This is a genomic window from Aureicoccus marinus, from assembly GCF_002954325.1.
Classification (GTDB): Bacteria; Bacteroidota; Bacteroidia; order Flavobacteriales; family Flavobacteriaceae; genus Aureicoccus; species Aureicoccus marinus.
Window position 1 is genome coordinate 1,726,219 of sequence record NZ_MQVX01000001.1, and the last position, 57,671, is coordinate 1,783,889.

General features: G+C 47.0%; 53 protein-coding genes, 2 pseudogenes and 1 riboswitch (2 of these 56 only partly in view). Of the genes and pseudogenes, 11 read left to right on the forward strand and 44 right to left on the reverse strand.

What is annotated here, in order from left to right; all coding sequences use genetic code 11:
* The 11 genes and pseudogenes from BST99_RS08065 to BST99_RS14955 form a co-directional block, all read right to left on the reverse strand.
* On the reverse strand, nucleotides 1–1,055 hold the 5' portion of the coding sequence (locus tag BST99_RS08065) for a UDP-N-acetylmuramate--L-alanine ligase (protein ID WP_105001343.1). The gene continues 301 nt to the left of window position 1, outside the view; 1,055 of the gene's 1,356 nt are visible here — the first part of the coding sequence; the start codon lies at nucleotides 1,053–1,055; its stop codon lies off the left edge, out of view.
* Nucleotides 1,052–2,145: pseudogene (gene murG, locus BST99_RS08070) on the reverse strand (undecaprenyldiphospho-muramoylpentapeptide beta-N-acetylglucosaminyltransferase). Before murG ends, BST99_RS08065 begins: the two are co-directional and overlap by 4 nt.
* A complete protein-coding gene (locus BST99_RS08075; protein ID WP_105001344.1) occupies nucleotides 2,132–3,334 on the reverse strand; it encodes an FtsW/RodA/SpoVE family cell cycle protein in 1,203 nt (400 codons plus the stop codon). The pseudogene murG and the gene BST99_RS08075 overlap by 14 nt, the downstream one beginning before the upstream one ends.
* A 22-nt stretch (nucleotides 3,335–3,356) precedes the next feature.
* Complete coding sequence (murD, locus tag BST99_RS08080; RefSeq protein ID WP_105001345.1) at nucleotides 3,357–4,688, reverse strand: UDP-N-acetylmuramoyl-L-alanine--D-glutamate ligase; 1,332 nt, start codon at nucleotides 4,686–4,688, stop codon at nucleotides 3,357–3,359.
* A gap of 2 nt (nucleotides 4,689–4,690) precedes the next feature.
* The gene (gene mraY, locus BST99_RS08085) at nucleotides 4,691–5,899 is read right to left on the reverse strand and encodes a phospho-N-acetylmuramoyl-pentapeptide-transferase (RefSeq protein WP_105001346.1); all 1,209 of its coding nucleotides are present in this window, start codon (nucleotides 5,897–5,899) and stop codon (nucleotides 4,691–4,693) included.
* A 2-nt stretch (nucleotides 5,900–5,901) separates the two neighbouring features.
* Entirely contained in the window at nucleotides 5,902–7,356 is a 1,455-nt protein-coding gene (locus BST99_RS08090; RefSeq protein ID WP_105001347.1) for a UDP-N-acetylmuramoyl-L-alanyl-D-glutamate--2,6-diaminopimelate ligase, read from the reverse strand.
* The gene (locus BST99_RS08095) at nucleotides 7,353–9,371 is read right to left on the reverse strand and encodes a penicillin-binding protein (RefSeq protein WP_105001348.1); all 2,019 of its coding nucleotides are present in this window, start codon (nucleotides 9,369–9,371) and stop codon (nucleotides 7,353–7,355) included. The genes BST99_RS08090 and BST99_RS08095 overlap by 4 nt, the downstream gene beginning before the upstream one ends.
* 21 nt (nucleotides 9,372–9,392) lie before the next feature.
* Nucleotides 9,393–9,713, reverse strand: coding sequence for an FtsL-like putative cell division protein (locus BST99_RS08100; protein WP_105001349.1), 321 nt, complete (start codon nucleotides 9,711–9,713; stop codon nucleotides 9,393–9,395).
* Nucleotides 9,707–10,612 carry a 16S rRNA (cytosine(1402)-N(4))-methyltransferase RsmH gene (rsmH, locus tag BST99_RS08105; protein ID WP_105001350.1) on the reverse strand — a complete coding sequence of 302 codons (906 nt, stop codon included), beginning with the start codon at nucleotides 10,610–10,612 and terminating at the stop codon, nucleotides 9,707–9,709. The genes BST99_RS08100 and rsmH overlap by 7 nt, the downstream gene beginning before the upstream one ends.
* A complete protein-coding gene (locus BST99_RS08110; protein WP_317046136.1) occupies nucleotides 10,605–10,949 on the reverse strand; it encodes a division/cell wall cluster transcriptional repressor MraZ in 345 nt (114 codons plus the stop codon). Before BST99_RS08110 ends, rsmH begins: the two co-directional genes overlap by 8 nt.
* Nucleotides 10,946–11,056, reverse strand: coding sequence for an MraZ N-terminal domain-containing protein (locus BST99_RS14955; RefSeq protein WP_317046137.1), 111 nt, complete (start codon nucleotides 11,054–11,056; stop codon nucleotides 10,946–10,948). Before BST99_RS14955 ends, BST99_RS08110 begins: the two co-directional genes overlap by 4 nt.
* A gap of 232 nt (nucleotides 11,057–11,288) precedes the next feature.
* Between BST99_RS14955 and BST99_RS08115 the strand changes: the two genes are divergently transcribed.
* The 7 genes from BST99_RS08115 (at nucleotide 11,289) to BST99_RS08145 (ending at nucleotide 17,105) form a co-directional block, all read left to right on the forward strand.
* Nucleotides 11,289–12,053 (forward strand): alpha/beta fold hydrolase, encoded by a 765-nt coding sequence (locus BST99_RS08115; protein WP_105001351.1) that lies wholly within the window; start codon nucleotides 11,289–11,291, stop codon nucleotides 12,051–12,053.
* Between the two features lie 43 nt (nucleotides 12,054–12,096).
* Nucleotides 12,097–12,705: a ribosome biogenesis GTP-binding protein YihA/YsxC gene (gene yihA, locus BST99_RS08120; RefSeq protein WP_105001352.1), complete on the forward strand. Its 609-nt coding sequence runs from the start codon at nucleotides 12,097–12,099 to the stop codon at nucleotides 12,703–12,705.
* Between the two features lie 48 nt (nucleotides 12,706–12,753).
* A complete protein-coding gene (locus BST99_RS08125) occupies nucleotides 12,754–13,872 on the forward strand; it encodes a helix-turn-helix transcriptional regulator (protein WP_105001353.1) in 1,119 nt (372 codons plus the stop codon).
* 130 nt (nucleotides 13,873–14,002) lie between these two features.
* Nucleotides 14,003–14,392: a hypothetical protein gene (locus BST99_RS08130; RefSeq protein ID WP_105001354.1), complete on the forward strand. Its 390-nt coding sequence runs from the start codon at nucleotides 14,003–14,005 to the stop codon at nucleotides 14,390–14,392.
* A 48-nt stretch (nucleotides 14,393–14,440) separates the two neighbouring features.
* Nucleotides 14,441–15,568, forward strand: coding sequence for a hypothetical protein (locus tag BST99_RS08135; RefSeq protein ID WP_146106246.1), 1,128 nt, complete (start codon nucleotides 14,441–14,443; stop codon nucleotides 15,566–15,568).
* 320 nt (nucleotides 15,569–15,888) lie between these two features.
* On the forward strand, nucleotides 15,889–16,800 hold the full coding sequence (locus BST99_RS08140) for a GAF domain-containing sensor histidine kinase (RefSeq protein ID WP_105001356.1): 912 nt from the start codon (nucleotides 15,889–15,891) through the stop codon (nucleotides 16,798–16,800).
* Nucleotides 16,782–17,105: an ATP-binding protein gene (locus BST99_RS08145; RefSeq protein WP_181044186.1), complete on the forward strand. Its 324-nt coding sequence runs from the start codon at nucleotides 16,782–16,784 to the stop codon at nucleotides 17,103–17,105. Before BST99_RS08140 ends, BST99_RS08145 begins: the two co-directional genes overlap by 19 nt.
* Before the next feature lies 1 nt (nucleotide 17,106).
* Here BST99_RS08145 and gldC read toward each other — a convergent pair whose 3' ends face one another.
* Both gldC and gldB read right to left on the reverse strand, forming a co-directional pair.
* On the reverse strand, nucleotides 17,107–17,457 hold the full coding sequence (gene gldC / locus BST99_RS08150; RefSeq protein WP_105001358.1) for a gliding motility protein GldC: 351 nt from the start codon (nucleotides 17,455–17,457) through the stop codon (nucleotides 17,107–17,109).
* 14 nt (nucleotides 17,458–17,471) lie between these two features.
* The gene (gldB, locus tag BST99_RS08155) at nucleotides 17,472–18,449 is read right to left on the reverse strand and encodes a gliding motility lipoprotein GldB (protein WP_105002471.1); all 978 of its coding nucleotides are present in this window, start codon (nucleotides 18,447–18,449) and stop codon (nucleotides 17,472–17,474) included.
* A gap of 73 nt (nucleotides 18,450–18,522) precedes the next feature.
* Between gldB and nadE the strand changes: the two are divergent.
* Nucleotides 18,523–19,319 (forward strand): annotated as a pseudogene (nadE, locus tag BST99_RS08160) (NAD(+) synthase).
* Nucleotides 19,320–19,485: 166 nt separating this feature from the next.
* Nucleotides 19,486–20,115, forward strand: coding sequence for a response regulator (locus BST99_RS08165; RefSeq protein WP_105001359.1), 630 nt, complete (start codon nucleotides 19,486–19,488; stop codon nucleotides 20,113–20,115).
* Between the two features lie 51 nt (nucleotides 20,116–20,166).
* Here BST99_RS08165 and dnaG read toward each other — a convergent pair whose 3' ends face one another.
* From dnaG to rsgA, 15 genes are all read right to left on the reverse strand, one after another.
* Entirely contained in the window at nucleotides 20,167–22,146 is a 1,980-nt protein-coding gene (gene dnaG, locus BST99_RS08170) for a DNA primase (RefSeq protein WP_105001360.1), read from the reverse strand.
* A 38-nt stretch (nucleotides 22,147–22,184) separates the two neighbouring features.
* Nucleotides 22,185–23,276, reverse strand: coding sequence for a hypothetical protein (locus BST99_RS08175; RefSeq protein ID WP_105001361.1), 1,092 nt, complete (start codon nucleotides 23,274–23,276; stop codon nucleotides 22,185–22,187).
* A 44-nt stretch (nucleotides 23,277–23,320) separates the two neighbouring features.
* Nucleotides 23,321–24,085, reverse strand: a complete 765-nt coding sequence (locus BST99_RS08180) for a hypothetical protein (RefSeq protein WP_105001362.1) — start codon at nucleotides 24,083–24,085, stop codon at nucleotides 23,321–23,323.
* Between the two features lie 5 nt (nucleotides 24,086–24,090).
* Nucleotides 24,091–24,657: an RNA polymerase sigma factor gene (locus BST99_RS08185; protein ID WP_105001363.1), complete on the reverse strand. Its 567-nt coding sequence runs from the start codon at nucleotides 24,655–24,657 to the stop codon at nucleotides 24,091–24,093.
* Between the two features lie 74 nt (nucleotides 24,658–24,731).
* Nucleotides 24,732–25,712, reverse strand: coding sequence for a polyprenyl synthetase family protein (locus BST99_RS08190; protein ID WP_105001364.1), 981 nt, complete (start codon nucleotides 25,710–25,712; stop codon nucleotides 24,732–24,734).
* Nucleotides 25,713–25,764: 52 nt separating this feature from the next.
* Nucleotides 25,765–26,817, reverse strand: coding sequence for a 23S rRNA (adenine(2503)-C(2))-methyltransferase RlmN (rlmN, locus tag BST99_RS08195; RefSeq protein ID WP_105001365.1), 1,053 nt, complete (start codon nucleotides 26,815–26,817; stop codon nucleotides 25,765–25,767).
* A 6-nt stretch (nucleotides 26,818–26,823) separates the two neighbouring features.
* Nucleotides 26,824–27,873 carry a tRNA preQ1(34) S-adenosylmethionine ribosyltransferase-isomerase QueA gene (gene queA, locus BST99_RS08200; protein ID WP_105001366.1) on the reverse strand — a complete coding sequence of 350 codons (1,050 nt, stop codon included), beginning with the start codon at nucleotides 27,871–27,873 and terminating at the stop codon, nucleotides 26,824–26,826.
* 81 nt (nucleotides 27,874–27,954) lie between these two features.
* On the reverse strand, nucleotides 27,955–29,193 hold the full coding sequence (locus BST99_RS08205) for a 3-phosphoshikimate 1-carboxyvinyltransferase (protein WP_105001367.1): 1,239 nt from the start codon (nucleotides 29,191–29,193) through the stop codon (nucleotides 27,955–27,957).
* A 50-nt stretch (nucleotides 29,194–29,243) separates the two neighbouring features.
* Nucleotides 29,244–31,187: a transglutaminase-like domain-containing protein gene (locus BST99_RS08210; protein ID WP_146106247.1), complete on the reverse strand. Its 1,944-nt coding sequence runs from the start codon at nucleotides 31,185–31,187 to the stop codon at nucleotides 29,244–29,246.
* Between the two features lie 198 nt (nucleotides 31,188–31,385).
* Nucleotides 31,386–31,724 (reverse strand): nucleotide pyrophosphohydrolase, encoded by a 339-nt coding sequence (locus tag BST99_RS08215; protein WP_105001369.1) that lies wholly within the window; start codon nucleotides 31,722–31,724, stop codon nucleotides 31,386–31,388.
* 23 nt (nucleotides 31,725–31,747) lie between these two features.
* Nucleotides 31,748–33,694, reverse strand: a complete 1,947-nt coding sequence (locus tag BST99_RS08220; RefSeq protein WP_181044187.1) for a DUF3857 domain-containing protein — start codon at nucleotides 33,692–33,694, stop codon at nucleotides 31,748–31,750.
* 28 nt (nucleotides 33,695–33,722) lie between these two features.
* Entirely contained in the window at nucleotides 33,723–34,280 is a 558-nt protein-coding gene (locus BST99_RS08225; RefSeq protein ID WP_105001371.1) for a hypothetical protein, read from the reverse strand.
* Nucleotides 34,184–35,623: a DUF3857 domain-containing transglutaminase family protein gene (locus BST99_RS08230; RefSeq protein WP_105001372.1), complete on the reverse strand. Its 1,440-nt coding sequence runs from the start codon at nucleotides 35,621–35,623 to the stop codon at nucleotides 34,184–34,186. The genes BST99_RS08225 and BST99_RS08230 overlap by 97 nt, the downstream gene beginning before the upstream one ends.
* 53 nt (nucleotides 35,624–35,676) lie before the next feature.
* The gene (gene dtd, locus BST99_RS08235; protein ID WP_105001373.1) at nucleotides 35,677–36,129 is read right to left on the reverse strand and encodes a D-aminoacyl-tRNA deacylase; all 453 of its coding nucleotides are present in this window, start codon (nucleotides 36,127–36,129) and stop codon (nucleotides 35,677–35,679) included.
* Nucleotides 36,130–36,134: 5 nt separating this feature from the next.
* Entirely contained in the window at nucleotides 36,135–37,091 is a 957-nt protein-coding gene (gene rsgA, locus BST99_RS08240) for a ribosome small subunit-dependent GTPase A (RefSeq protein ID WP_105001374.1), read from the reverse strand.
* A gap of 100 nt (nucleotides 37,092–37,191) precedes the next feature.
* Here rsgA and BST99_RS08245 point away from each other — a divergent pair, with 100 nt between their 5' ends.
* A complete protein-coding gene (locus BST99_RS08245; protein ID WP_394335611.1) occupies nucleotides 37,192–37,632 on the forward strand; it encodes a hypothetical protein in 441 nt (146 codons plus the stop codon).
* Between the two features lie 51 nt (nucleotides 37,633–37,683).
* Here BST99_RS08245 and BST99_RS08250 read toward each other — a convergent pair whose 3' ends face one another.
* From BST99_RS08250 to BST99_RS08265, 4 genes are read right to left on the reverse strand one after another with little or no spacing between them, the layout of a single operon-like run.
* Nucleotides 37,684–38,769: a bifunctional 3-deoxy-7-phosphoheptulonate synthase/chorismate mutase type II gene (locus BST99_RS08250; protein WP_105001375.1), complete on the reverse strand. Its 1,086-nt coding sequence runs from the start codon at nucleotides 38,767–38,769 to the stop codon at nucleotides 37,684–37,686.
* Nucleotide 38,770: 1 nt separating this feature from the next.
* Nucleotides 38,771–39,664: a prephenate dehydrogenase gene (locus BST99_RS08255; RefSeq protein ID WP_105001376.1), complete on the reverse strand. Its 894-nt coding sequence runs from the start codon at nucleotides 39,662–39,664 to the stop codon at nucleotides 38,771–38,773.
* A complete protein-coding gene (locus tag BST99_RS08260; protein ID WP_105001377.1) occupies nucleotides 39,661–40,821 on the reverse strand; it encodes a pyridoxal phosphate-dependent aminotransferase in 1,161 nt (386 codons plus the stop codon). Before BST99_RS08260 ends, BST99_RS08255 begins: the two co-directional genes overlap by 4 nt.
* Complete coding sequence (locus BST99_RS08265; RefSeq protein WP_105002473.1) at nucleotides 40,818–41,660, reverse strand: prephenate dehydratase; 843 nt, start codon at nucleotides 41,658–41,660, stop codon at nucleotides 40,818–40,820. Before BST99_RS08265 ends, BST99_RS08260 begins: the two co-directional genes overlap by 4 nt.
* Nucleotides 41,661–42,004: 344 nt before the next feature.
* Between BST99_RS08265 and gldA the strand changes: the two genes are divergently transcribed.
* Complete coding sequence (gene gldA, locus BST99_RS08270; protein ID WP_105002474.1) at nucleotides 42,005–42,898, forward strand: gliding motility-associated ABC transporter ATP-binding subunit GldA; 894 nt, start codon at nucleotides 42,005–42,007, stop codon at nucleotides 42,896–42,898.
* On the opposite strand, the gene BST99_RS08275 is transcribed toward gldA, so the two are convergent.
* The 12 genes from BST99_RS08275 to BST99_RS08330 all read right to left on the reverse strand — a co-directional run.
* Entirely contained in the window at nucleotides 42,888–43,976 is a 1,089-nt protein-coding gene (locus BST99_RS08275) for a serine hydrolase domain-containing protein (RefSeq protein ID WP_105001378.1), read from the reverse strand. The genes gldA and BST99_RS08275 overlap by 11 nt on opposite strands.
* Before the next feature lie 73 nt (nucleotides 43,977–44,049).
* Complete coding sequence (locus BST99_RS08280; RefSeq protein WP_105001379.1) at nucleotides 44,050–44,814, reverse strand: head GIN domain-containing protein; 765 nt, start codon at nucleotides 44,812–44,814, stop codon at nucleotides 44,050–44,052.
* A gap of 10 nt (nucleotides 44,815–44,824) precedes the next feature.
* A complete protein-coding gene (locus BST99_RS08285) occupies nucleotides 44,825–45,976 on the reverse strand; it encodes an acyloxyacyl hydrolase (protein WP_105001380.1) in 1,152 nt (383 codons plus the stop codon).
* A gap of 33 nt (nucleotides 45,977–46,009) precedes the next feature.
* Nucleotides 46,010–46,645: a phosphoadenosine phosphosulfate reductase domain-containing protein gene (locus tag BST99_RS08290; RefSeq protein WP_105001381.1), complete on the reverse strand. Its 636-nt coding sequence runs from the start codon at nucleotides 46,643–46,645 to the stop codon at nucleotides 46,010–46,012.
* Nucleotides 46,646–46,806: 161 nt separating this feature from the next.
* Nucleotides 46,807–47,760 (reverse strand): methylenetetrahydrofolate reductase [NAD(P)H], encoded by a 954-nt coding sequence (gene metF / locus BST99_RS08295; protein WP_105001382.1) that lies wholly within the window; start codon nucleotides 47,758–47,760, stop codon nucleotides 46,807–46,809.
* A 1-nt stretch (nucleotide 47,761) separates the two neighbouring features.
* Nucleotides 47,762–50,413, reverse strand: a complete 2,652-nt coding sequence (gene metH, locus BST99_RS08300) for a methionine synthase (RefSeq protein WP_105001383.1) — start codon at nucleotides 50,411–50,413, stop codon at nucleotides 47,762–47,764.
* Nucleotides 50,410–51,432 carry a homocysteine S-methyltransferase family protein gene (locus BST99_RS08305; RefSeq protein ID WP_105001384.1) on the reverse strand — a complete coding sequence of 341 codons (1,023 nt, stop codon included), beginning with the start codon at nucleotides 51,430–51,432 and terminating at the stop codon, nucleotides 50,410–50,412. Before BST99_RS08305 ends, metH begins: the two co-directional genes overlap by 4 nt.
* Nucleotides 51,433–51,501: 69 nt before the next feature.
* Nucleotides 51,502–51,603, reverse strand: a riboswitch (SAM riboswitch).
* Between the two features lie 55 nt (nucleotides 51,604–51,658).
* Nucleotides 51,659–52,099 carry an RrF2 family transcriptional regulator gene (locus tag BST99_RS08310; protein WP_105001385.1) on the reverse strand — a complete coding sequence of 147 codons (441 nt, stop codon included), beginning with the start codon at nucleotides 52,097–52,099 and terminating at the stop codon, nucleotides 51,659–51,661.
* Between the two features lie 3 nt (nucleotides 52,100–52,102).
* Nucleotides 52,103–53,302 carry a trans-sulfuration enzyme family protein gene (locus BST99_RS08315; protein ID WP_105001386.1) on the reverse strand — a complete coding sequence of 400 codons (1,200 nt, stop codon included), beginning with the start codon at nucleotides 53,300–53,302 and terminating at the stop codon, nucleotides 52,103–52,105.
* Nucleotides 53,303–53,312: 10 nt separating this feature from the next.
* On the reverse strand, nucleotides 53,313–53,522 hold the full coding sequence (locus BST99_RS14960; protein WP_394335612.1) for a hypothetical protein: 210 nt from the start codon (nucleotides 53,520–53,522) through the stop codon (nucleotides 53,313–53,315).
* Nucleotides 53,523–53,526: 4 nt separating this feature from the next.
* Complete coding sequence (locus BST99_RS08320; RefSeq protein ID WP_317046140.1) at nucleotides 53,527–56,694, reverse strand: aspartate kinase; 3,168 nt, start codon at nucleotides 56,692–56,694, stop codon at nucleotides 53,527–53,529.
* Between the two features lie 27 nt (nucleotides 56,695–56,721).
* Nucleotides 56,722–57,671: the 3' portion of an O-acetylhomoserine aminocarboxypropyltransferase/cysteine synthase family protein gene (locus tag BST99_RS08330; protein WP_105001387.1), read on the reverse strand. Its footprint extends 343 nt past the window's final position; the window shows 950 of its 1,293 coding nt (coding positions 344–1,293); the start codon falls outside the window, past its right edge; it ends in the stop codon at nucleotides 56,722–56,724.

Genomic DNA, 57,671 nt, shown 5'->3' on the forward strand with positions numbered 1-57,671 from the left:
ACCACCAGGGTTTTCTTGGCAGGATACCACTTGCTCACCGCTTCGTACACCGCATCGATCTCGGTGGGGTGATGGGCGTAATCGTCAATAAAAACGAAATCCGATTCCCGCACTACATAACTGAAGCGACGCTCTACTCCTTTGAAGCCTGCCAGGGCTTCAGAAAAATCCATGGCCGGACAGATCTGATCTGCCAACGCCCAGGCCGCTGCGGCATTCAGCACATTGTGACGGCCAGGCTTGTAGTAGCGTACTCCTTTAAATTCCTTTTTGGGGGTATGAAAATCAAAGCGATAACCACCGTCGACAATCTCCAGGTTGAGGAGCTGGTAATCGGCTCCCTGCTCAAACCCATAACTCAATCCTTCGAGCGGTAAGCCCTGGCGTACGATTAACTGACCTCCCGGTCTTAGTTTTTCGGCAAAGGCCTTGTAGCTTTCTTCCATGGCCTTGGGATCGCCATAAATATCGAGGTGATCGGCATCCATATGGGTTACACAGGCGTGAGAAGGTGAAAGATGCAGAAAGGAACGATCAAACTCATCGGCTTCGACCACTGAATAGGTGTGGCCCTTCATCAAAAAGTTGCTCTGAAAGTCTTCGGATACCCCACCCAGAAAGGCGACAAAGTCCTGCTTGTGGACATTGAGAAGGTGCGCTAAAATGGCGGACGTTGTCGTCTTTCCATGGGTTCCAGCCACTGCCAAACACTGTGTGTGTTCGGTGAGTTTGCCCAATAGTTCAGCTCGCTTCATCAAGCGAACTCCTTGCTTCTCAAAATGCGCGAAATAAGCATTGGAGACGGGCACCGCCGGGGTATAAATGGCCCAGCATTTGTCGGCCTGGTTAAAGCCTTCCTCCAGCTGTTCCGGTCTAATGTCATAATCAATCGCTATCCCCTCTGCTTCCAGGGCCTGGGTCAATGCGGTTTGGACCCGGTCGTAACCGGCAACCCGCAAACCCAACTGCTTGGCATAGCGCGCCAAGGCAGACATCCCAATACCCCCAATACCGATGAAGTACAAGCTGTCGATATGTCGCAGGACTTGTTTCATGAGGCGGGCAAGAGTTTAGCGATTTCATCCACGATGTCTTCTGTCGCTTGTGGACGGGCAAAACGGCGAATGCCTTCTTGCAAATTCTGTTGTACAGTGGCGTCGGTCAAAAGCTCCTCCATACATTCTTGGAAGCGGCTATTGAGTTCGCTTTCTTTCAGCATTTTGGCCCCACCCACCTCGACGACTGCCTGGGCATTCTTCGTCTGGTGATCCTCAGCAACATTCGGAGAAGGGATCAAAAGCAAGGGCTTTCCGACTAGAGCTAATTCAGATACAGAACCGGCACCGGCTCTGGAAATAATGATGTCAGCCGCAGCATAGGCAGATCCATGCGATCCACAAAGGGCATGACCTGAACGGATTCTCGGCTGTATTTTTTATAATCTTCGGCATAGAACTTTCCACACTGCCACAGCAGTTGAACCCCTTGGGCTTCAAAGAAGGGGAGCTCTTTTTCGATCAATTGATTCACGCGCCGAGCTCCCAGGCTTCCACCCAAAATCAAGACGGTCTTTTTAGCGGTATCCAAACCAAAAGCTTCCAGAGCTTCGGCCTGCGCCGGTAGAGGTTTCAACAAATCCTTACGGATTGGATTTCCGGTAAGTACCAGACGATCAGCCGGAAAAAACCGCTCCATATGAGGGTAAGCCACACAGATGACGGAAGCGCTTTTCGCCAGTAGCTTATTGGTTACTCCGGCATACGAATTCTGCTCCTGCAAGATAAAGGGCACCTTGGTTTTGGCGGCCATTTTCAGCACAGGTCCACTCGCAAATCCTCCTGTTCCAATGGCGACATCCGGCTTGAACTGGCGGATGATCTTTTTGGCTTTGGACAGACTCGACAGCAGCTTAAACGGAAACACCAAATTGGCCCAGCTCAGCTTGCGTTGAAATCCACTGATCCAAAGACCTTGGATGTTAAACCCAGCTTGTGGCACCTTTTCCATTTCCATCTTATCCTTGGCCCCCACAAACAAGAAATCTGCATCGGGGTAGCGTCGCTGTAACTCCTGACCAATGGCTATGGCCGGGAAAACGTGCCCCCCGGTTCCACCACCTGATATGAGAAACTTATAACTGCCCACTGAGTACTTCTAATGGATTGTGTTCGGATTTTTCGGTTGGGGTTGGAACCACTTCAGATTTGTCACTGGCACTGAGAATAATACCGATGGCCAAACAGGTCATCCAAATCGAGGTTCCCCCCATACTGATCAGCGGCAAGGGCTGGCCCGTTACTGGGAACAACTGCACCACCACCGCCATATTGATCAAGGCTTGAAAAACGATGGGCAAGCCCACTCCAAGCACTAATAATTTTGAAAAAATGGTCTTGGCGCTATTGGCCACAACCACGATGCGAAACAGCAGGAGCATATAGATAAAGAGCAGCAGACCTCCTCCTAAAAAGCCATACTCTTCAATGATGATCGCATAGATAAAGTCGGAACTACTCTGGGGCAAGTGGTTCTTGGTTTCACTCTTTCCGGCTCCCTTCCCGACCAAGCCTCCATTAGCAATCGCGATTTTGGCAAAGTTGGCCTGTCGCTGTGCGTCCTGAGTGGCTTCTTCAGGATTCCAAAAGGTATTGATTCGGGTTTGCCAGGTCTTGGCACGACCCGGAAGATCGTCTTTTGGGGTTATACGGAGCGTATAGACAAACAGAGAGAGCACCAGCAAGCCCGTCCCACAAATGGCTCCCAAATACTTCAGCGGATACCCGCCCAAAAAGCAGAGCAACAACACCAAGGTCATCAGAATAGCCGCGGTCGAAAAGTTCTCCGGCAGAATAAGCCCAACGGTAACCAATACCGGAAACCACAAAGGTAAAAGACTGTCTTTAAAGCTGATGGTTTCATCCTTAGTCTTGGCCAAAAAACGCGCCACCCAGACCATCAAAACCAAAGAGGCTAGAGTAGAAGGCTGAAAACGCAGAGAAACCACCGGCATGACAATCCATCGGCTGGCACTTTCCCCTTCCGAGGTGGCACCAATAGCCAAGGGCAAGACCAAAAGGGCAATCGAAAATGGCAAAGCCATAATCGACAAGCCTTTAAAATAGCGTGTAGGGACACGGTGAACCGCATAAATGATTCCAAAGCCCAAAACCAACAGCAAGCCGTGTTTCATTAGAAACTCAAAGCTGGTTTTGTTCCCCATCAACGCCAATTTGGTCGTAGAGCTGTAAACGGGCAAAAACGAAAAGAGGGCCAATAGGGCAACCAGTCCCCAAATGGCTCTATCTCCTTTCAAGCTTTTTATCAATCCAATCATTTTCGGGTTCTCGTGTTGTGTTCTATAGTTTTCGTATGGCCGCTTTGAACTGTTCTCCGCGGTCCTCATAATTTTTAAAAAGGTCAAAACTGGCGCAAGCCGGCGACAACAAAACGGTATCGCCTTTTTGAGCCACCTTATTGGCGACCTTGACCGCCTCTTCCATGGAATAGGTCTCGACCATGAGATCAGCCACCGGGCTGAAGGTGTCCACCAGGCTCGTATTGTCCATCCCCAAACAGATGATGGCTTTTACTTTTTCCCGTACCAAAGGCATGAGCTCCATGTAATCGTTTCCTTTATCTACCCCACCAGCAATCCAAACAATGGGTTTTTTGATGCCTTCCAGAGCATAGTAACAAGCATTAACATTGGTCGCTTTGGAATCGTTGATGTACTCTACCCCGCCGATGCGCAACACCTTTTCAAGACGGTGTGGCACCCCCTGAAAGTGCTGAATGCTCTTTCTCAGCTCTTCTTTTCGTACATTGACCAGCAGCGAAGCAATGCTTGCCGCCATGGCGTTTTTCTTGTTGTGTAATCCTTCGATAGGCAGAAGTCCTGCGTCCATATCCATTGTTTTATCATTCACAGAAAACCGAATCATTCCGTTTTCTAAGTAAGCCCCTTGCTCCAGTTTTTCTTTCACGGAGAAAGGGATTGGGGTAGCCCGAGTCGGGTATTTTTTTAATCCTTCCCGAATCACCGGATCGTCATAATCGTAGATCAGGTAATCGGTTTCTTTTTGGTTCCGGGCAATTCTGAATTTAGAAGCGATGTAGTTCTCGAACTCGTAGTTGTAGCGATCCAAATGATCTGGTGTGATATTGGTAATCACGGCGATATGGGGTCTAAAATCCCGTATCCCGTCCAGCTGAAAACTGCTGATCTCCAAAACGCCATAGTCAAAGCCTCCTGCAGCCACTTGTCCTGCCATACTGATGCCCACATTACCCATTTTCGCAGCAGATAGGCCCGCTGCATCCAGCAGGTAATAAGTCAGCTCAGTAGTGGTCGTTTTGCCGTTGGTCCCGGTAATGGCGATCCACTGGGCATCGCTAAACTGGGCGGCAAATTCAGGTTCAGAAACCACCGCGACTCCTCGCTTTAAAAGCGCTTGGATCAAAGGCACCCGATCAGGGATACCCGGTGATTTCATCACCACATCGGCCGATAGAATCAGCGACTCCGTGTGTTGCTTCTCTTCAAAATCAATCCCGTGATGTAAAAGAACGTTCTTGTATTTTTCTTGGATCTCAGAGGCATCCGATACAAACACCTCGTATCCTTTTTGTTTTCCTAACAGAGCGGTCCCTACACCACTCTCTCCAGCGCCGAGCACCACCAACCGCATGGCTAGCGAATCTTAAGGGTTACTACACTGACAATGGCCAGCAGTATGCCCACAATCCAAAACCGGGTTACGATTTTGCTTTCGTGAAAGCCTTTCTTCTGAAAATGATGGTGAAGGGGAGCCATCAAAAAGACCCTCTTCCCTTCCCCAAATCTTCTTTTGGTCTGCTTGAAATAACCTACCTGTATCATTACCGATAGGGACTCCGCGAAAAAGATTCCACACAAAATGGGAATCAGTAATTCCTTGCGAACAATGATGGCGATCACGGCAATAACGCCACCAATGGTCAAACTCCCCGTATCACCCATAAAAACCTGGGCCGGATAAGCGTTGTACCATAAAAATCCAACCAGCGCTCCAACAAAAGCGGCGGTAAAAATTACCAACTCCCCTACATTTGGGATATAGAGGATATCGAGGTAATCCGAAAAGAGGACATTCCCCGAAACCCAAGCGAAGAGGGTCAAGGTGATGACAATTATGGCCGAAGATCCAGCCGCCAAACCGTCAATTCCATCGGTTAGGTTAGCCCCGTTCGAAACAGCCGTCACGATGATAATAACCGCGGGTATAAAAATGAGCCAAGCGTACTGCTCCATCTCTGGAGAAATCCAGCTGATCAAGTCTGTATAATCGAGCTCGTTGTTTTTGAAAAAAGGAAGGTTGGTCTTCAATGATTTAGACCCTTCAGCAACCACCTCCGTTTGAGCGGAATCTCCTGTTACATTTTCTTTGATGGTCACAGAAGGATGGAAGTACATCACCAGACCCACAACCAGCCCAAGTACAACTTGACCAAGAATTTTAAAACGACCCTTGAGCCCCTCTTTATCCTTTTTGAAGGTCTTGATGTAGTCATCGATGAAGCCGATGACACCCATCCACAACATACTGACAATCAACAACCAAACATAGATATTCGTTAAATCCCCAAGCAATAAGACGGGAACCAAAGTCGATAGAATAATAATGATCCCACCCATGGTCGGTGTACCTGCCTTTTCGGCTTGTCCAGCCAATCCCAAATCGCGGATTTGCTCCCCAATTTGTTGTTTACGCAAATAGGTAATGATGTTCTTGCCGTAGACACTACCAACCAATAAAGAAATCAATACGGCCAAACCCGCTCGAAAAGACAAGAACTTGAAAAGTCCTGCTCCGGGCAGCTCGTATACGCGTTCCAAATAATCAAAGAGGTGATACAGCATAACTAGTTGGATAAGATTTGGATGATTTCTTTGTAGTCATCGAACTCCGTCCGTACGCCTTGAACCTCTTGGTAGGTTTCATGCCCTTTTCCGGCAACCAAAACAATGTCGCCATCCTGAGCCAAACTGCATGCGGTCTTGATGGCCTCGCGCCGGTCTTCAATCATCAAAACCTTCTTCTTGTTTTGAATTTCGACACCCGCTTCCATCTGATCCATGATGCTTCTGGGGGGTTCGCTTCGGGGGTTATCCGAAGTAAAAATCACTTTATCACTGAATTCAGAAGCGATATGACCCATAACCGGACGCTTAGATTGGTCACGATCACCACCACACCCCACTACGGTGATGACGTTTTCATTTCCAGTCCTCAATGCACTGATGGTTACCAGCACATTTTTAAGCGCATCCGGTGTATGGGCATAATCAACTATCGCTTGAATTTTCTGGGGTGAAATAAAGTATTGAAAGCGACCATCAACGGTTTCTAGTTCGCTGATCAATCGCAAGGTTTCTATTTTGTCTAGGCCCAACTGATCGGCGACGGCATAGATCGCCAGCAAGTTGTAGGCATTGAATTGTCCGATGAGCTTGCTCCAAAGCTCGTTGTCATCGAGCTTGATCAGCTGCCCGTTAAACTGGCTTTCGAGTACCTGTGCCCGGTAATCCGCATAGCCTTTTAAGGCATAGGTAAGCTTGCGAGCTCGGGTGTTTTGCATCATCACCAAGCCGTTTTTGTCATCGGTATTGACCAAAGCGAAAGCGGTTTTCGGCAACTGATCAAAGAGTCTTTTCTTGGTATCCCGGTAGGCGGCAAAGCTGCCGTGGTAATCCAGGTGATCGTGCGTGAGGTTGGTAAAGACCGCTCCTGCAAAATGCAGACCCTCAATGCGTTTTTGATCAATTCCATGAGAACTGACTTCCATAAAGCAGAATTCAACTCCTGCTCCACACATCATGCTCAGGTATTTATTGATCGACAGGGGATCCGGTGTGGTATGGGTCGCAGGGTATTCCTTTGTACCGACCAACACCTTGATGGTCGATATCAAACCTACCGAATAACCTGCGCTGTGAAAGAGCTCGTGAAGCAAGGTGGTCGTGGTGGTTTTACCATTGGTACCCGTTACCCCAACCAACTTCAAATTCTTCGATGGATTGTCGTAAAAGTTGGCTGCCATAACAGAAAGAGCCGTAGCGGAATGCTTGACCTGTACATAAGTCACTCCCTCCACAGTTTGCTCAGGAACTTCTTCACAAACAATCGCACGAGCCCCCAGCTCTAACGCTTTACCGATAAAGTCGTGTCCGTCCGAAACCAAGCCACGTACCGCCACAAAGACATCTTGATCTCCGACTCGACGGGAATCAAATTGTACCTCTGCAATCTCTACTGCCGTATCACCGGAAACAGCGTCCAGGCTTACACCATACAATATGTCGCGCAGTACTTTCAAGAGAGCTTCAATTCAATTTTTCGGGTTCGATCTACCGGTGTACCCGGCTTTACAGACTGTTCTTTTACTTTTCCATGGCCTTTAATCACCACATTTACGCCCAGGTTTTCGAGAAGAGCAAGAGCGTCCATCCCACTCATGCCCGTCAAATCCGGGATGCGTTTGAGTTCTTTTTCTGCCATTGCGAAATAGGAGGCGTAGTCATCTTCCATGGCCGGTTCCGAGATTTCGCCTTCTTCCCACAACAATTCGTCTTGGTAATGGGTACTGATCTTCTCGGCTATCTTTTTGAAAACAGGACCTGCTACATCGGCCCCGTAGTATTTCTTGCCCTCTTTATTGGGTTTGTGGATCACCACAATACAGGAGTAGCGAGGCGCTTCCGCTGGAAAATAGCCCGCAAATGACGCGATATACTCCAAGTCGTTTTTATCACCAGTAGTGTAGTTGATTTCACTGGTTCCGGTCTTTCCGGCAATGCTAACCACTTCAGTGCGCATATTCTTCGCTGTTCCGTAGGGCTTCTCGATGACATCGCGAAGGAGCTGCTGAGCTACCTTCAAACTGCTGGGGCCGCAAATCTTCTTTTTTAATACGTGCTTTTTGTAGCGCTTGACCAGGCGTCCCTTCTCTCGCGTTTCGCTAATAAAGCGAGGACGAATAAGCTCGCCGTCATTGGCCACAGCGTTGTAAAAAGCCAAGACTTGTAGAGGCGTCAATTGAATTTCGTAGCCGTAAGCCATCTGGGCCAAAGTAATACCCGACCACCCCCATTCACCCGGGTAACGCAGGAGAGGTTCCGACTCCCCTTCAATCGGCACCCCTAGAGAACTCGTCATTCCCAAACGACCCAGGCGTTTGAGGTACTCTTTGGGTTGGTCCTTAAAGTTCTCGTGAATCAATTGAGCAAAGACGGTGTTTGAAGACACGGCAAAGCCTCGACCCAGGCTGATTGTTCCGTAACCTCCTCGGTGCGAATCCTCGACGGTCTTCCCGGGAATACGGTATTTTCCTCCGTTAGTATCAAATACAGTGCTGCTGTCCGCCACCTGGGATTCCAAGGCAATAAGCAAGGAGGCCAGCTTGGCCGTTGATCCAATATCGTAGCGCTCCCAAACCGCGTAATTTCTTTTCTTCTCTGTATAATCCTTGCGGTACTCGTCCCAACCGAGGTTGGCTATGGCTTTAACCTCTCCGGTTTGGACTTCCATCAGGATTGCGGTACCGTGTTCTGCATTTTTGGCCACCAGCTGCTCCTTCAAGGCATGGTGAACAATGTCTTGCATATGCATGTTGAGGGTTGTGACAACGTCCTTCCCCTCTTGTAATTCTACCACATACTCCGACCCAACAGGCTTCCAGAGTTTATTCGAAATTTTTTGTTTTAGGCGGCGTCCTTCAACCCCTTCCAGGTAATCCCGACCCAAAGTTCCATCCAGTCCGACGCGGATATAGGTCCCATCATCGTTGCGAATCTCTTTTCCGATCGTTCGCTCTGCCAGGGGATTCATAGGATATACCCGCTCTACCCGTGGCTCAAACTTAAATCCACCCTGCATCCCTTTATTCAGTAGCGGAAAAGTTTTGAAACGCTCATACATCTGGTGATCGACATTGAGCATGAGAACTTCGTGCTGATCATTGCGGGCCCGGGCTTTGCGAAACTGCATGACCAATTTGTCAGCGGATTGCCCGGTCACCTTGGCAATGGAATCACAGAGTGGTCCAATATTGTCATTAAAGAAAGAAGCCGGCTTAGGATTCACCGGATCAAAAAACAGATCGTATTTATTGACTGAAGCCGCCAAGACATGACCGTCTTCCGAGAACAGGTCTCCACGGTTTGGCTGCACTTTGACCACAGACCGGATACGGCTTTCTGGAATCTTACCGAGTTCCTCTTTGGGAATCATCTGGATCTCCATCAACCGCACGATGATGGTCATGGAGAAGAGCAAAAACAGAACTGCCACCAGATAGAGACGCGTATTGATATGTTTTTCGGTTATTGCCATTAAGTGTTCTCTTCGGCTGGTTTAAGGTTGACTTACGATTTGAATCTTGGCCGGCGGTTGCTCTGGGACACCCAATCCAATCGGAGCCAACTCCTCTTTTAATCGGGACTCCAACAGCAACTGCTGGATTTCTCTTTTGTGTTTTACTTGTGTGCTTTTTAGGGTTTTGACCTGCTGGGTCAAATCCGCTATGTGATGTACTTTTTTATCGGCTTGGTGACTGCTGGCAATCATCAAAGCAGCCAAAACAGAAGCGAAGAGCAAGAAGCGCCAGTTCTTGGACGCCTCATCGCTGACCAGGAAATTTCCTTTGAGTATGTCTAGAAGTCCTTCCTTTACCATGTTGTTCGTTCGGCTATTCTGAGTTTGGCGCTACGCGCCCGGTTATTTTGATTGATCTCGTCCTGGTTAGGGACGATGAGCCCTCCTACTTTTTTAAAAGGGACCAGTTGATTTCCGTAGAAATCTTTTTCTGCCTCTCCTTCGAACTTTCCATCCCGGACAAATCGCTTTACTAACCGATCTTCTAATGAATGGTAAGAGATCAGCGAAATACGTCCTCCGACTTTCACCAGCTGAGGCAGTTGCTGCAAAAAGGTTTTTAGCACCCCCACCTCATCATTTACTTCTATTCGGAGCGCCTGAAAAAGCTGAGCCAATTCCTTGTTGACTTTGTGCTTAGGAATACTCCCTTCCAACAACTCCCGGAGTTCCAGGGTGGTCGAAATAGGCTTTTGGGTTCGAGCCTTGAGCAGCATTCGGGCCAGTTTTGGCGCCTGACGCAATTCTCCATAGTCCCGAAAAACCCGAATCAGCTCTGCTTCGCTGTATTCATTAACAACATCTGCAGCACTCTGACCTTGGGTCGCATCCATCCGCATATCCAGCTCGCCGTCGAAGCGAGTCGAAAACCCCCGATCCGGGGTGTCAAACTGGTGAGACGAAACGCCAAAGTCACCTAAGACTCCGTCCACCTGCTGGACGCCATGAAATTTTAAGAACCTATTGATATGCTTAAAGTTGGCCTGAACCAGCTGAAACCTATCGTCATCTATCATGTTGCGAGCCGCGTCGGCATCTTGATCAAAACCGTAGAGCCTTCCTTCAGGTCCCAGTCGATCGAGTAAAGCACGGGAGTGTCCTCCCCCACCAAACGTCACATCGACATACACACCCTCCGGCTTGACATCAAGCCCATCCAAGGACTCCGTCAACAGTACCGGATGATGATAATCAGACATCGTCGGCGAATATCTCTTCCGCCAGGTCAGCGTAATTGTTTTGACCCTCAAGAAGAATGGATTCGTACTTGCTTTTGTCCCAAATCTCAATTCGGTCAATGGCCGAACTGAGCACTACTTCTTTGGTGATTCCAGCGAACGCAACAAGGTTCTTTGGAATCTGCAAGCGACCATTCTCTTCGATGGTTACCACCTGTGTGCCCGCAACAAAATTTCTTAAGAACGCATCATACTTGCGGTGCACCCTGCTCTTAGCACGTACTCTTTTGACTAATTCATCGTACTCTTCGCGGGGATACAACTCGAGACATTGCTGAAAAACGGATCGCTTAATCACGAACCTTTTTCGAGCACAGGCAACAACTGGGTCTTTAATCCCACGGGAAGAGATACCCTTCCCTTGGCATCGGCCTTGCAGTCGTATTGCCCGATCAAATTGGTCATTGAAAACGTCTTCTTTATGTATGACAACTCAAATATAGAAGAATTATTTCCACATTTTTCCACAAAAAAACACTTTTATTCACATTTTGGATTTTTTCGGTGTATTTCCTCACTTTTTCCCGTAAAACGGGGTGTTTGTGGAATTTTTCCAAGTCTGGACAGGACTTCAGAAGGGGACTAAGAAGATTTCTGAAATCCCTATATTTGCGGCTCCGAATCGGGAACTATATTCATGGAAGAGCAGCTCATCGAAGAAGGGAAATACCGCTACATTGAAGTAGGACAGGGCACCCCCGTTATCATTCTCCACGGCCTTATGGGCGGCTTGAGTAATTTTCAAGGGGTTACCAGCCATTTTCCAGACTTGGGATACCAGGTACTCGTACCCGAACTCCCGATCTACGACATGCCTATGCTCAAAACCACCGTTAAAAACTTTGCGAAGTTTTTGGCAGAGTTCATCGAGTACAAAGGGCTGGATAAGGTGATCCTTTTGGGCAACTCCCTGGGAGGTCACATCGGATTACTGCATACCAAGATGTTCCCTGAAAAGGCGAAAGCTCTTGTCATAACAGGAAGTTCAGGGCTTTACGAAAGTGCCATGGGTGACGGTTATCCCAAACGTGGTGACTACGAATTCATCAAGAAAAAAGCCCAGGACGTATTTTACGATCCGGAGATCGCGACCAAAGAAATCGTCGACGACGTATACGCCACCATCAACGACCGCAAGAAGCTAATCAAAACCTTGGCTATTGCAAAGAGTGCTATTCGCCACAATATGGCCAAGGACCTACCAGACATGCATACGCCTACCTGTATTATCTGGGGAGAGAACGACACCGTGACTCCACCCAATGTGGCGGAAGAATTTCACCAACTTCTACCGGACTCCAACTTGTTCTGGATAGAAAAATGCGGACACGCCCCTATGATGGAGCACCCTGACCGCTTCAACGAAATCCTGGAATCCTGGCTAAAAGACCGTCAGTTCTAGATCCTTTTTCTAATTTAATTACCTAATTCTAGAGTACCCGCCCATGGACGTTCGTCATGCTGAATTTGTTATGAGCAATACCGAGGTGGCCAAATGCCCCAAGGAACCTCTGCCTGAATACGCCTTTATCGGGCGGTCGAATGTAGGCAAGTCTTCGCTCATCAATATGCTGACCAACAAAAAGCACCTGGCCAAGACCTCATCGCGTCCGGGTAAAACCCAGTTGATCAACCACTTTAAAATTAACCAGAGTTGGTTTTTGGTGGATCTTCCAGGCTACGGATATGCCCGGGTTTCCAAAAAACAGCGCAAGACCTTTCAAACCTATATTACGGATTACTTCAAAAAACGAAAGCAACTCGTCTGCGCTTTTGTTTTGATTGATATCCGACACGAAGCACAACCGATTGACCTGGAGTTTATGGAGTGGTTAGGACAGGAAGGCATCCCTTTTGCCATCATTTTCACCAAAGCGGATAAACTCAAACCTCAGGCACTTGAAAATCAGGTTCAGGATTACCTCAATGGATTGTTGGAAGGTGCATGGGAAGAGGTTCCTCCACATTTTACCACCTCCGCAGCCAACCGCTTAGGCAAGGAAGAAGTACTGAACTACATCCACCAGATCAACACCCAATTGCCAAAAGGGTAAACAAACTGCGGCAAGAAATTGTACCTTAGAAGGCAATCAACCTGGCCATTGTCTTTACAAAATACCCTTATCGCCATCTTACTCAGCATTGGAGCCGTTCAAGGACTGGTCTACGGCATTCGACTGCTGCGTAAAGAAGAACGTCCCAAGACCGCCAACCAACTGTTGGCCTGCATCCTTTTCTTCCTTTCTTACCGCCTTTTGATTCAAGTCTTACGTCTATTTGGTTTGGGGCACTACGACACCTGGTACTACTTTATGATTGACATGGGCTGGATCAATGCTCCCCTGCTCTACTTTTACGTTCGTGCTCAGGTCGAAAACAATTTTAAGTGGAAAAAGAAGCACCTGCTGCACCTGATTCCGTTTGTGTTACAGGTCAGCATCAGCATTTTTGTTCGCTTACAAAACCTCTACTGGGACGGCACCAAAGACAGCCTGAGTACTATGGGCTACTACGGCTATGCCATTTGGATGAACATGCCCACCAATTACGTGATCGCCTCCCTGTTGATCGTCATTTACACGACGATTGCTCTTGGCTTGATTAAAGAAAAAGAAGAGCACACCGACCCCGCTCTTAAAAAATGGCTAACCCAGATGATGCGCAGCTTTCAGATTTACTTTGCGCTCGTTTTAGGGACTTTACTCGTGGACTTCTTGCTCTTTGAAGATGCCCAGTTCATGTCTTATTTCTACTTCACCCAATTTTTCTACTTCCCTTTCTTTATTGGTATGGCCGGACTCATTTATTGGCTTGGGTTTTCTGGCTACCACAAAAATTTCAAAAACACTAGTCGAAAATCCCTGAAAGAAGGAGAAGAAGCCCAACTGAAACGGCTTGCCGAAAAGCTTCATGTGGCCATGCAGAAGGAACAGCTTTATAAAGACCCGGAACTTTCCCTAAACAATCTGGCCGATAAACTAGAGGTCAAACCTTACCTCCTAAGCCGCTGTTTTAGTCACGTCCTCCAACTAAAGTTCAACGACTACATCAACCAACTTCGCGCCGAGCAGATCAAACGGCTGGCAAGCCTACCCGAAAACAGCAAATACACCCTGCTCAGCTTGGCTTATGAGGCTGGATTCAACTCCAAGTCTTCCTTCCAACGGGCCGTCAAAAAACACCTGGGCATTTCTCCCAAAGAACTGCGTAAATCGGAATAGTCAATTCATTAATTGAATTGTTTAAAAGGGGTCATCCGGCGAATTGGAACGACCTGAAGCCCGCTATGTTCTAGGTTTGCCTCAGTGATCTCCAAGACGGGGTATCCTTAAATTTTAAAAATAAACCCATATGAAGTCCTTAATTCTAGGAGTACTGACGCTCCTCTCATTCAGCTTAGCACAAGCCCAAAACACCCATTCAAACTCCCCATATCAATTTATCGGGGAATGGCAACTCGATATGACTCCGAATGATTCCACAGACAACAATTTTGCGATCATGCACATCGAAAAAGTAGACAGCAAAGGCTTCTACGGAGTCTTTTACCGAGAAGGTGTACAAATTGAAGAGGGGCGCATCAATTCCCAAACCGGTCATCTCTACGGAGCCTTGGTTTCGAGAGATAATTCCGGCAGTTACAATACCAGTTTTTACCTCAAAGAGGGCAAGCTGTATGGGTCGACCCATGCGATAGACCGGGATTTTTTAGCCGTCTGGACCGCCACAAAAAAAGAGTAGTAAGTCAATTTACAGTTTCATGCCGGGAAGAATTTCTATCTTCTCGGCATGAAACATTTCCTGAGTATCCTTTGTTTGTTCCTTCTCTTTAGCTCTTGCGACCAACTCAAAAAGAAAGAAGAAACTCCTACTCCCGAACAGGCAGAAAAAGACGAATTTGACAAATTATTCGAACAAGCCACCCCTGTTTTTGATTCTGCCCACTGGGCCAGGCAAGAAAGCCTACGAGCCGAGGAATTGGCCAAAGAGAACGACACCAATAGTTATTACCGAACCGATCTTTACCAAAAGATCCACCAAAAAGTACTGACCGACGATCTCTCTATAGACGACAGACGATTCATTTGCGATAGTGTGCTGGAGCAGTCCCGAACATTGAGTGACCAAGGTTGGTCCATGATGGACAGTATTTTGCAAGCCCTCCCGAAGACTCATAAAAACAGGCTCTTTTTTGAAGCGCTCAGGGCAGACCATTTAGGAGCCAGTCACCGAGCAGGTCCAAAAGGGATTCTCTACGGATTGTATCGTTTTAGTCCAGACAGCATTGCTTCTTCTACCTCTTTGTCGACTTACGAATTGTCCGAGGGCAATGAATGGGAGGCTGTTATGAGCCCGGAAGCAAAATGGTTTGCGGAACTCAAGGATTCCCTTTATCCAGAAGAACAAGAGTATCAAGTTGAAAAAGTGGTGGATTACAGTCTCGTGTTAGGTCAGTTAGCAAAATCAGAAAAGTTGTCTTTTGAATCGATCTCTCCCAAAGGAATGACCACCAATACCTTCGATGGTTTGTATCACTACTGGAATGAATGCGAAGAATCCTCCCGTTATCTGATCAGGAATCAAAAGGAATCATCCGAGGCCATTCTTGGAAGCAAGTATTCGTTTGATTTGGAATTCACTAGCGATTCTACTCTGGACACTCAAATCCAGCAACAGTTTTGGTATATGGATGAATGCGCAGACTGTCTTACCAATTTCCGGGACCAGGTCGTATTTGCCAAATTCAAGGATGTTCCCGTGGTCGCCACCTACTTTGGACAACGTTATATAGCGTCGCAAGGTAAAACAGGAAAGCCCTACACTTTTAACCGAACCCTTTTTCTGATAGGACCTAACGGAAAGCTCTATCCCCTATGGACGGCCTCTTACGATAACTTCTTTTGTTCCTGCCTGTAGGACGTTGATCAACTGAAAAAAAGAAAGGGCCTCATGTCCGATCACCAGGCCCCTGACTTCTCCCACTATCCAAAATCAGAGAAGTACGATTTTTAGTAGGCAAATAACAAACAGGGACTTAATCAAACAATCCCCATAAATGGGTAATTTCACTCATAATCCTCCGGCTTGAGCGATCAACATATCAAATAACATTAGAGAAAGCCCTTCTAAAGATTTAGAACCAAAGAAAACCAATGAATTTCAACTTATTAGTTGCAGTATTTTCTTACCTTTAAGACACTAGTGCCATTGCTCATTAAGTCTAAAAATTGTAGTCGATGCTTGCTCCTGAGGTTCACCCAAGAGAAGAGGAACGTCTTGATGCCCTTCTTAAATACACCATACTAGACAGTCTACCCGAACCCGAATACGATAACCTTACACGTATAGCATCGCTGATATGCGGTACCCCTATTGCCCTCATTTCCCTGATCGACGATCAGCGTCAATGGTTCAAGTCGAAAATGGGCCTATGTGTACCGGAAACGCATCGAGACATTTCTTTCTGTGGACATGCGATTCATCAAGAGGAGATCATGGTTGTCCGTGATGCACGAAAAGACATCCGCTTCCATGACAACCCCTTGACAAAACAAGAACCCAACGTCGTTTTTTACGCGGGAGCACCGATTAGAACCCCGGACGGACTTCCACTGGGCACGCTTTGCGTAATTGACAATAAACCAAGGGACTTATCCGATTCCCAAAAGAAAGCACTGCAGGACTTGGCTAAACAGGTCATGATCCTGATGGAATTCAGAAGGGTTATTCGCGTACTTTTCGAACAAAACATCCACATACTCAAACTCAATGAACAGCTCAATGAGTTCGCCCACAGCTTCGCGCATGAGCTCAAAACCCCTGTCCGAAATATCCAAACCATGTTGGATTGGTTGGTCAGTGACTACAAAAAGTCCTTCAACGGACCGGCTATGAGTCAGTTAAACAGTATGCAAGAGAACCTGGAGTACCTTGACGAAATCACAGACGGGATGCTGCTTTATCACAACTGCGGCACCATGCCTTTGGAGTTCGAGGAATTCGAGCTCTCGATTTTACTGGATCAAGTAGAAGCAGAATTTTTACAAGAGCCTGCCTTTGATTTTAAGAAAACCGCTTGTAAAAAAAGGTGTTTCATGCCGAGGAAGCTTGGGGAATCATTTTTAAGCAATTGCTTCAAAATTCCCTAGAATTCAACCAGACGACACAAGCCGAAATCAAATTACACTTCTCAGAAAACGAAGAAGAAATCTTTTTACGCTGGGAAGACAACGGACCGGGTATACCGGAGAAATATAGAGAAAAGGTACTGGAACTCTTTTTTACGCTGGACAATCACCACGGTAAATCCGAGGGAATAGGACTCGCCATCGTGAGCACCTTAGTACAACGACTTCAAGGGAAGTTGGTTCTTGTCGACAGGAAAGCCAATCGCCAAGGATTTTGCCTGGAAATAACCTTGCCCAAGAAGGAACCCCCTATGTGTTCGATTTAGCCTACTGCTTGTCTGCTGAACCTTCTAACTCAAGCTCTTTAGCGAAGAACTGACAAAACTCGCGGAAATTAGCCGTCATCTTATCATCCATGGTCGCCCGGTGAAACGTATCAGCCATGGTGAGAAGGGTTTGATGAAAGAAGACTTTCATTTCGTCTACCGGCATGTCTTTGGTCCACAAGTCAATTTTTAACGACTCTTTGTTTTTACTGTCCCAAACCGAAAGCAACATGGCTTTGGCTTCTTCATTGTTGACTCCACCGTCTTCTGCAGACCAATGTAGTTCTTCGGGGACTCGGTTCTCATCTAAACCGACTTTCAATTTGATTTCTGAAGTGTGCGCTATCGCCATAGTGTTCTTTGCTTTTACTTTTTGGGTTTGTACCGAGATGCCCTAAACATTTTTACCGGTGGCAAATCAATCATTTCTTGTAGGCTTACCCCATTTCGGTCCATATAGGACTGAACTATTTTCCATCCGATATAACGGCCAATGCGGCCGGGGGATTCGTTGTCGAGTTCCAATCCGAATTTCGAAAAAGGAGCAGGATCCAAAAACCGCTTTTCCAAGTCCCCATCGGTACTGTAGAGCAGTTCATTCTCAATAAAATTGCGCCAGATCTCGGTTTGGTTAGCTTCCGCCCAAGCCCAGTGCTCGGAACTATATCCGATCAGGTCAGCTTCACTCACTTCTGGCAGCAACTTTTCTTTGATGTAGAGTTCTTTTCCGAAGTAAACCATGCGATCCAGAAAGGTTCGCTCTTGTACTTTTCGACGATTCACGCGCTTGGCATAGGTCGCCGCAATGTCCGGAAGTATCTGACTCGGTTGCAGATGCTGTGCGACATATCGAGGCAGGTCACTGTAAAAATGGTGGTCCTGTCCCAGATAATTATCAAGTCCTAATAGCAAGAGGGAATCGGCGAGAAGGATCCGCCTTTCGTAATCCCTTTCGTTAATCAGGGTAATGGTCTTGGGTAATTCGTACTGAGGAAAATAATAGGCCCAGTGTTGATTAAGTGCGTAAAGACCCTCTTCCTCTTCCTTGAAGTCTGTAAAAACACTGTCGACCTGCCCCTTCATTTCTATAAAAAGGCTGTCTTTCATCTTGGCTATCCAAAGAGAATCCGGGTATTGAGTCGGAAACAAAAAAGGATAAGCCCGTTTAAGCTCGGGTAGTCCCTCTGCTCCTGCATGCGCAAAGGCTTGTTCAAAACGACCTAGAGAACTCTTGATTTGCAGCTGCGCAATCTCTTTTTCCACAGGATCCTCCTGCTTACACCCAATGAAAAGCAAAAGAATCAAACTCAAAACAAAAGTCGAGGGATTGTAAGCTTTTTTCATTCTTCCTTTTAAGGACATTCCGCCTTACCTTTATAGTTTACAAAAGTATTTTATTCGCACTAAACTCTCTTCAATGCAGGTAGAAAAGATTATTCAGCATATTGTCGATTGGCTCAGTACTTATAGCAAAAACGCAGGAACTTCCGGATTTGTTGTCGGGGTTTCCGGTGGAATAGATTCCGCAGTAACCTCCACATTATGTGCCCGTACCGGCCTACCCATGCTCGTGCTTGAAATGCCCATTCACCAGGGGGCATCTCAGGTAACTCGGGCCTCTAATCACATCGACTGGTTGACACAAAACTACCCCAATGTACAAAGACAGGAAGTACAGTTAACTTCTGTTTTTGATCAACTGATCGCCGAACTCCCTCCGGTAGAATCGGAAGAAAGCCGCATGATGTCTTTAGCCAACACCCGTGCCCGTCTTCGAATGACCACCTTGTATTACTTCGCTGCATTAAAAGGATTCCTGGTGGCTGGTACTGGAAACAAGGTCGAAGATTTCGGTGTCGGCTTCTACACCAAGTACGGGGATGGCGGGGTTGACCTTAGCCCCATCGCTGACCTGCTCAAAAGCGAAGTCTATGCCCTTGGGGAATTCATGGGAATTTCAGAAGCCATCATGGTGGCCCCTCCTACAGACGGTCTCTGGGGCGACTCTCGTACCGATGAAGACCAGATAGGAGCCAGCTATCCTGAACTAGAATGGGCCATGGCCCAAGCAGATGCAGGGAAGAAGGCCGAGGACTTCGAGGGCCGTGAACGAGAAGTGTTTGAGATCTTTTCTCGATATAATGCAGCAAATCAGCATAAAATGCAACCCATCCGGTGTGCGAAATACCTCACTCCCTGAAAAGTGCAGATTAACCGGAAAAACCGCAAGAAAGACGAATAAAACCTCAATTGTTTGAGGGTTTTTCTCAAAAAGTAGCAGATTTGTCTTGCAATTTGACTAATTTCCCTCTAGAATTTGTAGGGCAAAGATTATTAACTAGTCAAAGGCCGCAGATTCGTTAAACATAAACCATTAACAATGATAACAGTGCTCATCGCTGACAATCACCCTATTGTCCGGCTCGGAATTAAAAATGTGCTGGATTCCTCTGAAGGAATTCAGGTCATTGCAGACGTAGCTTCTACTTCAGAACTCTTCAACACCCTTGAAAACATTACCCCTGACGTAGTGATGCTCGAAATGGATATTCCTGAAATCAATGGAATAGCTACTCTACGTAAGATCAAACAGGAGTTCCCTGAAGTAAAAGTTTTGATGTACTCTGGACAATCGGAAGATGTCTATGCCTTGAGTACCATTCGTGCCGGTGCATTCGGCTACCTTTCAAAGACTTCGGAACTCGATTATATCGTTTCTGCTGTCAAAAAAGTCAGCGAAGGAAACATGTTTATTACCAATGAATTGGCCCAGCGTCTAGCCTTTGATGAAGGCAGCCAAAAGCCACGACGCTTCTTCCGTAAGCTGTCGAGTCGTGAGGTAGAAGTGCTCAAACTACTCGCTAGTGGAAAACGCAATAAAGAGGTGGCCGAAGGTCTAAACCTCAACGAAAAAACAGTCAGCACCTACAAAGCGCGCTTGATGCGTAAGCTGAATGTCGACAACCTGGTCGACCTCTTGCAGCAAGCCAAAGCTCTGGAGCTCTACTAGATTTCCAACGCAAATTAGATGAGAATAAAGCCCTGCCGAGCAGGGTTTTATTTATGACAGTACCCGATTGAGTTGGGTATTCAGCAACTGATTCAACTGCATATACCCCATAATCTCTTCCAGGACTTCGTGGTGATGATCCTGAGAAGATTGAGTCGTCTTTTGCAGGTTTTCGATACGCTGTTGAATTAGGGCGCAGCGAAAATTTAAAATGGTTTCTTTGACCAACTGACCAATACCCCTTCCCTTTTCTTTAGGGTAGATGTCTTTCCGTTCCCAATCATGAAGGTTATAGCGCTGATCATCCATCACAATTGCCGAAATTTTAGAGAGTAATTCCTGGTCCTCCATACTCATCAGATCCTGCCAATTGAATTCCTCCGTGGCTTGGTACCTTTCAATCAAGGTGGTGTAAATCTTTTGAAAGTCTGGATCCGAAAGCTCGATTTCATCTTCCTGCAAATCCAAAAAGATTTTTTGGCTCACCTTAGCCTCATGGGCTTCCGTGGTGAGCACCATCTCCCCTTTGTCATCCTCTCGATACACCAGGTCTTGGAATTCTTCAGTCTGGTTTCCATAGAGCAAGAGGATCTCAATGATCTTCTTTTCGAGCTGATAAAGCTGATCCACCTTTTCGGCCTTAGGATCTTGATGAACCACTTCCATGCCCTGGGTCACCTTTGCTGCACTTCGCTCTTCCGCTGACTTACGGCCTTTACGTTCTTGCAACTGCGCCAAACTGGAATACAAAACCTGCTCGGATATACGCATCAATCCCGCGCACTCTTGCACATAAATTTCTTGTTGAATACGGCTGGGAATCCTGGCTATACTGTTGACCATATCCTGAATGGTCGCCGCTCTTTTCATCGGATCATCCCCCGCCTCTTTCATCAGAAGCTTAGCCTTGAACCGAATAAAGTCCAAGGTGTTTTCGGCCAAGTATTCCTGGACATCCTGCAAACTGTGAGCACGCGCAAAGCTATCGGGGTCCTGCCCTTCCGGAAAAGTACAGACCTTGACCGCCAGTCCCTGTTCCAGGATAAGATCCACCCCTCGCAGAGCGGCGCGCTGCCCAGCTGCATCTCCATCAAAAAGGACGGTAATATTTTTAGTCAAACGACTAACCAATCGAACTTGTTCGGGAGTCAAGGCCGTTCCACTGGAGGCCACCACATTTTCAATTCCCTTTTGGTAGAATTGAATGACATCCGTATAGCCTTCGACCAGAAAGCAGTTGTCTTCCTTAGCAATAGACTTTTTGGCGTAATAGATCCCGTAGAGCACCTTGCTCTTGTGGTAAATATCGCTCTCGGGAGAATTCAGGTATTTGGCTGCCTTTTTATTCTGATCCAGAATACGGCCACCGAAACCCAAAACCCGTCCACTCATAGAATGGATCGGAAAGATCACCCGACCTCTAAAACGGTCGATATAGCGCTGTTCTCCTTCTTTGTCGTCTCGGGCAATACTGAGGCCTGTTCCGGTCAAAAATTCACTTTGGTAACCTTTCTCCAAGGCCGTCTTACTGAATTCATCCCAGGATTCTCCACAGTACCCCAACTGAAAAAAACGAATCGTCTCTTCCGTAAAACCTCTTTCCTTGAAATAGGTCTGCCCAATGGCCCGACCACCCTGGCTTTCCCAAAGGTGCTCCTGAAAGTAATCCCTGGCATATTCCGAAACCAGAAAGAGAGACTCTCTTTTGTCCGCTTTCAGCTTTTCTTCATCCGTCTGCTCGGTTTCCTCTATTTCAATTTGGTACTTTTTGGCCAGGTAGCGAATGGCTTCAGGATAGCTGTAGTGCTCGTGCTCCATCAAAAAAGCCACCACATTCCCCCCTTTACCACTACTAAAGTCTTTCCAAATCTGCTTGACCGGGGACACCATAAAACTAGGAGTCCGCTCATCCGTAAATGGACTGAGGCCTTTGAAGTTTGAGCCCGACTTTTTCAGTTGAACAAAATCTCCAATGACCTCCTCCACACGGGCGGTTTCAAATACTTGGTCGATGGTGGATCTAGAAATCAAGGGTGCAAATTAGCAAACCTAAATTTACTAGATCGTGCCTACATATCGAAGCGTAGTCCCAGAGAAATAAGATTTTGATCGACCGCTGCATTCGTAAAGAAGGGGCTCAACTCATAGCGGGTGTAGACCAATACCCCGCCAACACCAGCATACAGGTGAAGTCCATAGACAAAATCTCCGGTATTGTAGTCTCGCTTTAACTTGTCTTTGATGCGTTCCCCATCCTGATCGTACTTCAATTTTTGACGGGTCCCGATATTAAGCCCAGCATAGCCCCCAAAACCCAATCTAAATTGGCGGTGAATCGAGTAGCGAATGCGGTCATTTCTTTCACGAACACGTGAAGGGCCGATTTCAAAAGTGACCGGGATGATCAGGTTATCCATTCGCAGTTTGGACTTGCGCACATTGAACCCTGGATCGATGAGCTCGGTCTGGTCTCCATTGGTCACAAAGATGCGGTTGCCCTCCGGGCTCAAGCCATTGAATTGGAAAGAAAGTCCGTAGTGGAACCGCAGCCAGTTGCTCTTTTCAAAAACACGGCTTCTCCACTGCCATCCCAATTCAAAAAAGCGACTGGATCCGATTTCGTAAGGGGAACCGCTTCCGGCATCACCTCCGACAATAACATCATTAAGTCCAAAGGTCATCACCAGGTCAGAGTAGGTGCGACGATCGTATTTGACCTTGTTCTTCCTGTCGTTGTTCTTGATACTGAAACCAAAGAACTGCTCAATGTCTTCCTCATCACCATTTCCCCATCCAAATCGGATCTGAGTATAAGCGGCCGTATCACTGCGCTGAAGTATTAATTCTTCCCCCTTATTCCGCTCTAAAAGGGCAATCTGGTTATCGACAATGGCGATGCGATTTTCGATATTCAAAGCGCGTTTGCGGGCGTATTCTTCCTTTTCTTTCTGAGCCTCGTCCTGGGTGACTTCACCTTTTCGCAGGCGCGTTTCCACCCCTTCAATTTCGGCCTTTAGCGCCGCTTTTTCCTGCTCCTTAATTTTCTCTTTTTTCAGGTTCAATGCCCTGATCTTACTCTCGTAATCCGTGGTTTGTGCATAGCTGCTTCCCAAGACCAAAAGGCATAGGAAGAGGAACGAAATTCGTTGAATTGATTTCATGTGTTTGAATTTTGATTGATGATTGATTGATGAATAAACTCGATTTATTGATTGCGTTGAGCGACCGCCGTACTCACTTTATGAAAGCTCTCTTTAAGCGAATCGTAAAGGCGGTCTCTGAAGTTCTTATCGTTATCCAGTTCATACTCCGCCTGGGCCAGTAGAGCCATTGGATCCAGGAAAAGAGAATCCTTGCGGTCAAGGCTTCGCTCGGCCAACAATTCAGCCTGGGCTAACCTGAGAAGGGAATCCACTTCCTGATCAGTTACTCGGTTTCCGTTTGACTCAAGGGCCAGTACTTCCTCCAAGAGTCTTTTTGATTTTTCTTCAATGGCCTGTTCTAGCGTACTCACTTTCTCGGTTGGTGCCTCAGCAAAGGCTGTGGCCAGCTCCTCTTTTTTAGGCAGATCCTCCAGAGCAACCGGCTCGGGCATTTCTTCAACAAACTCCGCTTCAACTTTCGGTTCAACGGGTGTCTCTTCAACGGGCAATTCAGCGACCTCTTCAGGAGACTCTGCCTTCTCAATTGTTGGTGAATTGGTCGGTTGCAGAGCCTTTTCAACCAACTGCTTCTCGATAGCGGCCCCATCATCAGCCGAATTGCTAAACCAGAATAAAGAAGCAATGCCCAAAAGCGCCAGGAACACCGCGGCCCATCGCCATTGATGAAAGGTCAAAGCCCTTCTTTGCGAAGAACTGTTCTCCGAGCCCAATTCCTCTTCTATACGATCCCAAAGCTCCGGTCTCGGAGGGAGCCTTCTCTCCCTCAGCTTCTCGCTAACCGATTTCTCCCATTCGTCCTGTTTCATACCCTTTAAATTTTTGTCCCACTTCTTTCCAAATAGTGAGGACCCAGGAAATCCTGAATCATTTTTCTCGCTTTGAACAGTTGCGACTTTGAGGTGCCTGGGCTAATTCCGAGCAACTCTCCTATTTCGGGATGTGAGTAGCCCTCCACGCTGTGAAGAACAAAAACCACTTTATAACCTTCGGGAAGACGATCAATAATTTGCTGAATGTAATCCAGCTCTAAATTATCACTCCAGGTTACTGCACTTGGCTCTGCTGCAGTCAACTGGTCCTCATCGTACACCACAAACTGTTTCTTTCTCAAAAAACTGATGGATTCCCGAACGGCAATTCGCCGAATCCAGCCTTCAAAACTCCCCTTGTGTTCGAAATCGCCCAAGTGCTTAAACACCTTGACAAAGGCCATGACCATGACATCCTCCGCATAGTGCATGTCTTTGATGTACTGCCTGCAAACCGAAAGCACTAATGAAGAATAGCGGTCATAAATCCATTGCTGGGCCCGACGATCCCCTCCGGCTGCTTTGCGGATAGAGGGTTTTTCGGTCCCATGAATGGAAAATAAGCTCACAAATGCTGTTTTTTGGCTTGTTTATTAGATAGACGCAACACCCCTGCCAAAAGGTTGCCTGAAGGCGAAAAAAATTAAATTTTTCGGTCCACAACATAATTCACCATCAGGTGAAGGGAGGTTTTGTAGGGAGACTCAGGGTAAGTAGAAAGCAATTGCAGAGCCTGGTCTTTGTATTCCATCATTTTGGATTCGGCATACTCCAAACCGCCCTTCTCTTTAACAAAGGCAATGACTTCCTGCACTCGCTTTTTGTCTTTGTTGTGGTTTTTGACCGAATTGATCAGCCACTTCTTTTCTTTGGGGCTGCTCTGGTTTAGTACATGAATCAAGGGCAAGGTCATTTTTTGTTCCTTGATATCAATCCCGGTGGGTTTACCGATTCTCTGTGTGCCATAATCAAAGAGGTCGTCTTTGATCTGAAAGGCCATCCCAGCCAACTCGCCAAAGAGGCGAAATTTTTCGATTTCTTCCTCTGCTTCCGGCTTCACCGAACAAGCCCCAATCGCGCAACAGGCGGCGATCAGCGTAGCCGTCTTTTGGCGAATGATATCGTAGTAGACTTCCTCTGTAATGTCCAGACGTCTCGCCTTTTCAATTTGAAGAAGTTCTCCCTGACTGATTTCGCGGACAGCACCAGAGATGATGCGGAGCAAATCAAAATCATTGTGCTCTAGAGAAAGTAAGACCCCTTTTGAAAAGAGAAAGTCCCCAACCAAAACAGCAATTTTGTTCTTCCAAAGGGCGTTGATCGAAAAGAATCCGCGGCGTTTATTACTGTCATCGACAACATCATCGTGGACCAAACTGGCGGTGTGGATAAGCTCAATAATCGAGGCTCCGCGATAGCTGCGGTCATTAATTTCGCCCCCCCCTAGCATTTTGGCCACTAGGAAGGTGAACATAGGGCGCATTTGCTTCCCTTTGCGGTTAACGATGTAATAAGTGATCCGGTTGAGAAGGGCAACCTGAGAAATCATGGAATCCCGAAATTTATCTTCGAAAAGATCCATTTCCCGGGCGATGGGTTCCTTAATTTGAGCGACAACGTTCAATACCTTCCCTCTAGCATTCAGGGTATAAAAATAGGCAAAATACCGCCTAAAATTACGCTTCCTTCTCTACTGATTTGTTCGCCAGCTGTCCGCAGGCCGCATCGATGTCCTGCCCACGTGATCGGCGCACGGTCACCGTGATCGAAGCCTTCTCCAACGTACCGACGTAAAGGTCAATAGCGGCTGCGTCCGCTTGCTGAAAAAGAGGGTCACCGATTGCGTTGTACTCAATCAAATTCACCTTGCTGGGTACCGCTCGGCAAAAGCGTACCAAAGCTTGTGCATCCTTCGGTTGATCATTGATTCCCTTCCAAACCACATACTCAAAGGTGATGGATCGCCCGGTCTGCTCATACCAGTACTTAAGGGAATCCAGCAAATCCTCGAGAGGAAAGCGCATTGTAAAAGGCATGATGCGGTTACGTGTTTCTTCTATGGCAGAATGCAAGGAAACTGCCAGATTGAATCTAAAAGGCTCTTCTGCCAGTCTTTTAATCAACTTGGGAATTCCCGAGGTAGAAACCGTAATCCGTTTGGCTGCCATCCCCAGTCCCTTTGGTGAACAAATTTTTTCAATGGAGGCAATGAGGTTCGGGTAGTTCATCAGAGGCTCCCCCATCCCCATAAAGACAATGTTAGAAAGAGGACGACCGTAGTAGCTTTGGCTTTGGGTGTTCAGGGTAACCACTTGGTCATAAATTTCGCCAGGCTCCAGATTGCGCATCCGCTTCAAACGGGAGGTTGCACAAAAAGTACAGTCCAAACTGCACCCGACCTGACTCGAAACACAGGCCGTTGATCTGGTGTCTGTTGGAATCAATACCGATTCCACTACAAACCCATCATGTAGACGCACCGCGTTCTTGATGGTGCCATCAGAACTTCGCTGCAGCTTGTCCACTTCAATGGCTTGAATAGCATAGTTCTCATCGAGCCACTGCCGAAGGTCCTTCGGCAAATTGGTCATGTCTTCAAAAGTACGAGCCGATTTGTTCCAGAGCCATTCGTATATCTGATTGGCACGAAAAGAAGGTTGGCCCTGCTGGACCAATTTCCGGGTCAGCTCTTCCTTAGGAAGCGAGCGTATATCCCTGACCCTACCCATAAGTTCTTAAAGAATCAACATGGCATCACCGTAAGAGTAGAAGCGGTAGCCTTCTAAGATGGCTTGTTTGTACGCTTTCTTCATCAAATCGTGCCCCATAAAGGCCGATACCATCATCAACAAGGTTGATTTTGGCAGGTGAAAGTTGGTAATCATCGCATCAGCGATGCTGAATTCGTAAGGAGGAAAGATGAACTTGTTGGTCCAGCCTTCAAAAGTGTTCAGAGAACGTTCTGAAGAAACGGCACTCTCTAGTCCACGCATCACCGTAGTACCTACAGCGCATACTTTTCTCTTTTGGGCTTTGGCGTTATTTACGATCTCTGTCGCTCTTTCATCAATCACCAATTCCTCGCTGTCCATTTTGTGCTTAGAAAGATCTTCGACCTCTACCGGATTGAAAGTCCCCAACCCAACGTGCAATGTCACTTCCGCAAAGTCAATTCCTTTGATCTCAAGACGCTTTAGGAGGTGCTTTGAAAAGTGAAGACCCGCTGTCGGGGCGGCTACAGCTCCTTCATGCTTGGCGTAAATCGTTTGGTAACGCTGTTCATCCTCGGGCTCTACATCGCGTTTGATGTACTTGGGCAGAGGCGTTTCTCCAAGCTCACGCATTTTGCGTCTAAAATCGATATAAGAACCGTCGTATAAGAAGCGAAGGGTACGTCCGCGTGAAGTCGTGTTGTCGATCACCTCGGCTACCAAACTTTCGTCCTCTCCGAAGTACAACTTGTTTCCGATACGGATCTTACGCGCAGGATCCACGAGCACATCCCAAAGGCGTTGCTCCTCGTTGAGCTCTCTCAATAAGAAAACCTCGATACGCGCTCCTGTTTTTTCTTTATTACCGAAAAGACGAGCAGGGAATACCTTGGTATTGTTCAAACACATAACATCACCTTCATCGAAATAATCGATCAGGTCTTTAAACATCTTGTGTTCGATTTTCCCCGTTTCGCGGTGGATGACCATGAGTTTGGACTCATCGCGGTTCTCGGCTGGGTATTCAGCTAATAATTCTTGTGGTAATTCGAAATTAAAATTGGAAAGCTTCAAAGGTTCTCGATTTTAGCCCGCAAATATACAATCCGGGCTACCCCCTTGTCAAGTAAATAGGAGTTTAATTACTTAAAGCCCTTATTCTTCCTCTACCCATAGGCCTAAGGCGGCCCAGTCTTTCCAGAAATCCGGATAAGATTTAGAAACCACAGCCGCCTCCAAAATGCGCATTTTTGCCTTTTGACACAGTGGCGCAAAGGCCATGGCCATGCGGTGATCGTGGTAGGTTTCTATATCGACCTGCGGAACTGATGACAAATCTCCTTCAAAAGCTTTTAGATGAAGGGAGCGATCGGTAATTTCGACCTCAGCACCAAATTTCTCGAGCTCTGTCTTCATGGCAGCCAAGCGATCTGTTTCTTTAATCGGCAGGGTGTGTAATCCCCTCATATCGCAGCGCATTCCAAGACCGAGGCAACTCACCGCCAAAGTCTGGGCAATGTCCGGAGCATCTTTGAGGTCGGCCTCAAAAACCGAATTCGCTTCTCTTTCTTTGCTTAGTAACACCCCTTGATCTTCGTAGCGGGTTACTACACCGAAGGCCTCGTATAGCTCTGCTAAAACGCGATCGCCCTGGAGGGAGTCTTCTCTTAATACAGACAAATGCATTTGGCTACCGACCGGAGAAAGAGCGATCAGACTGTAGTAATAACTCGCCGCACTCCAATCCGATTCGACCGCCTGACTCTGGACGGCTATATCCGCTTGGGGTTCCACTCGAATTCGTTGCCCTTCAAAGTGGGTCTCTACCCCTATCCGCTCCAACAAACTAAGGGTCATCTCTAAATAAGGCCGGGAGGTGATCTCGCCGATTAACTCGATCTCAAGACCTTCAGGAAGGGAGGGGGCGATCAATAACAAGGCAGAAATGTACTGGCTACTAACCTTGGCTGGAATTCGCACCTGCTTTTGGGTCAGTGCCTTACCGGTGATTTTTAAGGGAGGAAAACCTTCCTCACCGTCATAATCTATCTGAGCCCCCATAGAGCGCAACGCTTCCACTAAAATACCGATGGGCCTTTCCTTCATGCGGTGCGAACCCGTAAGCACCAGTTCACGACCGTTCTGGGTGGCTAAAAAAGCCGTCAAAAAACGCATAGCGGTACCGGCATGGTGAATATCGACCTCCAAAGCATCCGGTGAAGACAAGGCACGCTGCATAAAGCGAACATCGTCTGCATTGGATAAATTGGTCAATTCCAGGTTGGAATAAAACGCCTGAAGAATAAGCAGACGATTTGACTCACTTTTGGAGCCCGTCAAGCGGACCCGTCCTTTCAACACACGTTCATGTTGTTCTCCTAAAACGACCTTCATATTGCAGACCAGATCAACTGAACTGGCTCAAATTTGATTAAGAGGCTAAATTACGTCTTTACCAAGACAATCTTTTCTTGATTTTTGACCAAAACCTGATTAAAGAATTCTTTCAGGGCAGGGTAATAATCCGGAGAGTAGGTGGAATAGTTTAAATTCAGATTACATTGCAATTGAATTTGACGCCCAACTTGGGACAAACTAAACTGAAAAATTCCGCTATTCTGAGGCAAAGCGAGCTGATAGGACTCCGGCATGTGCTCTACGTCAAACCCTTCCGGCAAATCAATATTGATTAAGAATCGGTTTTGTCGTGGGTAACCCAATTCGATCGTATAAGCTCTTTCTTCCGCCGTAAAGGGATTATTGGTAATTTCCATATACAACATCGGGTTGAGGTAGTATTTTCCTGAAATTTCTTCCAGCACATTCTCCTTATAAAAAGAGTACTTCTGGTTGAGAGGCTGGGTCAATTGTTTCAATTTCCCAAAGGACAAAGAGTCTATTTCGATATTCCATCCGGACTCCATGCGTTCCACATAAGATTCTTCGCTTCCGCTAAAATATCCAGCCCGGGTCATATAGGCGGAATGTCCTCCGAACCGAGAGTTACACTGCCCTTCCAATTCACCTGACTCCTCCAATTTAGCATTGATCATGGTGGTTTCGGAAGCCTTAATCAAGGGATATAAATTCACCCGACTGGAGCGTCCTCCCTCTCCTACTCGACGTCCAACCCAATTCAAGGTTCTCAGTGGAAGAATATTGGGAATCGAAAGGGGATCAGTGGCATCCAACAAAAAGCGATTGCCTTCGATTTCTGCAGAGGCAATGACGTAATTAAACCCATCGATTGTCGGAAACATGGGAACACCATGCTGACGGGTACTGACCAAGACAGGATAAGCCGAAATACCCGCAGAATTGAGCATAGAAACCAAGAGTAGATTGATATCCGCTACACTCCCTTTACCATTCATATAGGCAGAGCGGACTCCCTGATCCGCATAAACCCCGTAGTTCTGATTCCATTGCACTTTACTCTTGACCTGATTAAAGACGGCGTACATCAGGTTGTAGGGGTTGGAATACTCTTGTCGCAGAGCTTCCACATCCGCTTTGTAAAAACTATTTTTCCGCAGTTCTCCGCCAAACCCTTGGGTTTTATAGATAGATTCGGCTACATTCTCCCAAGACTTGGCAAAACTCTCGTACATGACCCCTGGAATTTCGACCGACACAATCTCGTAATTCATCCCCAGGCGGTAATTGTCCATATTGGCGACAAAACTCTCTTCTACCAAGGGCTCGATATCATCCAATTTGAAGGTCATCTCTTTGGATGCGATCCCAATTGAACTGTTTAAACGCGAGCTGGTCAAAGGCTTTATATAACGAGACCCTTTTTGTACCTGGTTGTATTTGAACCACTCCAGGATACTCATTTTAGCAAACAGTTTTTTTACCGGAATATCCTCCTGAAATACAAACTCGTCAATACTGTAGTAAAAAGGAGAACTGATTTTGTATTTGTATTCCAAAACACAGCCTTCTTTGGCCTCTGGCATCGTAAACTTTCGTAGTATAATGTTTTCTGACTGCTCTTCGGTAAAAATCGATTCCTTCCCCAGCTTCGTTTTTACCACTTTCCCATCCACTAAGTTGTAGGTATAGCCTTTGAGATCCGAGAAGCGTTCGACCCGACTTCCGAATTTGGACAAGGGAATACTTTTAGAAGCGTACTCCAGCCCGTCGTTGGTGTAAATTTTAATTTTTTCGTGGATCTCGGTATTCAATAAGAACCCCTTTCCCTCTAAATACTCGTAATAGGTATAGCGGTACTTGTAAAGGTATGCGGCAGCGACACTACTGTCTTTGGCATAAACCGTTTCTTGTACCTCGGCCAAATCCTCTTTGCCGAATTTGACCTCTTGGGCATTCAGACCGATAAAAAAGAGCATGACTAGAAGGAACAACACTGGTTGCTTTTTCATAAATGTGGTTTTTGGTGGTGGTTAATTCATCCTACCTACAAGAAATTCGCAGTACGATGTGGTTTTTTTTGCAGAAGTGAAAGTGTGGTTATTTAAGTGGTTTGGTTTTGCGTCAAGGTAGTATTCTTTTGAAGGATGGCCAAAAGAAATACCGGGGCAAAAAACCCAGAAAAACAAAGGAAAACCACAGATAAACCCCTAGTTTTCCTTGTTTTTGAGTTTGGGATTATTGTGGTGACGATCGTGGTCTCGCTTGCTCTTCAAATCCATTTTACGGTCAAAGGCTTCTTGTAAATCCACCCCCGTTTGATTGGCCAAACAGAGGACTACAAAAACAACATCCGCCAGCTCTTCTCCGAGATCCTTAGCCTTATCGCTTTCTTTTTCGCTTTGTTCCCCATATCGACGGGCAATGATACGAGCCACTTCGCCGACCTCTTCGGTAAGTTGGACCATATTGGTCAACTCATTGAAGTAACGAACTCCGTGTTCCTGTATCCACTGATCAACAGCCTGCTGGGCTCCCTTTAATTCCACTATTCTCGCTTTAGGACGCTAAATTACGCCTTTACCAAGACAATCTTTTCTTGATTTTTTACAATCATTTGATTGAAGAACTCTTTGAGCATAGGATAAAAAGAAGGGGCATAAACTGCCTTATCCAAGCTAAAGTTGCACTGCAACTGAATCTTTTGACCCACTTGGGATACGCTGTATTGAAAGCTTCCTCCTCCTTCGGGCAATGCCATCCGAACCGGCGCTGGTAAAGATTCCACTAAATAACCCGCAGGCAATTCAACATTTACCATGTAACGGTCTTGCTGAGGAAAGCCCAATTCAACAGCATACTCTCTGGTATCCGCTGTAAATGGGTTGTTAGAGGTCGTTAGAAACAAAAGGGGATTGAGGTACTTCTTCCCCGAAATAGTTTCTAGAACGTTCTCTTTATAAAAGGAATAGGATTGACTCAGGGGCTTAGACAAATCCTCGACTTGCTTAATTGCAAAATCGTCAATTTCAATTTCTCCATTGTCCTTCTCCAGCTCCTCCAAATACGAATCTTCCGTACCGCCCAAGTACTCCTTTCGAAGTAAATAAGCATAGTGACCTGTAAATCGGGAGTTACAAGAACCTTCTAATTCTCCGGCATCACTTAAGGTCGCGTTGACCATAGTGGTCTCTACCGCTTTGATAGACGGCGTCAGAGGCACCATTTCGGTCCCTCCGGTTGAATTCATTTTTTGCCCAATCCAGTTCAGGTCTCGAACAGGCAGAATATTCGGAGTAGAAAAAGGGTCGGTCGCATCCATCAAGTACTCCTTGCCGTCTACTTCTGCGGCGGCAATCACAAAATTCAATCCATCCAAAGTAGGAAAGAGCGGCACCCCGTTAGAACGTGTACTCAAGAGAACAGGCTGGGCATTCAAGCCTGCCGCACGCAACATCGCCACCAACATCAGGTTAATTTCACCGGAATTTCCTGATCCTTCTTCGTAGGCTTGTCGTACCCCTTTTGCACAGAAAACACCATAGCCTTCATCCCATTTGACCTTTTGCTTGACATAAGCTAAAATCGTGTTCATTTTGTCCATTGGAGAAGCCGCATTGGCAATAATCCCTGGCAGCTCATCCCGGAAATACCTATCTCGTTTTAGCTCAGACCCAAAGCGATCAGCCTTACTGATGGTCTTCACCACATCATCCCAGGACTTGGCGTAGTTGGTAAACGTTTGACCTGGAATTTGAACGGAAGCAATCTCGAACTTCATCCCCAGTCGGTAGTTGTCCATATTGGACACGTAGTCTTCCTCTACCAAGGCAGGAATATTATCCAATTCATAAACAATCTTGTTGGCATTGGTTTCGAGTGTATTGTTATATACGGGGGTGATGGTCGGTTTTAAGTAGGCAACCCCTCTCTGCATTTGGTTGTATCGAAACCACTCCAGGATATTGAGAATGGCAATGACCTTTTTAGTCGGGATATCCTCCTGAAATACAAACTCGTCAATACTGTAGTAAAAGGGAGAAGTTACCTTGTACTTGTACTCCAAAACACTTCCGGCCTTAGCGTTGGGGAGGGTAAAACGAATGCGTGTGCGGTTATCCGATGCCTCCTCTTTAAAAATGGATTCCTTCCCCAATTTTTCTTTTTTAAGTCCAGTAGGCTCCCAGTTATACGTATACCCTTTGAGGTCCGAAATACGTTCATAAGACCCTCGGCTATTGTATAGACTAACGACCTGGGTAGCGTATTCCAGGGCGTCCTGATCATAAATCTTAATCTTTTCATGAATCTCCGTCACCAATTGAAACCCAGATCCCGTAAAGTACTGGTAGTAGGAATTGCGGTATTTGTATAAATAGACCGCCTTGGCTGTACTGTCGAGGGGGTAAAACTCTTCTCTGACCTCATCGATATTTTCTTTCCCAAACTTGAGAATATCCTGAGCTGAAACTGAAAAAGTCAATACAAAGAGAATGATAAAAACGAATGGTTTTTTCATGGTTATGGTTATAAAGTGTGAATGATTTTTAAATCCTTTGAGCAGCAACTCGGGCCCGGTCATGACCGGCTACTTTGCGACGAAACTTGCGGTAGGTTTCGTAGTCCTCCGCCGGGTATTTACCGTGCTTCAAACTAAAAGTTCGCTCATATTGAAGTTTACCGTCTTCCAGACGTTTTACCTTGGAGGTGTAACTCCCAAACTTCGAAAGAAGCAGTACCGGCTCCGGAATATTTTCTAGGGAATACCCTTCAGGCAATTGCACCACAGAAACGACCCTATCCGTATAACCCCGGGCAATACTGAACTCGGTTTCCCGGTTGCGCACACGCTTCGGAACATAGGTGTTCTGATCCAATGGGTTTAGACGAAACAACATCTCTTGTCCAACAAACTGAGCGTAATTACGTGCTTGTAGGTCGACGCTTTCTTCAAAAAGGACCTCATCGGTATTATTGGTAAACTGGTAGCCATCAATCGAGATATCCGTCAAATCCGACCAACGCTCCTTGTAGTGTTCTTTGATGTCCTTTTCTTTTTCCTTTGCCCAGGTGTAATTGTGATCATAGGCAATTCCTCCATGCACCGCCTTGTAGCTCCCGGCAAAATTTCCTTCAGGCTGATGCTAAAGGCCACTTCACTGTTGGTAGTGTTGTCGTCATCCAGGTACTGGTGGGTTCTTTTGATCTCCCCTCCATCCGGAGTGACCATCAAGACCAGTCGGTCATCCGTAAAATCCCCTAAGTAATTAAAAGGAAGGGTTTGACTGGTGCACTCCAACCAAATATCTTCTCCGTCAATCGGTACATTTAAGATGGCATGATTCCCCTGCATAGAAGCAAAATCACTCACCATATCGCGCTTTTGAGACCCTGCCCATACCACTGCATAATTGGATTCAATGCCCTGTGAACTCAGTAAGGCTTTGGTGTAATTGGTCAAGCCTTTACAGTCGCCATACTTCACGCGGTCGACCTCCTCGGCACTGATGGGCATCCAACCCCCAATACCGAGTTGTACACTGATGTATCGGGTGTTCTCCTGCACGTACTCGTAGATGCGCTTAGCCTTCTCTTTGGGATCGGTGATCCCTTTCAGCAACAAGGTTACTTCAGAAATGGTGGATTGCGGTAAGGCATCACGCCCCTTGATTAACTCCTCGTACTGCCAACGGCCAAAGCTTTCCCAATCAGCTCCTTCACCATTGACATTCTCTAACCTGAATTTGTTGAGCGCAGGCCAGACCGTCGGCCCAACCTCATAGATAGGTCCACTCAATGCCTCTCTTTTTAGGGCTGCCCTCGGTGGAAACCGAAAGCTTGATTTCTCAGGCCCCACTTCCTTTTCAACCCCAAATTTTTCGAGGTTCCATTCTTTAAACCGTGGTTTAAGGCTCATCGGGTAACGCAGTTCCATTTGGCTGCTCATCACCGAAACCCCATACTGCTCAATCGGGTACCAACGGGGTAAAAAAGCGGTATTTCCACTCTCTTCTTTATAAGAAAAGTACACCGTGTACGGAAAACTCTGCGGCACGTAGTGGAGGTACTTTACTCGGGAATCCTCATAAAGGGAAATACCTGAAACGGCTGCAAAATCTTCGAAGTCTTTGGACTTGTATTTTTTGATGGAACTCCCGGCTGCGTTGAATATTTCGGCCTCGAGATTCTTGATTTTCACCCCTGGATCGTAGTAGGCAATCATGCGAATGGCTTCGCGACCCTCCTGGTTGAATACGGTGACCCATTTGCGGATCTCTCGATGCATCATACCGGTAGAAAGGATCTCTACTTCTTCAATGGATTCCTGCACAACAGCATCGGCCCCTCTTTTGAGGCTGTCGGGAATCTGTGATGGGGGGAGGGGTTTAAACTGGGCACAAAGGCTACTAGTGAATACCAGTAACGCAATTAGTTTAATGGTTTTCATGTGTTGGTTTGGCTGAGACTAAGATTAAAAATCTTTAAGAATCGACCAAAAAATCACTCTCTATTTTTAGAATCTATCCATAAAGTGACCGGGCCATCGTTGTGCAGTCGCACTTGCATATCGGCACCAAAGACTCCGGCGGGGATTGTTTTACCGAGAGCGACATGGAGTCCTTGAAGAAACTGCTCATACAAGGGTATGGCCACCGGTGGTTTAGCGGCGCGTATGTAAGAGGGTCGGTTACCCTTCTTGGTGCTCGCGTGTAAAGTGAATTGACTGACTACCAGCACTTCACCTCCAATATCCAGCACGCTTTTATTCATCACCCCTTCTTCATCAGCAAAGATGCGCACCTGGGTGATTTTTCGGCACAACCACTCGATATCTTCCGGACCATCGGCCTCTTCGATTCCGACCAAGACCAGGATACCCTGTTTGATTTCGCCGGTCAGTTCTCCATCCGAAACCACGCTGGCTTCTTTTACCCGTTGAAGCAATACACGCATTGAGTTTAGTTTTCGTTTTCGGAAAAGGGATCCAAGCGATAGGAATCTTCCTCTCCTTCCAGTAATTGAACATAGGAACGATAGCGGCTCCAAAACAGTTCTCCCTGGTCCAGGGCGTCTTTTACAGCACATTTGGGCTCGTCTAAGTGCAGACAGTTATTGAACTTGCATTCGGATTTTAAGCGGAAAAACTCAGGAAAGTAATCGCCTATTTCTTCTTTTTCCATGTCCACAACACCGAATCCTTTTATCCCGGGAGTATCAATTATCCGAGCTCCAAAATCCAAATCATACATCTCGGCAAAGGTGGTGGTGTGTTGACCCTGGGCGTGCTGTTCGGTAATTTCTCGTGTCTTGAGGTTGAGACCCGGTTGTAAGGCATTCACCAAGGTGGACTTCCCTACGCCTGAATTCCCGGCAAACATACTCACCTTGTCCATCATGAGCTCCCGAATTTCTTCCAAGCCTGTCTGTTCGAGGGCCGAGATCTCCATGCAGTGGTAACCAATCGTTCGGTAGGTATGAATTAAAAATTGCCACTCTTCCCAATCCTCGCCGGAATAGGTATCCATTTTATTGAAAAGAAGCACTACCGGAATATCATAAGCCTCTGCTGTGACCAAAAACCGATCGATAAAGCGTGGATAGGTCGTCGGATTGTTGTAGGTCACCATCAAAAAGACCTGGTCCAGGTTAGAAGCGATGATGTGTACTTGTTTAGACAGGTTGACCGATTTGCGGATGATGTAGTTCTTGCGTTCCTGAATGACGTGGATTACACCTGATTCTTCGGTCTCCTCTTCCTGAAGCTCAAATTCGACCCAATCCCCAACGGCGATGGGGTTGGTGCTTTTGATTCCAGCCAACCGAAACTTGCCTTTGATACGGCATGAGTAGAGCTTGCCTTCCGCGGTTTTAACCTCATACCAGCTTCCTGTCGATTTATAGACCTGTCCTACCACTTCGGCATTGTTGTTGATAATTTCATTCCGGTAAGCAAAGAAACAATTTTCTTCTTTGTCCGTTAACTCTTAACATTGATAAACCTTAATCCAAAAAATCATGATTAAAAAAGTATTGCTTGTTGTCCTGTTGACCTTGGGAATGACCCAAATGGAAGCACAGGAGTATCGCGTTGTAACAAGTGTTGAATCCATTGTTCCCAATGGGCTTGGTCGTTCCCGAATCGTGATGCACAACGAAGACAAAGACTACAAAGAGTACACCTCTTCCCAGACAGACGAGGACAACACACGCAACAAATCCAAGCGTGGTGACATCCGAGTTAAGAATTTTTCAGAGACCAAGTTGTTGAACTTTTACAACCTCGGTGGTATTCGTTTCCAAAACATTGCAGCCAACGACGCCTTGATCAGTTCTTTGATCACGGACATGGTCGCACAAGGATGGGAATTGGCCTTTGTCACTTCAGCTGTAGAAAGTGACGGCGGCAAGGGAGATGGAAAAGGAATTTTTATAACCCGCTATATCTTTAAGCGCTAAAGAATTTCCCTATTCAAAGTAAAGGCCCGGTTTCCCGGGCCTTTTTTATTTCTACACTTTGTGAATAATCTTCTTCTGGTGGTTGATGGATTCCTGGTGAATCGCTTTAAACATGCGCAGAACAAATTCTTCACTCAGTCCTCTTTGCTCTCCTTCCAATATCATATTCCCCAGAATAGCATTCCAGCGGTTGGTCTGTAGTACCGCCACATTACGCTTCTTTTTGAGGGTTCCAATTTGATCCGAAACCTTCATCCGCTTGCCCAAAATATCGATCAGCTGGTTGTCTACCACATCAATCTGAGCCCGCAATTGGGTGATTTCCTTATTGTATTCTGCCTCCTCATCGGTCACCTTTCTGATTTTCCAGTCTTCCATCATTTGCACGAGGCGTTCTGGCGTTACTTGCTGAGCAGCATCCGACCAGGCATTATCCGGATCCCAGTGGGTCTCGACCATCAAACCGTCAAAATTGAGGTCCAAGGCCGTCTGAGCAACATCAAACACCATGTCACGCTTTCCGGTAATATGACTGGGGTCATTGATGAGTGGCAGATCAGGAAAACGGGTCTGCAGTTCAATGGCCATTTGCCATTCCGGAATATTGCGGTATTTGGTCTTCTCATAAGTCGAAAATCCACGGTGAATAACCCCTAATTTTTTGATCCCCGCCTGGTAGAAACGCTCAACTGCACCAAGCCACAAGGCCAAATCCGGGTTTACCGGATTTTTGATCAAAACCACCTTGTCCGTTCCCTCCAAAGCATCCGCAATTTCCTGAACGATAAAAGGGCTTACCGTAGAACGGGCTCCGATCCAGAGCATATCAATATCGGCCTCCAAAGCCAAATCTACATGGGCTTTGTTGGCAACCTCCGTGGCTGTCTTCAGTCCGGTTTCCTCCTTTACTCTTTTGAGCCAGTTCAATCCAATAGCACCAACTCCCTCAAAATTTCCTGGTCGGGTTCTGGGTTTCCAAATCCCGGCGCGGTAAAAGTTGACATCGGTATCCTTGAGATCGTGCGCGATACGCATGACCTGCTCTTCTGTTTCTGCACTACAAGGTCCCGCAATGACCAAAGGATGCGGCAAAGACATATCGTCCAACCAGGTTCGTAATTCTTTCGTGTTTTCCATGCTATTGTTTTTGTATCTCTTCTTTTGTTTTGGCCGAAGGGGTGCCCGGAATTCCTTCCAGGATGGATCGGATCCCGTTGATCTTTTCCATCTCAGCATAGAGCTCTTCCCATTGCTCCTCCTCCATTTTGTTTTTAAATTCTGTCAGGTGTTTAATATAGTCGCCGAGGGCCTCAAGAACGGCTTGGCTGTTTTGTTCAAATATGGGTGTCCACATGGCCGGTGAACTCTTGGCCAAGCGAACCGTACTTTCGAATCCACTACCCGCCATGTCAAAAATGTCTCTTTCACTCTGCTCCTCTCGCATGACCGTTTTGCCCAGCATAAAAGAACTGATATGAGAAAGATGCGAAACAAAGGCAATCTGACGATCGTGGGTATCTGGATTCATAAATCGGATACGCATTCCCAGGGCCTGAAACAATTCCCTGGCTCTTTCCTGGAACTCAAAACCGCTGCGCTCTACTTCGCAAACAATATTGGTCTTGCCGTGAAAAAGCCCACTAATTGCAGCCTCCGGGCCTGTATTTTCGGTACCCGCAATAGGATGAGCTGCCACGTATTGATGCCTTTTCGGGTGGTTACTCAAGCGTTTACACAGCTGGGACTTAGTGGAACCGGTGTCCCACACCAAACAGTCTTGGTGTATGGCATCCATCACTTCAACCAAAGCATCTGGCAAGGCATTGACCGGAATACAAAGCACAACCATATCGGCCCTGTCAAAATCATCGGCCGTACCAATGCGATCCACCAAACCTAACTCGACCGCTTTCTGCTCATGAGACTGCTTAGCGTCCATACCAACGAACTCCGCCTCGGGATACAAAGGCCTCATGTCCTTGGCCAGTGATCCTCCCATTAACCCCAATCCTTTGACGATTACTGTCTTCATGATCCACCTGCTTTTACACGTTGCACAGCTTCTTGAATTCGGGCTTCCTCAACACAAAGCGAGAAGCGTATAAATCCTTCCCCTGAGGGACCAAAAACAGTCCCCGGAGCGACAAATAAGGAGTGCTCGTACAACAATTCATCACTATAGGCCTCGGAGTTCTTCGCCCCTTTTGGCAATTGAGCCCAGACAAAAAGACCTGAACTCTTTTCCGAGAATTCGCACTGCAATTGCTCAGCCAGGGTCCAAACAGCGTCCCGTCTTTTCGCATAGGTACTATTCAATTCAGACAACCATTGCTTATCGGTTTGGAGTGCCGCTACAGCAGCCTGTTGAATCCCATAAAACATACCGGAATCCATATTGCTTTTCACCTTCAATACCGCTTGAATAAGATCCGCCGAACCGACGAGCATTCCCACGCGCCAACCGGCCATATTAAAGGATTTACTCAAGCTGTTCAATTCTAAGGCAGACACCTGCATTTCCATCGCCAACCGCATTAAACTCAAAGGCTCATCGTTTAAGATCAGGCCATAAGGATTGTCGTTGATAGGAAGTATTTCGTTGCGTTTACAAAAGTTTAGAAGCGCTTTTAATTGATCCGGTTCCGCCTTCGCGCCACTGGGCATATGGGGGTAGTTAATCCACATCAGTTTAACTCCACGGAGGTCTTCCTGTTCTAAGGCGTCCAAATCCGGAAACCAATTGTTCTCGGCGCTCAAAGAGTAGGTCAATGCTTCGGCTTCCACCATTCGACTTACAGAGGCATAGGTGGGATAACCCGGATCCGGTAAGAGTACACGATCGCCTGGATTAAGAAAAGCCAGACTAATGTGCATAATGCCCTCTTTGGAACCCATCAGCGGGAGAACTTCCGATTGCGGATTGAGTTCAACCTGATAAAAACTCTTGTAAAAGCCCGACATCGCCTCCCGGAGGGCAGGTATTCCCTGGTAGCTTTGGTATTGGTGCACGCCTTGATGCCCGAGTGCATCTTGCAAAGCCATAAGCACCTTGGGATGAGGCGCCAAATCCGGGCTCCCTATACCTAAATTGATGATGGGCTTTCCGTCGGCCTGCAGTTGTCTGACCTCCCGCAGCTTTTTAGAAAAGTAGTATTCCTCTACTTGTTGAAGTCGTTTAGCCGTGTTCATGATTTCAAGGCGTTTGTGTATTCTCCCAAAACCTGGAAGTGTTCGGTCATTATGGTCAATAAGGCGTGGGCCTTTTCAAAGTGACGGTATTCTTCAAAGGTGACATCCACAAAGAAGGCGTACTTCCATGGGGTCTCAATAACGGGCAGGGATTGGATCTTGGTCAGATTCAAATGACAATCGCTCATGACATTAAGTACAGTAGCAAGACTACCCCTTTTGTGATCCGTGATAAAGCGCAAAGATGCCTTATTAATCTCTCCCTGCTTGGTTGCTTCCAACTCCAATTGATCTCGCAGCTGCAAGGCGATAAAACGGGTCGCGTTATTTTGAATGGTCTGAACATCTTCTCTTAGGACTTCCAAACCATACATCTGTGCCGCCATCGGTGGTGCAATGGCAGCTACCTGAGACAATCCTTTTTCTGCAATCTGCTGGGCCACCAAAGCGGTGTCGGCAGCTTCAACCAATTTGAGGTGCGGGTACTGTCCCAAAAAATCTTTACACTGCAAAAGCGCCATCGGATGGGAGTGCACCTCTTCTATTTGTTCCATCTTCTGTCCAGCGCTTGCCATGATATGGTGCCGAATAGATTGGTAGTGCTCCCCGGTTATGGCGATTTGGTGTTGATGGACCAAAGCGTAATTCGGAATGATGGAGCCGGCGATAGAGTTTTCGATCGCCATCACGGCCTGATCGGCCTTTTGGCTAAGCAGCGCTTGCACCAAAGCATCAAAAGAGAGACACTCAACCAGCGTGATCTTCGAACCAAAATAATCCAGAGCCACCTGGTGGTGATTGGATCCTGCTACTCCCTGTATGGCAATCTTTAAATTCATCGCAAAAAAAAAGCCTCGAACGCTTTGGTCGAGACTCACATATACTTTAGTTGCATATTACTAGAAAAGTCCCTCCCTGCCTTTGGCAAAAAAGAAATAATATCCGTTCCAGAAATACGTGTTAATCAAACTCATAGATGGCTAATTTAACCATTGCCACCATTTTGCAAAGAACCAAGCGGTATTTTTTTGAATTTTTCAACAGACTCGCCTTTACGTTGATAAATTCGCGATAGGAACCATTTTTTTTAGCATTTGACCAAGAGTAATACGTGACGAAAGCACGAACAATGAGGGTAAAAAGTGAGGAGGAACCCCTATTTTTGAAGGACTTAGTCTTGCCTATGTCTATTGAAGTAGTAGAAATCAAAAAGTCCTTTGGCGAACAACAAGCCCTGAAAGGAATTAGTTTTTCGATCCCCAAAGGAGAAATTGTCGGTTTCCTTGGCCCAAATGGTGCCGGTAAATCAACGATGATGCGGATACTGACCACCTACTATTCCGCTGACGAGGGTCAAGGCATGGTATGCGGCCTAAACCTAAAAGAAGAAGGAAAAGAAATTCGTACCCGCATTGGGTATTTACCGGAACACAACCCCCTTTATACAGATCAATATGTTCGAGAATACTTGCATTTTGTTCGCCAGCTTTGTTCCGCACCCAAAGAGCGGGTGGAAGAACTCATCCTCAAAACCGGTCTAAAAGACGAGGCACACAAACGCATTGGGCAATTATCCAAAGGTTACCGCCAGCGCGTTGGTCTGGCTGCGGCCTTGATGAATGATCCGGAAGTGCTCTTGCTGGATGAACCAACCACAGGACTAGACCCCAATCAACTCATCTCCATCAGGCAGCTTATTCGGGATCTGGGAAAAGACCGGACCATTCTCTTTTCGACCCACATCATGAAGGAAGTAGAAGCCGTTTGTGATCGTGTTCTCATTATAAACAAAGGAGAATTGGTGGCCGATAATCCTTTAAGCGAGTTACAGGCCTCAGAAAAACAGATAATCGAAGTAGAATTTGATTACCGGGTGGAAGAAGTACTGCTACAAAAAATTCCAGACGTTACCGAAGTTGTGAACAAAGAAGGCTTCTGCTACGAGCTAAGCTTTTCTACTCAAGAAGATCGCCGCCCAGCTGTATTTGATTTTGCCCATGATAATCAATTAAAGACCCTGAATCTTAACAGAAAAACAGCTTCCCTTGAGGAGCTCTTCAACAATCTTACCCATTGATATGGCGCAAAGCCGCATCGATGGCTTCATCTAGTTCAGGCTGTACCTTGGGATCACTAGAATTGATCAGGATGCTAACGACCAAACGCTCATGAGGGTATACATAAAAGTTGGTATAGGCTCCAACACTATTGCCCACATGTCCGTAATAATGTCGTCCAGCTATATCCTGACTCGCTTGCCAACCAAGCCCGTAATAGACATTCTTTCCTAAAACAATCTGCGGAGCCAAAAACTCTTGCATCAGCTCGGGACGCACAAAGTTTTCCTTTAAGATCGCCTGCCCTAAAGTGGCGATATCAGCCGCTGTAGAGAGGTAGCCTCCTCCGGCTAGTTTATAGAAATTATTGACCTTAAGCGCTTTTCTAAAACCAGAACCGCTCCGGGTATAAAAGCGAACCACTTCGTTCTTCTTCAATTTGTTCAGACTGCGCTTGCGCGCTTCCGGGGTGGTATGAAGCATATGGAGAGGCTTGAGCACTTCTTTTTCGACATACTCTTCAAAGGGCATGCCCGCAGCCTTTTCCATCGCCAAAGAAAGAAGAACAAAGTCCAGGCTGGTATAGATAAAATCTGATCCAGGAATATAAGCTAAAGGTTCCTTGCTGAACAAGCCGGTTCCTTCTTCAATAGTCATGCTTCGATTTAAAGCATACTCTTTCCCTTTGTAAGCCCGAATACCTGCCGTATGACTGGCCAATTGTTTCAAGGTGAAATCAAATTGCTTTTTGGGATAGTCTGGAACATGCTTGTAAAACGAATCGTCCAAATCAACCAATCCCTGTTCGACCATTCTAGCTAAAGCAACACCGGTTATACATTTTGAAATACTTGCTATTCTAAAGTAAGTGTTGGCCGGATCAATGGGGTTTTTTGAACTGTTGGCCAAACCGCCAAATCCTTTTTCAAAAAGGATCTCCTCATCGCGACGAAAGCTAACCGCCATTCCTGGGACTTTACCTTTTGCATGAAGGTTGTGCAAGAGAGCTTCACTCAGTTCAAAACCGTGCAGATCTGTTGTCTTTTTGACGCGTTTATTACTGCCAAAAAGACCAAAAAATACAGGGGTAGGAGCCATAGGGGGTAGTTACGTGGTTGGTGTTTGGGGTATTTTCGGAACGTGAAGTTAAACACAAACTTCTTAATTCAACTCAATTTTCCGATGAAAAGCGCAGGCGTCCATTAAAGAGTTCATCGACCTCTACTTGAGGTGGTCTACTGACCCCAATGACATCTCCATAACCCCGGATGACACCGCTTATTCGCTGTTGAGGATTCACGAAAACATCGTTGGAACCCCGGTGGTCAACAACCACCTCCTGAGCGATTAATTCTGCCGCCTCCACCCGTGCGTCACCAGCGGCAATAACAATATTCAAAACATCGGCATTCCCTGAAAATTGAACATAAGCGATTCCGTTAACCACCAACTGCAAGCGATCGCCCTGAAAGTCAATATCAAAACTTCCATCAGTCGCTTCCGTCTCAGGATTATTAAATCGCTCCGAAATCAAGGTCAGGTTATCGTAGTTCAAAGTACCCTCACTAGAGACCAAAAAACCCGTCCCACTTCTGACTTCACGCAATTCAGGTGCGGTAACATAGACAGTCGAAATACCGTAATCTCTAAACAGATTACATCGGTTTTCGTTGCGAAGAACTAAGCGATCTCCGATGACCTCAGCGTTTATTTCATTGAGCAGATTGGCCCCGGATTCTACCTCCACTCGGTACTCAGGACCTTGGCGTATCACTAGATTAAGGTTTTCAAAAACGGTAATTCGGCTAAAGGGGGACTCCAGGCGAACTTCTCGCTGAAGCGGGCCTGCGGTTTGCAAACAGTCCCCTACATTCTCAGAATTACATGAGAACAGCAGCGAAAACAGGGGTAACAAACGGAATACAATCTTTTTCATCCTCTTCAAATTACAATCGGTATCCTATTCCAAATTCAACGGCCTCCGCGGCAGCGGCGTGGGCTTTTAAAGTCAATGCGCCAAACCAATGGTCTCCGAAGTACCGCTGTAATCCGATCCTGTTATAGACCCGGCCTTCAAAATCATAAGGGTAGTACACATAATAACCCAGCTGGGTGATTACACTCATTTGATTTAAGCGCAACTCATGGCCCACGAAGACACCCGCCCTCTTCCAATCGGTGTCGGCGGCTATTGCTTCTTCCGGGAAGGATGTAGATCTAAACCGAATCAGCTCCCTTAAAAAGCCGGAAAAAAAGACATCTACTCCGCCTTGCAGCGCACTTTTCTGGCCTAAACGCTTATCGATATAGATACTAGGAGTAACGAAGCCGTACTGGCCCGAACCGACGACATCTCCTTCATTTTGACCCGTCCGAAGCACAAAATTCCAAGTCCAGGAATGCTTTGGTTTATCTGTTTGAATGGCCTGTGGGATGAATTCCCTTTCTGACATTTCATCCAAGGTATAGGTCAAACCCACTTGAAAAGCGACCGTGTTGGTGGAAGCATTTGGCGCTTTAAAATTGGCGTTGGAATAATGAATGAATGAAAGACCTACCGAAAGACCCAAAGATTTCCAGAGGTTTTCCCGATGATACCTGGCCATGAGCAAGGTACTGCTCAACAAATGAGAACCGTAGGCTGTATTGCGAAAGTTGTTTTGTCGGTCATAAGGGTTGGTGTTGTAGGCAATCCCCTGCCCAATTCTCAACTGCACTTGCCGCTTTAAAAAGTAAAAATTGTAGTGGGCATAAGCCCCAAAATGCTCCCCCAAGGTGGGGTTATTCATATCTTGATAGATAAAGGTAAACCCGGTATCCGGGTAATTGTAGAGAGACTCCCATTCTTCTTCACCATAACGCTTACGGTTCCAGGCAAGAATGAGACCTTCCGGATGGGCAGTGATCAAATGAGAAATATCGGGGTTGTGCCGAATAATACTCCCATAAAACAGGGAACCTTCAAGGACATAAGCCGGATTCCTTTCTTCCTGTGCAGTTAAGAGAGAAGAAAACAGCAAAAGGGAAAGGGCAAAATAAACGCGAAGTCCCTCGGTATACCTCTTTATCGTTCCATGAAGCTTATCCTTTGTGCTCATGGAAGATAAAATTACGAATTAATTCACCCCTTCTTAAAATTGAATCCCACATTCACGATGAACCAATCCCTTGGTCGGATCGGTATAAGACCAATCCATTGGCAAATGATATCGATCGACATAATCGTGCAGATCCCCAGAGGTCCAATAGTAAAAAGGAGAAACCTTTAAAATTCCCTGTTGGCTGTAGCTCGCTATATCCAGTGTATCTCGAAAAGCCGTTTGCCCTTTGCGAATGTTGGTAAACCAAACATCCGGATCCAACTGGGCAAAAGCTCTGCGGAAAGGCTCCAATTTCACCAGTTCTGTAAAAGAAGTATGGCCTTTTTGGTCTACTCCCGGAACTCCATCAAACAGATCCAAGACTTCCGCAGTGCTCTTGTTCGGACGGTAAATCTTCAAATTCAAACTCAATTGAGAAGAAAGCAGCATGGCATACTTCTTGGTCTCTTCGGTGTTGAATCCGGTATCGACCCACACCACCGGAATGTCTGGCATAATCTGGGTGACGGCATGAATCAAAACAACGGAATAGGGCTTAAAATTGGTCGTTAACACCGGCTTATCGGCCTGTTCTAATCCCCAATGAATAGCTTCTTGAGCGGTTTCTTCGGAGACCAAAGGCCGTCGTTTTACCGGGTTGAAAGGTTGTTGAAAATAGGTTTTCATATAAATCCTATCGGTTTTATAGGATTTCAAAAATAACAATCTCGAACAAACCGAAAAATCATTTCCCAAAATTCTATTTAAAACTGCCGAATTACCACGAATACAAGTGGATTCTTATCAGATTCGCAAGGACTTGATGTGCTAATTAAGACTACTTTTTCTTAAAATATCGCTTGGGCTATGGCTTTGATGTTATCGGACTTACCCATAGAGTAGTAGTGTATGACGGGAACTCCCTTTTCTTGGAGCTCCTTTGATTGCTGAATAGCCCACTCAATACCCACTTGGCGAACGGCCTTATTATCTGAACAGGTCTCGACCGCTTCAATTAAGTCTTCCGGTATATCCACACGGAAAACCTGTGGCAAGAGCTGCAAATGTTTCTTGACAGCAATCGGTTTAATCCCTGGTAAAATAGGAACCTCAATCCCCATGTCCCGGGCGGCATCGACAAATTCAAAATAGCGCTGGTTGTCAAAAAACATCTGGGTTACCACGTAATTGGCCCCGAGTTCCACTTTCTCTTTTAAGCGCTTAAGATCGGATTGCAGGGAAGGAGCCTCCATATGCTTTTCGGGATACCCGGCTACTCCAATGCAAAAATCAGAGCAGTTGTCACTCTCAATGACCTCGTGCAGGTAATTGCCCTGGTTCAGCTGCTTGATCTGCTTGACCAAATCTGAAGCATACTGGTGTCCGCCTTCGGTGGGTTCAAAATAGCGCTCCTCTTTCATCGAATCGCCTCGCAGAGCCATCACATTGTCTATTCCGAGGTAATGACAATCGACCAAAAGGTATTCTGTCTCTTCCTTTGTAAAGCCTCCACAAAGTACATGAGGAATCGCATCCACATCGTACTTGTGTTTGATAGAGGCACAAATACCCAAGGAGCCCGGACGCATACGGGTGAGCTTCCGGTCCAGTAGTCCTCCCCTCTCGATGTACACATACTCCTCTCGGGAAGTGGTTACATCGATGAAGGGCGGGTTGAATTCCATCAAAGGATCAATGTTTTTGTATAACTCATCAATGCTTTTGCCTTTGACCGGAGGAATAACTTCAAAACTGAAAAGGGTTTCTCCTTTGTTTTGCTTTAGGTGATCAGTGACTTTCATCTTATTGTTCGGCGATTTGAGGAGCCAACCACTTTTGGGCTTCCTCTACGGGGATACCCTTTCGGTTGGCATAATCTGATACTTGTTCCTGGGTAATTTTTCCGAGGCCGAAATAGCGAGATTCCGGATGAGCAAAATAGTAACCACTAACGCTGGCAGCAGGCCACATGGCCAAGGACTCTGTCAGTCGCACCCCAATCCTGGACTCCACATCGAGCAGGGACCAAATCGTCTCCTTCTCGAGGTGATCAGGACATGCCGGATAACCCGGGGCGGGACGAATTCCTTGATAAGACTCAGCAATGAGCTCTTCATTGCTCCAATGCTCTTGCGCTGCATAGCCCCAATCTTCCTTTCTTATGCGTTGGTGAAGGTACTCGGCAAAGGCTTCGGCCAATCGATCTGCAAGGGCTTTAATCATGATGGACTGATAATCGTCTTGTACCTCTTCGAAGGCCCTCGCCCGTTCTTCGCAGCCAAAACCCGCCGTCACACAAAAACAGCCAATATGATCTTGAACCCCCGATTCCGATGGGGCTATAAAATCAGCCAGGGCACGCTGGGGAACCCCTTCACGTTTGTGCAGTTGTTGGCGCAGTGTTCTAAAGACCACCGGCGGTTCAGACGCCACCCGAATATCGTCCGTTCCTTCGCGCTCAGCGGGGAACAAACCCCAGACCGCTTTCGCCTGAAGCCAGGATTCCGTCTCAATTTTATGAAGCATCTCCAACGCGTCATTGTACAAATCCTTCGCCGTTTCTCCTACCACCTTATCCTCCAAGAGATCGGGGAATTTACCATGCAAATCCCAACTCCTAAAGAAAGGCGTCCAATCGATAAAAGGACGTAATTCCTTGACAGGGAAATCCTGAATTTCGTGTATCCCTAAGTTTTGTGGCTTAACCAGTCGACTAAAATCCAATTCCGGCGCTTTGGCCCGAGCATCCGCTAAACTCAGGTAACGCTTCTGTTGTTGGCGGTCCAAAAAATTAATTCGAAACTCTTCGTACTCCTCCCTCAACTGTTTCTTAAAAACATCAGATTCCTTAGGCTGTAAAAGTTTTCCAAGCACGGTTACCGCTTTCGAGGCATCCGAAACATGGACTACCCCTTGAGGATATTCCGGTGCAATCTTTACGGCGGTATGGGCCTTACTAGTTGTCGCCCCACCAATGAGCAAAGGCAAATCCATCTCCCTTCTTTCCATCTCCTTGGCCACATGCACCATTTCGTCCAAAGAAGGTGTAATGAGTCCACTTAAACCGACAATATCAACGGATTCCTCTTGGGCTACACGGAGGATTTCATCGGTTGGCACCATCACACCCAAATCAATTATTTCGTAATTGTTACATCCCAAAACCACTGCGACAATATTCTTACCGATGTCGTGAACATCTCCTTTGACGGTAGCCAAAAGGACCTTTCCGGCAGAGCTTTTTTCCTCGCTTTTTTCGGCTTCGATAAAGGGGGTCAAGTAAGCCACTGCCTTTTTCATAACGCGTGCCGACTTGACCACTTGAGGCAAAAACATTTTTCCACTTCCAAAGAGTTCTCCGACAACGCCCATCCCTTCCATCAGGGTATCTTCAATCACCTGTATAGGGCGATCAGCAGCCTGTCGAGCGACCTCAACGTCTTCCTCAATAAAGCGCCCAATTCCTTTGACCAGCGAATAGGTGATCCGTTCTTGCAAGGCATGTTCACGCCACGAAAGGTCCTCTTCTTTTTGCTTGGCCTTGCCCTGTACGTTTTCGGCATAGGCGAGCAATTTTTCGGTGGCTCTAGGATCTCGGTCCAGGAGCACGTCTTCCAGCAGCTCCCGAAGATCTTGAGGCACCGCTTCATACACCTCCAACTGCCCAGGGTTTACAATACCCATGTTCATTCCGGCTTGTATGGCATGGTAGAGGAAAACCGCATGCATGGCCTCTCGAATAAGGTCGTTTCCTCGAAAAGAAAAGGAGACATTGCTCACCCCGCCACTTAAGTGTGCCTTAGGCAAATGCTCGCTCACCCAACGACAGCCCTCTATAAAGTCCAAAGCATTTCGTCTGTGCTCCTCTATTCCCGTGGCCACCGGAAAAATATTGAGGTCAAAAATGATGTCCTCGGGCGGAAAACCGACTTCTTCAACCAATAGGCGGTAAGAGCGGGAAGCAATTTCGATCCTTCGATCCAGGTTATCGGCTTGTCCGACCTCATCAAAGGCCATCACGATGACCGCTGCGCCGTAGCGTTTAATCGCTTTGGCCTGGGCAATGAATTCTTCCTCCCCCTCTTTGAGGGAAATGGAGTTGACCACACACTTGCCCTGTACCACCTGAAGTCCCGCTTCCAAAATCTCCCACTTTGAACTGTCAATCATCAAAGGAAGGCGTGCGATATCGGGTTCACTCATCAGCAAATTCAAGAAGTGAACCATGGCCTGTTTACCATCAATCAGGCCGTCGTCCATATTGACGTCCAAAATCTGGGCTCCTCCTTCTACTTGTTGACGAGCGATTTCTACCGCTTCTTCAAACTGTCCCTCTTTGATTAGGCGCAAAAACTTACGTGACCCTGCTACATTACAGCGTTCCCCAACATTGACAAAATTACTTTCGGGACGGACAAACAAAGGCTCTAGTCCACTTAACTCGAGATACCTCATGAATCCTGTAATGTAGTTTCGGGGATTAATCGCGGCGAGTATGCCTCGACCAAGGAGGCGAGCTCAGCGATGTGCTCCGGGGTTGTACCACAACATCCTCCAATGATATTGACCAGTCCCAGGTCCAGGTACTCTTTCATCTGCTCAGCCATTTGCGCGGGCCCTTGATCGTACTCTCCAAAAGCGTTCGGAAGTCCTGCATTGGGATGCACCGATATGGCGCAATCGGCCTGCTTTGATAAAAGTTCGATATAAGGTCTCAGTTGTGAAGCTCCCAAAGCGCAGTTAAATCCAACAGAAAACAAATCGGCATGCTTTAAAGAAATCCAAAAGGCTTCAGAAGTTTGCCCAGACAGCGTTCGCCCGCTGGCATCCGTAATGGTTCCACTGACCATCACGGGAAGGCGAATACCCCTTTCTTCCAAAACCTCGTCAATAGCGAAAAGAGCTGCTTTGGCATTGAGGGTATCAAAAATGGTTTCCACCAAAAGAAGGTCAGAACCCCCATCAATAAGTCCTTCCGTTTGCTCCCGGTAAGCCAGTCGCAATTCATCAAAGCTAATAGCCCGGTATTCCGGACGATTGACGTCAGGCGACAGACTGGCTGTTTTATTCGTAGGACCAATACTCCCAGCGACAAACCGAGGTTTATGCGGCTCCAGAGCGCTAAACTCGTCGGCGACTTTTCGGGCAAGGCTTGCACTGACCTTGTTGAGCTCATAAGCATAATCTTCCAATTGGTAATCTGCTTGTGCTATTGAGCTTGACGAAAAGGTATTGGTTTCGACAATGTCTGCTCCTGCAGCGAAATAGGAACGATGCACTTCAGCAACCGCTTGTGGTTGGGTAATGGACAAGAGATCATTGTTCCCTTGCAAGGGCACCGGCCAATCCGCAAAACGCTCGCCCCGAAAGTCCTTTTCATCAAAGGCATTGGCTTGCAGCAAAGTTCCCATAGCACCGTCCAGGACCAGTATTCTCTTCTTTAAACAGCTTTCAACCGTATTCTCTTCTCTCATAGAAGTGCTTTCTTTATTGTGTAACAGGTATCGAAAAGAGTGTGGACAGAAGACCGGTTTGGCTTCTTTGTGTTATCCTTCCCATCGGGTAGAATGTAGCACCTTCTTTAAAAGACTAAAGGGTTGCCAAGGTTTCAAAGGGTCTAGTCCCTCCACCTTTCTCGATAACAACATCAAATTGATGAACTGAGCGGCAAAGAAAAGTGCTCTGCCTGTATATTCCAAATTAATCCTCCGGTACGAGACCGTTTTTTTGAGGCCGCAACAAATCGGCCAGGGTACTATTCCGGTAGACCTCTAAAGCCTTATCCCTTACCTGAATCATCAGGCGCCGAATACTGCAATTCTCCTCATCTTTACAATCTGAGCAAGGCTCATAAAAATTGAGGCTTACGCAAGGGACCATCGCAATGGGGCCCTCGAGTATTCGAATAACCTCCGTCATGCGAATATCTTCTGCCGGCTTTAAAAGGTAGTAGCCTCCGGTCTTGCCTTTCTTGGAACCCAAGAGTCCGTACTTGCGCATATCCAGCAGAATACTCTCTAAGAATTTCTGCGAAATATTTTCAGAAGCCGAAATACGCCCAATAGGAACTGGACTGTCCTGTTCCTGCTTGGCCAAAAAGACCAGCGCCTTTAATCCGTATTTCGTTTTCTTCGAAAGCATGGATTAAAGGTACGAAAAGGCCCGTTCCATATCTTTCCAGACATCATCTACATGTTCAAGACCTACCGAAACCCGCACTGTACCACTAAAAATACCCAGTTGCTCCCGGAGTTCTTCTTCCAGTTTACTGTGGGTTGTGGAAGCGGGATGGGTCACTATCGTTCGGCTGTCACCTAAGTTGGCCGACAGGCTCAACCACTCTAAATGATCAAAAAAGTTTCGTCCGGCTTCCAGGCCCCCTTTCAGATCAAAAGCCACTACAGGCCCTCCTGCTTTCATTTGTCTTTTCGCCAAATCATACTTCGGGTGCGAGAGCAAAAAAGGATAGCGAACCGAAGACACCTGGGGGCGCTGCTCCAGTCGCTTAGCGACTTCCAAGGCATTTTCGCAGTGACGATCCACGCGAACGGACAAGGTTTCTAGGCTCTTGGACAATAGCCAAGCGTGAAAAGGCGATAGCGCCGGGCCGCTGACCCGAGCAAAGCGGTAAATGCGATCAATCAGTTCGGCTTCTCCGACAACCAATCCTCCAAGAACTCGGCCCTGCCCATCCATCAGTTTAGTTCCGGAGTGCACCGAAAGATGAGCCCCTAATTGCAAGGGCTGTTGCAGATAAGGCGTGGCAAAACAGTTATCAACCACCAGCAGTAATCCCTGATCACGGCAGTAGTTTCCGAGACGTTCTAAATCGACCAAATCAACCCCTGGATTGGTCGGACTCTCGACATAGACAATTCGGGTGGACGGTTTTCTTTTCTGCTCCCACTGTTCCGGGCCATCGTCCGTGTCAAAATAATCGGTCTCAATCCCCCATTTCGGGAAAATAGAGCTAAAAAGAGTCAACGTTGATCCAAACACGCTCCGACATGCCAGGATTCGATCCCCGGATTCCAGGAGCGCAGCCAGGGTCGAAAAAACTGCAGACATCCCCGATGCAAAGGAATACCCAGCCTCTGCCCCTTCCAATGAACAGACCTTTTGGATCAGTTCGTCACTGTTCGGGTTGCCGTAGCGGCTGTAGAGCATACGTTGCTTCTCTTCTGCGAAAGCAGAGCGCATATCTTCCGCATCTTCAAACACAAAACTCGAAGTCAGGTAAAGGGGCACACTGTGCTCCATATAATCGGTTCTCGGCAATTGCTGCCGAATCGCCTGAGTTTCGAGTTTCCAATCAAATGGTGCTTCCTGCTTTTTCTTTTGCATAGACTAAAATTTACAAGCGCTCAGCCAAGCGCAGAACATCTCCGAAGACCCCCCGGGCTGTCACTTGAGGGCCTGCTCCCGCTCCCTGTATCACCAAAGGGCGTTCTCCATAAGATTCGGTATAGATTTCGACCAGAGAATCGGCCCCCTGAACCTGCCCCAAAGGACTCTGTGAAGGCACGCCTTTTAATCGGACCCTAAGCTCCCCTTTTTGACTCATCAGATCACCGCTTAATTCTCCGACATAGCGCAAGACTTGCCCGGATTCTAAGGCTGACTTCTTTTTGGCCAAGTTCATTCACTTCCTCAATACGCCGAAAAAAATCGTTCTTATCGATCTGTTGAAGCGATGTGGGAACAAGGCTTTCGACCTCCACTTCTTCGATTTCATTCTCGAGCTGTAATTCGCGAGCCAGAATCAACAACTTGCGAGCGACGTCCCGCCCACTTAAATCTTCCCGGGGATCCGGTTCGGTATAGCCGGCTTCTAAGGCCTTGAGTACGGCTTCGGAAAAGGGAATATCCCGCTGAGAATACTCGCTAAAAATAGCGCCCAAGGAACCCGAAAACACCCCGCGAATCTTGGTGATATTCTCACCCGATTCATGCAGCAGTCGTATCGTATCGATTAGAGGTAAACCCGCCCCCACGTTGGTCTCGTAGAGGTAACTCTTTCGGTTCTGCTGAAGGGTAGCCCTCAGGGTTTTGTAAAAGCCATAATCCTGTGTATTCGCCAGTTTATTGGACGAAATCAAATCAAAGCCTCTTTCGGCCAGCTCCTCGTAGCGGTGAATCAAGGTTTCACTGGCAGTGTTATCAATGGCCACTAAATTCTCAAAAGCACCCTTCTCGACAAAGCGAAGTAAATCACTCCACTGGTAAGGCTGTGCCTTTTCCTCAAACTGTTCTCTCCAGGGTGAGCTAACGCCTTCTTCGGCGAATAAAGCTTGTCGCGAATTAAGAATACCGATCACCCGAAGATCAATGTTCTTTTTCTCACGCAAAACCGTAGCTTCTTCCAAGAGCTGATCCAACAAGGTGGCCCCGACTTGTCCTTTGCCAAAGCAGAGCAAGTTGACGCGCTTTGCCGTGCCGTACAATTCGCCGTGCACCACGCGCAGGGCTTTAACCGCTTCCTCTTGTTTAAAAACCAGCCCCAACTGTCTTCCCGAAGGAGAATTATTAAAGAGTAAAGGCGTCAATTGATTCCGAACCAAGGCCCGATAAGGCCGGTAAAAAGAACCCGCATCCTCTCCGACCACAGAGAGAATAGAAACCGGTTCGATGCGCTGAATTTGAGCAACATCATCACTGCCCAAATCAATGTGAAACTCCTTCTCCAAAAGCTGATGAGCCCGCTCCGCATCTGAACGCTGAACAACAAGGCCAATACCCCGTTCGCTCGCCCCTTGAGAAATCACGCTGACGCTGATCCGGTGTTCGGCCAGGACCGAAAAAATACGGGCGTCTACCCCCACCTTATCCAGGAGTCCACGACCTTCTAAAAGCAAGAGAGCATTGCCGTTCAAAAGACTCACCGCCTTGATTTCTTCTTCTTTGGCCTCTGCCGAAATCCTTGTTCCGGGGCTGCGCTGGTTAAAGGTGTTTAAAATGTGGAGTGGAATATTCTTTTCTAAAAGTGGAATAATGGTCTTGGCATGCAGAATATTCGCTCCAAACTGAACCAATTCATTCGCCTCTTCAAAAGAAAGTTGGCGAATTAATCGCGCTTCTTCCACCTGGTCTGGGGGAGCTGAAAAGAGTCCGTCGACATGGGTGTAATTCAAAACCTCCTCCGCATTTAAAAAGTTGGCAATCAAGGCAGCGGTGTAGTTACTCCCATTCCTTCCCAGGGTGGTGGTATGTCCTTCAGGGCTCGCCCCAATAAAGCCGGTTACCACGGGAATACTCTTGGATGGAATATCCTTGTAACAAGCCGTCCAGTATTTTTTCGAAAGCCCTAAATCCACCTTGGCCTCCTCATAACGGGAATCGGTCGTCAGAAAAGAGCGGGCATCCACCAAAGAAGCCGGAATACCTCGGTCATTGAGAGCGGCCGCAAATAATCGGGCCGAAAGCAACTCTCCGTAAGAAAGCACTTCCGCCTGATCCCGTTCTGTATACCTTTTCTGTACTTGAATTTGCCGGAGTTTGGTTTCGAGCTGTTGCAACTCCCGTGTCAGCACAGCACCCGTATCCGGAAGGCTTTGGTAATCAGCAAATTCATTCCACAACTGATCGATATTTCCCCCAATAGATGCCTCGGCCAACAAGCGCTCCAATTGATCGGTTGATCGTCCCCTGGCCGAAAGCACCAAAACCAGGTCCTGCCCTTTTTGGTAACGGTCCGAAACAATATCCAACACCCTTTCTAAGCCCTTCTCATTCTGCAAAGACTTCCCGCCAAATTTTACAACCTTCACTCCCTGAGTGAGCTCGGGGGTTCTAAAAACCTCTTTGAGTAACTCACTCAATTGATCAAACTCTATTAAAAAGGCATCGTGCCCATGCAAGGACTCTATTTCGCCATAGGTTACCTGAGCTTGGGATTGCGCCAGATGCCGGTAAGTATGCTTGTTCTCGGCCGCGGTAAAAAAGAGATCAGAATTGACCCCTACGATGTGAATCTTAAGTTGCTGCCCTTCAAACAATCGACTGATATCCTTGGAATCCTGGGTGATATCTATGGTCTTCAAGAGTTGATTCATCAGATGATAAGCCGATAGCTGAAAACGATCCTGTAGCTTATCTCCATGATGCAAAAGCCAGGTTTCGACATTGAACAACTGCACCTCTTCATTCGTACTGCGCTGAAAGCGCTGATTAAAAGACTCCGGGGTGCGGTAACACATCATGGCATGCATGCGAGCATCGTGTACCGGTTGGGAACTGTTCGACAGGATCTGCTCCTGAATCTGGCAGTTGGCGATCAACCAATCAGTCGATTTCCAATCGGTAGCCACGGGGATCAAATGCTTGCAAATAGTAGGTTCTAGAGCCGCCATTTCCCAGGCTATCCCTCCACCCAGGGAACCTCCAATGATGGCGAATAATTGCTCAATTTCGAGCTGCTGCAGTCCCCACAAAAAGAGGCGTGCGATGTCCTGAGCAATAAAGGCTTTGTAGTTCTCAATCAAAAATCCATCATAACCATTCCCTGGAATATTAAAGGCCAATACGGTATAGTAATCCGTATCGATGGTTTTACCAGGGCCTATCAGTTCAGTCCACCAGCCCTTGGGGCCGCTCACTTTTGAATTTCCGGTCAGGGCGTGATTGACCAGGACTACGGGTGCTGTGTAGAGGTCCTGTCCGAACAGTTCATACGACAGCACCAGGTCTTGGGTATATCCGCTCTTGGTGGTAAAGGCGTTGTAATTCAAGGATTTCATAGAAGAGGCCTTGTTTGTTTGAGATGTTTAAACCAATACAGTTCGATCGATCGTGGCAAAAGCAGCCTCCAGATCGGCTTTTAGATCCGAGATATCTTCCAGTCCAACCGACAGGCGAATCAGATCCTTGGTCACTCCCGTAGAAAGCTGGGCCTCATCTGTCAATTGCTGGTGGGTGGTGCTGGCCGGATGAATGATCAAAGACTTGGTATCCCCGATATTGGCCAACAAAGAGAACAGTTGGGTGTTGTCGGCAATTTTCTTAGCCGAATCGTAGCCGCCTTTAACTCCGAAGGTCAACAGAGCCCCTTGGCCTTTTGGCAAGTAATCCTGAGCTCTTTCGTAGTAAGGACTGCTGGTTAATCCAGGGTAGTTCACCCATTCCACTTCCTCTCTGCTCTGTAACCATTGAGCTAAGGCCAGGGCATTCTCGCTGTGTTGCTTCAAACGGATCGGCAGTGTTTCGAGACCTTGTAGAATTTGGAAGGCATTGAACGGACTCAAAGCAGCCCCAAAATCGCGTAGCCCCTCAATTCGTGCTTTGGCGATAAAGGCGGCATTGCCCAAAGCTTCGTGGTAAACCAAACCGTGGTAACCCGGTGATGGCTCTGTAAACTCTGGGAACTTTCCGCTGGACCAATCAAAGGTGCCCGCATCGATGATGGCTCCCCCTAGGGCAGTCCCGTTTCCGTTGATGAATTTGGTCAGGGAGTGAATAACAATATTGGCTCCGTGTTCAATTGGATTGAGCAGCGCAGGGGAGGCCACGGTATTATCCACAATAAAGGGCACCTTGGCTTCCTTGGCCACCTCGGCAATTCCTCTAAGATCGATAACATCCAGTTTTGGATTCCCTAGTGATTCCGCAAAAACCACACGGGTGTTTTCTTGAATAGCGTCCTTGAAGTTTTGAGGATCATCGGGATTTACCCAAGTGGTGGTAATGCCCAGTCGGGGCAAGGTTACATCCAATAGAT

What these genes read in the sequence shown, in the direction of transcription:
- BST99_RS08075 (WP_105001344.1), bottom strand. Translation starts at nt 3,334, where the DNA reads ATGATTGGATTGATAAAAAGCTTGAAAGGAGATAGAGCCATTTGGGGA.
- murD (WP_105001345.1), bottom strand. Translation starts at nt 4,688, where the DNA reads ATGCGGTTGGTGGTGCTCGGCGCTGGAGAGAGTGGTGTAGGGACCGCT.
- mraY (WP_105001346.1), bottom strand. Translation starts at nt 5,899, where the DNA reads ATGCTGTATCACCTCTTTGATTATTTGGAACGCGTATACGAGCTGCCC.
- BST99_RS08095 (WP_105001348.1), bottom strand. Translation starts at nt 9,371, where the DNA reads ATGGCAATAACCGAAAAACATATCAATACGCGTCTCTATCTGGTGGCA.
- BST99_RS08100 (WP_105001349.1), bottom strand. Translation starts at nt 9,713, where the DNA reads ATGGTAAAGGAAGGACTTCTAGACATACTCAAAGGAAATTTCCTGGTC.
- rsmH (WP_105001350.1), bottom strand. Translation starts at nt 10,612, where the DNA reads ATGTCTGATTATCATCATCCGGTACTGTTGACGGAGTCCTTGGATGGG.
- BST99_RS14955 (WP_317046137.1), bottom strand. Translation starts at nt 11,056, where the DNA reads ATGACCAATTTGATCGGGCAATACGACTGCAAGGCCGATGCCAAGGGA.
- BST99_RS08115 (WP_105001351.1), top strand. Translation starts at nt 11,289, where the DNA reads ATGGAAGAGCAGCTCATCGAAGAAGGGAAATACCGCTACATTGAAGTA.
- yihA (WP_105001352.1), top strand. Translation starts at nt 12,097, where the DNA reads ATGGACGTTCGTCATGCTGAATTTGTTATGAGCAATACCGAGGTGGCC.
- BST99_RS08130 (WP_105001354.1), top strand. Translation starts at nt 14,003, where the DNA reads ATGAAGTCCTTAATTCTAGGAGTACTGACGCTCCTCTCATTCAGCTTA.
- BST99_RS08135 (WP_146106246.1), top strand. Translation starts at nt 14,441, where the DNA reads ATGAAACATTTCCTGAGTATCCTTTGTTTGTTCCTTCTCTTTAGCTCT.
- BST99_RS08140 (WP_105001356.1), top strand. Translation starts at nt 15,889, where the DNA reads ATGCTTGCTCCTGAGGTTCACCCAAGAGAAGAGGAACGTCTTGATGCC.
- gldC (WP_105001358.1), bottom strand. Translation starts at nt 17,457, where the DNA reads ATGGCGATAGCGCACACTTCAGAAATCAAATTGAAAGTCGGTTTAGAT.
- gldB (WP_105002471.1), bottom strand. Translation starts at nt 18,449, where the DNA reads ATGAAAAAAGCTTACAATCCCTCGACTTTTGTTTTGAGTTTGATTCTT.
- BST99_RS08165 (WP_105001359.1), top strand. Translation starts at nt 19,486, where the DNA reads ATGATAACAGTGCTCATCGCTGACAATCACCCTATTGTCCGGCTCGGA.
- BST99_RS08175 (WP_105001361.1), bottom strand. Translation starts at nt 23,276, where the DNA reads ATGAAATCAATTCAACGAATTTCGTTCCTCTTCCTATGCCTTTTGGTC.
- BST99_RS08180 (WP_105001362.1), bottom strand. Translation starts at nt 24,085, where the DNA reads ATGAAACAGGACGAATGGGAGAAATCGGTTAGCGAGAAGCTGAGGGAG.
- rlmN (WP_105001365.1), bottom strand. Translation starts at nt 26,817, where the DNA reads ATGGGTAGGGTCAGGGATATACGCTCGCTTCCTAAGGAAGAGCTGACC.
- BST99_RS08205 (WP_105001367.1), bottom strand. Translation starts at nt 29,193, where the DNA reads ATGAAGGTCGTTTTAGGAGAACAACATGAACGTGTGTTGAAAGGACGG.
- BST99_RS08210 (WP_146106247.1), bottom strand. Translation starts at nt 31,187, where the DNA reads ATGAAAAAGCAACCAGTGTTGTTCCTTCTAGTCATGCTCTTTTTTATC.
- BST99_RS08220 (WP_181044187.1), bottom strand. Translation starts at nt 33,694, where the DNA reads ATGAAAAAACCATTCGTTTTTATCATTCTCTTTGTATTGACTTTTTCA.
- BST99_RS08230 (WP_105001372.1), bottom strand. Translation starts at nt 35,623, where the DNA reads ATGAAAACCATTAAACTAATTGCGTTACTGGTATTCACTAGTAGCCTT.
- dtd (WP_105001373.1), bottom strand. Translation starts at nt 36,129, where the DNA reads ATGCGTGTATTGCTTCAACGGGTAAAAGAAGCCAGCGTGGTTTCGGAT.
- BST99_RS08245 (WP_394335611.1), top strand. Translation starts at nt 37,192, where the DNA reads ATGATTAAAAAAGTATTGCTTGTTGTCCTGTTGACCTTGGGAATGACC.
- BST99_RS08250 (WP_105001375.1), bottom strand. Translation starts at nt 38,769, where the DNA reads ATGGAAAACACGAAAGAATTACGAACCTGGTTGGACGATATGTCTTTG.
- BST99_RS08255 (WP_105001376.1), bottom strand. Translation starts at nt 39,664, where the DNA reads ATGAAGACAGTAATCGTCAAAGGATTGGGGTTAATGGGAGGATCACTG.
- BST99_RS08260 (WP_105001377.1), bottom strand. Translation starts at nt 40,821, where the DNA reads ATGAACACGGCTAAACGACTTCAACAAGTAGAGGAATACTACTTTTCT.
- BST99_RS08265 (WP_105002473.1), bottom strand. Translation starts at nt 41,660, where the DNA reads ATGAATTTAAAGATTGCCATACAGGGAGTAGCAGGATCCAATCACCAC.
- gldA (WP_105002474.1), top strand. Translation starts at nt 42,005, where the DNA reads ATGTCTATTGAAGTAGTAGAAATCAAAAAGTCCTTTGGCGAACAACAA.
- BST99_RS08275 (WP_105001378.1), bottom strand. Translation starts at nt 43,976, where the DNA reads ATGGCTCCTACCCCTGTATTTTTTGGTCTTTTTGGCAGTAATAAACGC.
- BST99_RS08280 (WP_105001379.1), bottom strand. Translation starts at nt 44,814, where the DNA reads ATGAAAAAGATTGTATTCCGTTTGTTACCCCTGTTTTCGCTGCTGTTC.
- BST99_RS08285 (WP_105001380.1), bottom strand. Translation starts at nt 45,976, where the DNA reads ATGAGCACAAAGGATAAGCTTCATGGAACGATAAAGAGGTATACCGAG.
- BST99_RS08290 (WP_105001381.1), bottom strand. Translation starts at nt 46,645, where the DNA reads ATGAAAACCTATTTTCAACAACCTTTCAACCCGGTAAAACGACGGCCT.
- metF (WP_105001382.1), bottom strand. Translation starts at nt 47,760, where the DNA reads ATGAAAGTCACTGATCACCTAAAGCAAAACAAAGGAGAAACCCTTTTC.
- metH (WP_105001383.1), bottom strand. Translation starts at nt 50,413, where the DNA reads ATGAGGTATCTCGAGTTAAGTGGACTAGAGCCTTTGTTTGTCCGTCCC.
- BST99_RS08305 (WP_105001384.1), bottom strand. Translation starts at nt 51,432, where the DNA reads ATGAGAGAAGAGAATACGGTTGAAAGCTGTTTAAAGAAGAGAATACTG.
- BST99_RS08310 (WP_105001385.1), bottom strand. Translation starts at nt 52,099, where the DNA reads ATGCTTTCGAAGAAAACGAAATACGGATTAAAGGCGCTGGTCTTTTTG.
- BST99_RS08315 (WP_105001386.1), bottom strand. Translation starts at nt 53,302, where the DNA reads ATGCAAAAGAAAAAGCAGGAAGCACCATTTGATTGGAAACTCGAAACT.
- BST99_RS14960 (WP_394335612.1), bottom strand. Translation starts at nt 53,522, where the DNA reads ATGAGTCAAAAAGGGGAGCTTAGGGTCCGATTAAAAGGCGTGCCTTCA.
- BST99_RS08320 (WP_317046140.1), bottom strand. Translation starts at nt 56,694, where the DNA reads ATGAAATCCTTGAATTACAACGCCTTTACCACCAAGAGCGGATATACC.